Raw genomic sequence first — 57,671 nt, 5'->3', positions numbered from 1 at the left:
AAGCATTGACCCAAACCGGCCGATTAAGTTCTACAGATCCCAACCTGCAGAACATCCCTATCAGACTGGAAGAAGGCAGGAAAATCAGGCAGGCCTTCATTCCTTCCGAAAAGGATTGGATCATTTTTGCTGCGGACTATTCGCAAATCGAGTTACGCGTGCTGGCGCATATCGCCGATGACAGCGGATTGGTGGAAGCATTCCAAGCCGGGATGGACATCCATACAAGGACAGCGATGGATGTGTTCCATGTAAAGGCGGAGGAAGTCACGTCGAACATGAGGCGCCAAGCAAAAGCCGTCAACTTCGGAATCGTTTATGGTATAAGTGACTACGGTCTATCGCAAAGTCTTGGCATCACGAGAAAAGAAGCTGGAGAGTTCATCGAGAAGTATTTAAGGAGCTTTCCTGGTGTTCAGGAATATATGGAAGAAAGTATACATGAGGCACGTCAAAAAGGGTATAGCACGACTTTGCTGCAAAGAAGGCGCTATATACCTGAGATTACAAGCAGGAATTTCAACATCAGGAGCTTTGCCGAACGGACAGCGATGAACACACCGATTCAAGGCAGTGCCGCGGATATCATCAAGCTTGCGATGATAAATATGAATAAGCGCCTGAAAAGTGAAGGGCTGAAAACGAGAATGCTTCTTCAGGTACATGATGAATTGATTTTTGAAACTCCTCCCGAGGAACTCGAAATCCTTAAGGTGATCGTTCCGGAGGAAATGGAAAATGCCATTGAATTGAACGTGCCCCTTAAAGTGGATTATGCTTTCGGGCCAACATGGTTTGATGCCAAATAATAAAAGATAGGTGATTGTAATGCCAGAACTTCCAGAAGTGGAAACAGTCAAAAGAACGTTAGAACAGCTCGTACTTGGAAAAGAGATCAAGGAAGTGTCCGTTTTCTGGCCAAAGATCATTAAAGCGCCTGAGCCTGTCGAACAGTTTCAGGATGCTTTAAGAGGGCAAACGATTCAGAGTATAGGCCGTCGGGGCAAGTTCCTCATTTTCACCTTGGATGATTATTCGATGGTTTCGCATTTAAGGATGGAGGGGAAATACGGGGTGCATCCAAAAGAAGAGCCATATGATAAGCATACACATGTGATCTTCACTTTCACGGATGGCAGTGAGCTTCGGTACAGGGATGTCCGGAAATTCGGAACGATGCACCTATTTGCCAAAGGAGAAGAGTTTGAGCGGTTGCCGCTGCTGCATTTAGGGCCTGAACCGTTATCTGAAGATTTTACTGTCGAGGGGCTAAGTGCGAAATTGGCCAAAACCAACAGGAAAATCAAGCCGGTTCTCCTTGATCAAACGGTTGTCGTTGGAATTGGGAATATATATGTGGACGAGTCATTATTCCGTTCCGGTATCCATCCGGAGAGAATAGCTTCTTCACTATCCTTGCAGGAAATCAAAAAGTTGCATGCGGAAATCATTGCAACATTGGGTGAAGCGGTGGAAAAGGGTGGGAGTACGATTCGTTCATACCTCAACTCTCAAGGGCAAATCGGCATGTTTCAGTTGGAACTGAATGTCTATGGACGAAAGGGCGAGGAATGCAAAACATGCGGCACGCCACTTGAAAAGCTGGTTGTTGCAGGACGCGGCACACATATTTGCCCGTTGTGCCAGCCGCTTATTTAACTAATGTTTTTTAAAACACATCGGATGGGCTCCTACCATATACTAGGGTAGCAACGAGAAGGGAAGGAGTAATATTCCGATGTGGCTACAAATTATTTTTCTTGCTTTTGCAGTTAGTATTGACGGATTTGGCGTAGGTTTGACTTTCGGTATGCGGAAGATGAAAATCCCCTTAAAGTCAATAGCGGTCATTTCATTTTGTTCTGCTTTGAGTTTAGGCATAGCGATGGTCATCGGTCAATTCATCAGTCAGCTCATATCTATCGGGGCGGCTGAAAAAACCGGGGGCATCATCCTCATCTTTCTTGGTGCCTGGATGGTATATCAATACTTTAGGCCTGACAAAGATTTGAAAGATGATAGATATCATGAAAAGGTCATCTTTAATTTTGAAATTAAATCACTTGGGGTAGCCATTAATATTTTACAAAAACCATTGAATGCCGATTTTGATAAATCAGGTACGATTACGGGTGTTGAAGCGCTTGTTTTGGGGTTTGCACTTTCACTGGATGCGTTCGGGGCTGGAGTCGGAGCAGCCATGATCGGGATTTCACCGATTATCCTTGCAGTATGCATCGCTGTTATGAGTTCAATTTTCATTTGGAGCGGACTGCAAAGCGGGAAATTGCTTTCGAATAATAAAGTTGTCCAGCATTTAACCTTTCTTCCAGGTGTACTATTAATTATAATCGGCTTATTCAAGTTATGATACATGGTTTAAAAGGGGGAGCATATGGGACAAATCATCGGAATCACTGGAGGCATCGCCAGCGGGAAAAGCAGTGTCAGCCTCTATTTACAGGAACTCGGATTCACGATTGTAGATGCAGATCTGGCTTCCCGTGCTGTCGTTGAGCCAGGTGAAGACGCCTATCATCAAGTTGTGGAGGCGTTTGGAGAAGATATCTTATTGGCGGATGGGAATATAGATCGCGTAAAGCTTGGGTCGATAATATTCCATGATCGGGAAAAGAGATTGCTATTGAATGGCATCGTTCACCCTGCCGTCAGGAATTGGATGCGCCTCAAAACGGAAGAGGCACTCGCTGCAGGGGAAGAAACGGTATTCATGGATATTCCGCTCTTATTTGAAAGTAAGCTGACATTCATGGTGGAAAAGACGCTTTTGATATATGTCGATGAACAAGTTCAATTGGAACGTTTAATGAACAGGAATGGTCTATCGGAGAAGGATGCGCTTGCCAGGATCCATTCTCAGATGCCCTTGGCTGATAAAAAGGCTTTAGCGGATGCCGTCATCGATAATAATGGGGACATTAAGGAAACGAAGAAGCAGGTGAAGGCCCTGCTTAGCGAATGGCATGTCATATAGTTGTGATAAAAGGAAGAAATCTTCGGGTTTCTTCCTTTTGTGTTGAAAAAATAAAACAATCCGCATTTTTATTAGCACAATTCCATTGAATTATGTTATACTAATTACATGTGAGAGGTAATAAGTATAACATTAATATTTTCAGGAGGGTCCGAACAATGAATTCAAGAATAGCAATTAACGGATTTGGGAGAATTGGAAGAATGGTTTTCCGAAAGGCCATATTAGATGAGAGTTTGGACATTGTTGCCATTAATGCAAGCTATCCTGCTGAAACTTTAGCACACTTACTAAAGTATGATACGATACATGGTAAATTCGACGGTATCATTATAGCGGAAGATGATTCACTTGTAGTGAATGGCCGCCGAGTACAATTGATAAATAACCGCGATCCAAAGCTATTGCCTTGGAAAGAGATGAACATAGATATTGTAATTGAAGCTACTGGAAAATTCAATGATCGTTCTAAAGCGGCTCTTCATTTAGAAGCAGGGGCAAAAAGGGTTATTTTATCAGCACCAGGTAAAAATGAAGACGTTACCATTGTCATGGGCGTCAATCAGGAAGTTCTGGAAATTGACAAGCATTATGTCATATCCAATGCATCTTGTACAACTAACTGTCTTGGACCGGTTGCAAAAGTGCTTGATGAAAAATTCGGCATTAATAATGGTTTAATGACAACGATACATTCTTATACAAATGATCAAAATAATATCGATAACCCGCACAAAGACTTAAGACGTGCTCGTGCCGCTGCGGAAAGCATCATTCCTACGACCACAGGAGCTGCAAAAGCGATCTCATTGGTGTTGCCTCAATTAAAAGGCAAGCTTCACGGAATGGCGATACGCGTACCGACACCTAACGTGTCCCTAGTCGACCTTGTTGTGGATTTAAACTGTGATGTCACGATTGATGAAGTGAATCAAGCGTTCATCGACGCTTCAGAAAATGAACTTAAAGGAATCATGGAATTCACGATGGAACCTTTGGTTTCCAGTGATTTCAAAACTAATCCTCACTCTGCCATCATCGATGGTTTGACAACGATGATGATTGGTGACAGGAAAGTTAAAGTCCTGGCTTGGTATGATAATGAGTGGGGTTACTCCAACCGGGTAGTGGACCTTGTAAAATTAGTTGCATCCGAGTTGAAAAAAACTTCCGAAGTTGAATTATCAGTAAAATAATGAAAAAATCGAGCCTGCTAAATTTTTTAGCGGGCCCAGTTTGTAGACAAAAAGGTTTCGGAATGGTCACATTCCGAAACCTTTTTGATTTTTTATTGGATTTGAAGCAGTTAGAGAGAATAGTGACCCAGCGCATACCATGCTTTTCCTTTGCATCTGCGGAAACTCTCCTGGTTTTCCAACTTTCTGGAATCACTGGTTCAACCAGAGGCTCTAAGATATGACGATCATGCGTATCGTCCCCAACACAAATGCATTGAGGTTCGATGCTGCTTGAAACGAATAGGCAAACTTGTTTTGTTCGTTCATCTTTCACATAGTAGCTACTCTTCAGGATTAGTTGAACTGTCCTTAATCCCCTTGTTCTCTGCCTTAAATAGACTATAGGTAAAAGGATTCTATCTTAAAACAAAGTTGATTGGAGCGGGTGTTCGAGGCTCCTTTCGGGAAAAGCGCGTCAAAGGGAGACCCACAGGCGCAATGGCGGACCGCCCGCGGAAAGCGAGTGCCCCACGTTCCAATAAACGGCCAAATATTAAAAACATAAAAAACAGTAGACAAACTCAATTATTATCGAGTTTGTCTATCTGCTAAATTTTTTTAGCAGACTATTTTTAATTCATTGATCATCAATTTCTGGCTGCCTTATAGCGCTGAATAAACACACGAAAACAGAATTTGCCCCACATTGGGACCTCCCCCATATCTTTATTACATAAAAAGTTTATCTATCCAAAAATTCAATTTGGAGTTGCAAAAAAAATTTAAACCATATATACTATGAATCGTGAACTTCTTCAAAAGCGGTTTGCATGATGGCTACTTAAAGGGTTAGGACCTCTTTGGACTAACTTTCCCCCGTGGTAGTTATCAGACTTATTTTTTAATCATGGTAAGGGGGAAGCTTAATATGGAAACTGCTTACACTATGGAAACTATGGGTAGACATGTCATTTCTGAACTTTGGGGTTGTGACTTTGAGAAACTGAACAATATCGATTTGATTGAAAAGATTTTTGTTGATGCTGCTTTAAAATCAGGTGCAGAGGTACGAGAAGTTGCCTTTCACAAGTTTGCTCCACAAGGAGTTAGTGGGGTTGTCATCATTTCTGAATCACACTTAACGATTCACAGTTTTCCTGAACACGGCTATGCCAGCATTGATGTCTATACATGCGGTAACTTGGATCCGAATATTGCGGCAGATTATATTGCAGAAGCTTTGAATGCGCAAACACGCGAGAACATAGAATTACCACGTGGATTAGGTCCTGTACAAATGAAAAAAGCCAATATAAGTGCCCTATAAAAAACACGTATACACAGAGATGCCATGGGTGCATCTCTTTTTTAATGCAATGAATCCGATCTTACTTCAATTTATAAGGGTAAGTATCCCAGAGCACAAAGACTTTGATAACGGTGCTTCTAGTGCGTGATAAAAAGTGCTTGCTGCTGGAAGTTACACTTTTTACTTGTACTGGCCGTTCCTTTTAATATAAGATTAAGATAGAAAAGTAATTCCTTGGGGAACATTTAGATAGGGGAGTCCTACATAAAATACGGAGCTGATAATGATGAAATGCCCATCATGTCAATATAACGGAACAAGAGTGCTCGATTCCAGGCCAGTCGATGAAAGTAAATCGATTCGACGACGCCGTGAATGTGAGGCATGTGGTTTTCGATTCACGACATTTGAAAAGGTGGAGGAAACACCGCTCATTGTAGTGAAAAAAGGCGGTACACGGGAAGAGTTCAGTCGTGATAAAATCCTGCGTGGCTTAATCAGGGCTTGCGAAAAACGTCCGGTTCCCTTGAAAGAACTAGAGCAAATTACCAGTTATGTAGAAAAAGAACTACGCAACCAGGGCATATCGGAAGTGAAAAGCGACAGTGTCGGCGAAATGGTGATGGACAAGCTGGCAGAAGTCGATGAGGTTGCCTATGTTAGATTCGCATCCGTCTATCGACAATTTAAAGATATCAATGTCTTTATCGATGAATTGAAAGATTTAATAAATAAAGAAAGAAAGTAGAGCTGAAGATTTACTTTGGCTCTTTTTTCACTACATCTTTTGAAAGGTTTGAATGGAGATGTCAATGCATTGGCAAGAATTGCTCCCAGCTGATTCATATTTGGTCTCATCTGCGGGGCTGCTTCATGATTATGATCGGAAAATACTTACCCGACTTTATCAACCTCTTATTGGACCTATCTGTATTAGCCTATATATGACGTTATGGAGTGAGTTGGAGGAAAACAGGCTATGGTCGGAAACCTCCTCACATTATCAATTAATGAATACAATCGGCCTTAAGTTAGGTGATATTTACGAAGCCCGACTTTTACTTGAGGGAATCGGTTTGTTGAATGTATATAAGAAATCGAAAAATGAGACAAAGGAATTTATCTATGAGATAAATCCGCCGCTTTCCCCCCAACAGTTCTTCACGGATGGAATGCTGAATATCTATTTATACAAAAAGATCGGTAAAGCACAATTCAACCGGTTAAAGAGATTCTTTTGTGATGATCATATCTTAACGGATCAATATGAAGGTGTGACTAAATCTTTTGCGGAGGTATTCTCATCAGATCATTTGGACTCTTTATATGTAACGGATGAAGCAAAAAACGAATGGAACCCCATTCCTGATCAGCAATATATCGACCGGACGGATGGCGTCGAGCCTTCGGGATTTGACAACTTATTCGATTTTGAACTTTTATTAGCCGGGATGAAATCTTCTATCGTACCGAAAAAGGCCTTTACTCCGAAAATTAAAAGTACGATTGCCAAACTTGCTTTTTTATATGGCATTGATCCGCTTGAAATGCAAAAACTAGTAATGGATGCCGTTTCATTGGATGATGAGATCGATGAGGAAATGCTCAGGAAGGCGGCAAGGGACTGGTATCAGATCGAACGGCAGGCAGACATGCCTTCCCTGGTCAATCGAGTGCAGCCGATTCGTGAACGGACACAAAAAGAAGAACCGAAAACACAGGAACAAGAGCTAATCCGGCATTTGGAGACGATATCCCCACGGGAGCGGCTGATGCAATTGTCCGGCGGCGCAGAGCCATCAAGCGGTGATTTGAAAGTGGTGGAGGGCGTGATGATCAACCAAAAGCTGAATCCTGGTGTCGTCAATGTCTTGATTGAATATGTCATGCTCAAAACGGATATGAAGTTCACGAAGGGCTATGTGGAAAAATTGGCAGGCCATTGGGCACGGCTGAAGGTCTCCACCGTCATCGAGGCGATGGAACTAGCTAAAAATGAACACCGGAAATATCAGGACTGGGCTCAAGGGAGCAGGAATGCTGCGAAGGGCGGCCGGAAAAAGACGATACGGGAAGAAGTGGTTCCGGAGTGGCTTGAGAAAAAAGAAGAAGCACAGCAAGAGCAGAATGCGGATCAGCCCGAATTGAATGCCCAGAAACGTGAGCTTCAGGAAAAATGGAAGCAGTGGAAAGCAGGAGGTGAAATGAACGATGGAAAAGATTAATAGATCCCTGAATAAATTGGCCAATACAAACCAATTTCAACAGCGTTATGAAAAGCTGAAACAGGAGATTTTTGAAGATGAACAGGTGCGGTTATTTTTGAATGCCAACAGTTCGACGGTCACGGAAGACATGATCGAAAAAAACTTGGGGAAGCTTTATGAGTTCACTTCACAAAGCAATAAGTGCGATAAATGTCCAAGCTTGGACGGCTGCATCAATATGATGCAGGGGTATTATCCCAAATTGGTCGTTCAAGGGAAGGCCCTGAATCTGCATTATGAAATCTGCCCGCGGAAATTGGCAGAGGATGAAAAGCGGAAACGTGAAAAATTGATCCGCAGCCTTTACGTGCCGAAGGATATTTTAAAGGCGACCATTGACGACTTCACTCAAACGGATGATCAAAACAAACGCTTAGGTGTTTTAAGTAAAGCGATGTCGTTCATTATGGAGTATGAACCAGGCAAAAGGCAAAAAGGCTTATATATATATGGTAAATTCGGTGTTGGGAAAACGTATTTATTAGGTGCGATTGCCAATGAACTTGCAGAAAGGCAAATTTCCTCCCTTATTGTCTATGTACCTGACTACTTGAGGGAACTTAAGGGTTCGATAGGTGACAATACGGTAAATGAAAAAATTGAGATGGTGAAAACGGCACCGATCCTCATGCTGGATGATATTGGAGCGGAGTCCATGACAAGCTGGGGACGCGATGAGGTTTTTGGTCCGATTTTGCAATTTAGAATGCTGGAAAACCTTCCGACCTTTTTCACTTCGAATTTTGACATGAATGGCCTGGAGAATCACCTGACCTTTTCACAGCGTGGTGAAAAGGAAGAAGTGAAGGCGGCCAGGGTACTGGAAAGAATTCAATATTTAGCGGAGCCGGTCAAGCTTGATGGCGTGAATCGGAGAAGATGAAGAAAAGTGGTCTCTTAATGGAGGTCACTTTTTTCTTCTTACAAGGTCCATCCCACTTCTAAACACGTCCCCATCCCCATATACATGAAAAAAGAAGCAAGGGGGAAGGGGGGATGTCGTAGTGCAAATTTCGTTTCAAAACGATTCAGAGGCATTGAAATTACTGGATTTCGTTTCTGTCCATCCACTGGGGGCAGAATTTCAAGCATACATTCGATTTCTTCCGCAACAAGGCATGCATGTGGATATGACGGAGTCTTCAGGTGATAAGTGGCTAATTCTGCTTCGAGATGCATTTCATTCTTTTTTATTGGAAGAAAAGACGCTTCCTGTTCTGGAGCAAATAATAGTCGGTAAATTTTTTTATAGGGAACGGGAAGAAATTGAAGCCATCATTGAAATTGCATCATCTATCATCGAGGTGGAAAGAGCCAGGAATCAAGAGGAAGCATTCAGTACGGAGAAACGATTGATTGAGGAAGGACTTCAAAGCATCTTGGCTGGAAAGGTATCTTTTTCATTCGATTCTTTTACGACCTTCCGTTTAAAATCATTTCAGCAAACTTTGGAAAAGTATGTCGTCAAGGCGATTGATGAATACAAGCTGGAACAGGACTATCAAAATTTCATTGCCACTCTCCGTGATTGCCTTCATGGGCAGGAGTCGAAATTAAGAAAGCTTCACTTGGTCAACCGGGATGGTTTTCATTTCTATGATCAGAAATTCAGCAAACTCGACCGTCCAAAAATCAATAGTATGATCGACAGGAGGCTTCTTGCCAAAAGTTCACTTTTTCTCGATACGGTGATACTTGCCCCGCTTTTATCGATTGCTCCTGAAAACTTGTGCATCTATACCGATGACAAGGAAGAAGGGCTGATTCAGACCATTTCAAGGATTTTCGAAGAACGGGCGACCGTCCTGCCGCTTTCGTCCTTTTCAAATGCATTTGAATAATCTTTCTTCGTAAAAAGAAAATTAACCTTGATTTTCACTGTATAACAAATTATAATTTCCTACATACTATTAAAAAACTAAAAGTTATGATGAGGACAAGGGTATTCTAGTCGCCGATTATCAGAGAGGGGAGCCAACAGGCTGTAAGCTTCCTATTCGCATGGAACACTTACCACCTTTAAACTTCGGCTCGGAAAGCAGGCATTTTGCGAATATGAGCTGACGGGAAGCTGCCGTTACCAAGTTACAAGTGCCGTTTTGCCGTGAAAAGCAAGATGGAACGAGGGTGGAACCGCGGGTTAATGATATTTATTACTAAGCTCGTCCCTGTTTTATACAGGGGCGGGCTTTTTGTGTTGTAATGGAATCAAAAACCCTTAATTTGTTTGAACAATAAGAAGGAGTGAAACGGAATGTCTGAATTACTGAAAATATCTTTTCCTGACGGAGCGGTCAAGGAGTTTGCTAAAGGCACAACAACTGAAGAAATCGCTGCATCCATCAGTCCTGGTTTAAGGAAAAAATCCATTGCTGGAAAATTCAATGGTGAATTATATGATTTGAAACGCCCGATTGAACAAGACGGCACAATCGAAATCGTGACACAGGACGCAGCGGATGCTCTTGAAATATTGCGTCACAGTACAGCACACTTGATGGCACAAGCGATCAAACGTTTGTACAAAAACGCCAAATTCGGTGTAGGGCCAGTCATTGAGGGCGGTTTTTACTACGATATGGATCTGGAGGAATCATTGACTCCTGAAGACCTGCCATTGATTGAAAAAGAAATGAAGAAAATCGTCAACGAAAACTTGGAAATTTCCCGCATCGAAGTGAGTCGTGATGAGGCCATTTCCCGTTTTAAAGAAATAGGCGACGAGTATAAACTGGAGTTGATCGATGCGATTCCAGCCGATCAGCAAGTAACGCTCTATGAGCAAGGGGAATTCTTTGACCTTTGCCGTGGAATTCACGTTCCATCAACCGGAAAAATCAAAGAATTCAAGCTGTTGAGCATCGCTGGTGCATACTGGAGAGGCGATAGCAAAAACAAAATGCTTCAGCGCATTTACGGAACGGCTTTCTATAAAAAAGAAGATTTAGCCGAACACCTGCGTTTCCTCGAAGAAGCGAAGGAACGTGACCACCGTAAAATCGGCAAAGAATTGAACTTGTTCATGAGCTCACAAAAAGTGGGGCAAGGATTGCCGATGTGGTTGCCAAAAGGCGCGACCATCCGCCGGACAATCGAAAGGTATATCGTGGATAAGGAAGAACGCCTTGGTTACGACCATGTCTACACACCTGTAATGGGAAGCGTGGACCTTTATAAAACTTCTGGACACTGGGATCATTACCAGGACGGCATGTTCCCTGTCATGGAAATGGAAAACGAACAGCTTGTCCTGCGTCCGATGAACTGTCCGCATCACATGATGGTCTATAAAAACAGTATCCACAGCTACCGCGAACTGCCAATCCGGATTGCCGAGCTTGGCTTGATGCACCGCTATGAAATGTCAGGTGCCCTTTCCGGCCTTCAGCGTGTACGTGGGATGACATTGAATGATGCGCACATATTCGTCCGTCCAGATCAAATCAAAGAAGAGTTCAAGCGTGTTGTGAACCTGGTTCAGGAAGTATATAAAGATTTCGATATCAAGGATTATTCATTCCGTCTGTCATATCGCGATCCGCAGGATACAGAAAAATATTTCGATGATGATTCCATGTGGGAAAAAGCACAAAGCATGTTAAAAGGTGCTATGGATGAACTTGGTCTTGATTATTTTGAAGCGGAAGGTGAAGCGGCATTCTACGGTCCTAAGCTTGATGTCCAGGTTCGTACTGCCTTAGGGAAAGATGAAACGCTTTCCACTGTTCAGCTTGATTTCTTGCTTCCTGAACGTTTTGATCTTAATTACGTCGGTGAAGACGGCAAGCAGCACCGCCCGGTTGTAATCCACCGCGGGGTCGTATCCACAATGGAACGTTTCGTTGCTTACTTGATCGAAGAATACAAGGGAGCATTCCCGACTTGGCTGGCACCTATCCAAGCACAAGTGATTCCGGTCTCACCAGAAGTGCACCTGGATTATGCGAAAGAAGTGCAGGAAAAACTTAAAGCGCAAGGCATTCGTGTCGACCTGGATACACGTGACGAGAAAATCGGTTATAAAATCCGTGAAGCACAAATGCAAAAAATCCCGTACATGCTGGTTGTTGGAGACAATGAAGCCAAAGAAGGCAGTGTGAATGTACGAAAATACGGTGAACAAAAATCGGAAACAATCGCTTTTGAAGATTTTGTTGCAGCGATTAAAGCCGAAGTAAGCCGTTAACAGCAAAAGGGGGACACATATCGTTGTGTCCCTCTTTTTAATTAAGGCATGATAAAATGAAACCATCATGTGAATATATGTCCGGCAATGAAAAGGAGGGTCAGCATGAAAAAGAAATTTTCTTATCTATTTGGGCCAACATTCCTTGCCATCATCATCTTATTGTTATTGGATGGTTATCGGCAATATGCGATTGTCCCGGTCCTGATTTTTTGGATAGCTCTATATTCTTGGGACACCATTGAGAAAAGGAAAAAGGCGAAAGAAAACTCTTAACTTTTGATGGTTCTATCCGTAGGGCCTGTAAAAAAAGAGGGAGTGGAAGAGATGGAAATTCGAAAGGCTACGAGGCAAGATGCCGGGAAATTGGCAGCTCTGATCAATCATGGTTCATGTTGTACAATCCAGGGGAAAGAAAAGCAACGGAGAGTAAATTGGAGAGGCAAATCGAGCAAATTGAAAGTAACCCCCGCTCCGTTTTCCTCGTTGCAGCAAGCGGCGGCGACTTGATAGGGTATCTCATCTTATTGGGCAATAATCTTAGCAGAACAAAGCATTCTGCCAAAATTGTTATCGGAATCTCCGAACAAGAGAGAGGAAAAGGAGTCGGTACGAAGCTGTTTCAAAAAATGGAGGAGCAAGCACTTGAATATGAAATCCGGCGCCTTGAATTGACCGTTATTGCCAACAATGAACCGGCACTTTCCCTTTATAAAAAGATGGGTTTTGAACTAGAAGGAACGAAACGGGACTTATTATTTTTCGATGAAAGCTATTATGACGAATTCTATTTGTCTAAATTACTTTAAAAAACGTATTGTCAAATAACAGAATGTCTGATAATATTAATTTTGTTGTGAAAAACGTATAAATTAGCATTTGACAAGTCATCAGTGTTTATGATATATTTCTAAAGTGAATTGAATACGTGTTTGAGGAAAAGAAGAAGCACCCGCTTCTCACCTGGTTGACGCAAGCAATGCAGTTAACAGGTCATGATTTGATTATTTGGATCTTTCTGAATGAGTCTATCAGTGTGGGTGCAGCATGCATCCACACTTTTTTATTATGATTAAATCCTGTAAGCGAGTTGTGAGCGTGACCGAATTGATTCAAATATTCGTATTCGCCAATATCTTTGGAGGTGGCTAACTATTAGTAAAGACGCGATGGTAAACGAGGGCATCCGAGCCCGTGAAGTTCGTCTTATTGACCAAAACGGAGAACAACTTGGAATTAAAACGAAATTCGAAGCATTGGAAATTGCCGCTCGTGTAAATCTTGATCTAGTTTTAGTTGCTGCAAATGCAAAGCCTCCGGTAGCCCGGATCATGGACTACGGAAAACACCGCTTCGAGCAGCAAAAGAAAGACAAGGAAGCACGTAAAAATCAAAAGGTCATCAGTCTTAAAGAGGTTCGTTTGAGCCCGACGATTGAAGAACATGATTTCAATACGAAGCTTCGCAACGGTATTAAATTCCTTGAAAAAGGCGATAAGGTAAAAGCTTCTATCCGATTCAAAGGACGTGCCATTACACATAAGGAAATTGGTCAACGTGTACTCGTTCGTTTTTCTGAAGCATGTAAAGAAGTGGCTACAATCGAGCAACATCCAAAAATGGACGGACGCAGCATGTTCATTATCTTAGCACCAAAAGCTGAAAAGTAATTGTAAAGTAATTTGTAATGAGGAGGAATACCTTATGCCTAAAATGAAAACTCACCGCGGATCTGCTAAACGTTTCAAAAAGACTGGATCCGGCAAACTTAAGCGTTCTAACGCTTACACAAGCCATTTATTTGCTAACAAATCTACTAAGCAAAAGCGTAAGCTTCGCAAAGCTAGCCTTGTAAGCAAAGGTGACTTCAAACGTATTCGTCATATGTTAGACAATATTAAATAAGTTCGATTTATCGAGTTAAATAGGAGGGAAATAACATGCCACGTGTAAAAGGCGGTACTGTTACTCGCAAACGTCGTAAAAAGGTAATAAAATTAGCTAAAGGTTACTATGGCGCGAAACATATTCTTTTCAAAGTAGCTAACCAACAAGTAATGAAGTCAGGAAACTATGCTTTCCGTGACCGTCGTCAGAAAAAACGTGATTTCCGCAAACTTTGGATCACTCGTATCAACGCTGCAGCACGCATCAACGGTCTTTCTTACAGCCGTTTAATGCATGGTCTAAAGCTTGCTGGTATCGAAGTGAACCGCAAAATGCTTGCAGATCTTGCTGTTGCTGACGAACAAGCTTTTGCTCAATTAGCAACTGCTGCTAAACAACAATTAGACAAATAAGTCTGACTGATATCAGCCACTCTCTTTTTTTAGAGGGTGGCTTTTTACATAGTTAAAGGAGGGGATGAGGATGCAAGTAGCATGGTTCATTGTAGCTTATGTGATCATCACGAACATCATCGGGTTTGCCATAATGGGAGTAGACAAAAGGAAAGCGCGTAATCGGGAATACCGGATCAGCGAAAAGACACTTTGGTTTTGGGCGGTCATAGGTGGAGGGACAGGTTCATTTCTGGGGATGAAGCATTTCCGCCATAAGACGAAGCATGCCGCTTTCAAGTGGGGCCTGCCGATATTGATGATTCTTCAAATAGGCTTATTGATTAAGATATTCATACAATGGTAATATGTAGCCCGTATGATGTATATGCTTGTAGAAGCAGCAAAGAGTAGCTGGAGGGAGAGCATGAATGATAAACTGACACTTGTGATGAGCTACGTTCAATCTGGCAGCGTGTTTGCACCGTTGATCTTTATCACTTTTCATCTATTAAGGCAATTTTTATTCATTCCCGTCATTGTGGTTTGCATGTCCGGCGGAGTTTTATTCGGGGCAGCTTTAGGAACCATATATTCCGTAATCGGTTTGACGTTGTCCAGTATGGCCTTTTATTTCGTGATCGGCAAATTTCCGAAAACAAAGGATAAGCTGCTGCGCCTTAAGAATAAGCTGTTTGGAAACCGAAAGCTAAACAGCCGGCAAATTGCAGTACTGAGACTAATACCATTCATACATTTTTATCTTTTGTCGCTTTGCTTATTGGAATCCAATAAAGGATTGAAAAACTATTTTTATCTATCCTTCATGACTAATATCCCCGTAGCCTTCGTATACACGGTTTTTGGCCACTATATTGCAGATTTCAGTCCGACTCTGATCGTCATTATTTTATTATCATTGACCTTATTGATATATTTATTGAGGGAGAAGCAGACGGTCGTACCATGGAAGGAATTTTTCCGTTCACATGATTAATATGGAGCCTTGAGTTCGTTTCTCAAGGCTCTTCATAACGCGCGGTATTTTTCACTATTCCAAAAATTCCTTAACTGGGCTTTTCCAATCAATGACGGCATCCGGATATTGTTTTTTTATGGCTGCTTCGATTTTTAAAAAGTCATTTCGCTTCAAGCCTTTCAGGCCTGCCACTTTTTTCGGCCATATGAAGATGGAGATGACTTCAAAGGAGCGTTCCGTCGTACCTAAATACTTTTCCCCTTCAAACATCACCCCGTTGTATGTCAGTAAAAAATTCTTTCGTATATTGGCTGTATCATCGAGCAAAAAGAATTTTTTCTGTTCATGTGCCAGCTCTAATTTTCTTTTCGGATTAAATAGGTATTTGATGACTGTATATATTAAGAAGATGATGAGAGCCAAAATAATGAACCGCATGATCAATACCATGGAGCTACCTCCCTAAACAGAGTGATTCCCTTCATTTACGTATGGGTTTTTAATAAGTTTCATTTATTTGATATAATTTAAAGGAAGACGATAGAAAGTAGTGATGATAATGAACATAGGTAAATTATTGGACATGCAGGCGGCTTTAGATGAGCATATACAATCCAAGCATGATTTGGGTGCTGAAGACTTGGTCGAACGTAAGATACTTGCCCTTTTAGTGGAGCTTGGCGAGCTGGCTAATGAAACGAGATGTTTTAAATTCTGGAGTCTAAAAGGCCCATCTGATAAAGAAACGATTTTAGCTGAATATGTGGATGGCATTCATTTCATTTTGTCACTCGGGATCGAACGGGGATTCGTGCCGGAAGTCCCATCTTCCCTCAAGGTGCAGCATAGGGATTTGACAGCTCAATTTACTGCCATTTACGGCTACATCAGTGAATTTCGCACGCAATTGACAGAGTCATCTTTCCAAAAGGTTTTTGCTGAGTATTTGCATTTAGGGGAGTTGCTTGGATTTTCGGCAGTGGATGTGGAAAAAGCATATGTAAGTAAAAATGAAGTGAACTATGAACGGCAAAAGCAAGGCTACTGATTGTTAATGCAATCGATATTCTGTATAATTATTCTTATAATGTAATTAATAGGGAGGTAAAAGCATGGTTCAATTAGATGAAACGTTAAGAATGCTGCGGGATTTAACGGATGCTAAGGGCATTGCAGGAAATGAAAGTGAAGTAAGAAAAGTGATGACCGAATACATAACACCATTTGCTGATGAAATATCGACAGATGGCCTGGGAAGTTTGATTGCGAAGAAAACGGGAGATGCAAACGGTCCGAAAATCGTCGTTACGGGGCATATGGACGAAGTCGGTTTCATGATTACCCAAATTGATGATAAAGGATTTTTGCGTTTTCAGCCGGTAGGAGGCTGGTGGTCACAGGTCATGCTGGCCCAACGCGTGACGATCGTTACAAGTAAAGGTGATGTAACTGGCATTATCGGTTCCAAGCCGCCACATATCCTGTCAGCGGAGGCGAGGAAAAAGCCGATTGATATTAAGGATATGTTTATTGATATTGGTGCAGCAAGCAAAGAAGAAGTTAGCGAATGGGGTGTGAAGCCAGGGGATATGGTTGTGCCATATTTTGAATTCACGGTCATGAATAATGAAAAGATGCTGCTTGCCAAAGCCTGGGACAATCGAATTGGCTGTGCAATTGCCATTGATGTGCTTAAACAGCTGAAAGATAGCGACCATCCTAATGTAGTTTATGGAATTGGCGCGGTGCAAGAAGAGGTCGGCCTGCGTGGTTCTAAAACATCCACATTCAAAATTCAGCCGGATATCGGTTTTGCCGTCGATGTCGGCATAGCTGGTGATACACCGGGGGTATCCGATAAAGAAGCGATGAGTAAGATGGGGGAAGGTCCGCAAATCGTCATCTATGATTCGTCGATGGTGGCACATAAGGGATTACGCGATTTCGTCACCGACACGGCTGATGAAATGAATATTCCTTATCAATATGAATCGATTCCGGGTGGTGGGACGGATGCCGGCTCCATCCATTTGACGGCAAATGGAGTACCTGCTCTGGCGATCACGATTGCCACACGCTACATTCATTCACACGCAGCAATGCTTCACAGGGATGATTATGAGAATGCCGTTAAGCTCATTGTCGAAGTGATCAAACGCCTGGACCGTGAAGCGGTAGATCGGATCATTTACGAGTAAGATAGTGAAATATGAAAATGGAGAGGGCCTAATTAGGTCCTCTCCATTTTTTCCTCATTTCTATTTATCTTCGACGATTATATAGACCGCTTTGATGGGCCCATGGACACCGACGACAAGATCCATTTCGATATCGGCGGAATTGCTCGGTCCTGTTATGAAATTAATGCAGGAAGGAACGATTTCGCCCCGGGTTACTTTCGAACGAATGGCCGCCGCAGCCTGGGTCATTCGCGGAACGATAGTGCTTTTTGGAATGATGGAAACATGGCAGGAAGGAAGGAAGCTGATGGAACGGCCGTGGTCCTTGTCGCTGAACAAGACGACGGTCGCTGATTCAGCTAGTGTCATCTCACTGAATGTGATTCCAATGTTAGCACTCTCGGCTTTCTCGATATTTTCTTTCCCTGCTTGGTGATCCCATACATGGACATCTTTTTCCTTTAAGATATCCTCTAACTTATAGGCAGAAAATCGATCGTCCTTAGGGATGATCAAGGGGCCATTTCCAAGTTCCTCGATCACCTGTTTTAAACACTGCATCACTTGCTTGGAGTCGGTAAGGTGAAACTGAGTATGTACCCGTTTACATTGCTCCTCCAATTCCGCGACAAGATCATTTGGTGTCGCATGTTTCAAAACTTCTTTTTGGGGGGCATGCTTCCATACGGGAACGGAAATGCCTTCCGTAATAGGAGCCCTTCCCAGGTTTTTGGCTATATTGTTTAAAAATGTCCCTTCATTGTGGATGGTTCCATTCATGATGGTTTCCCTCCTGTTTCCCGATTTTTGAACCAGTCCCGAAAGCTCTCTTTCCCTGGAGCAGGGAACTCGCGGCTTTCTGTCCAAGTTTTGAGTGGTCCCGGTCCTTTTGAGATGATATCCCCAGTTTTAAAAGGAGACATCGCTGATGGGGCCATTTTGGAACCGAACTTATAAAGCATAGGCGAGGCCGCACCGATTCCGAAAGCCTTCATGGCCATCTTTTCTGTAAATGGCGCCATTTTTTCCTTTTCAACGATGACTTCACGATGCTTCCTCAGTAAATCGTGAAGAGGGATCTTTACCGGGCAGGCATCAGTACAGGCAGCACAAAGAGTTGAGGCATACGGCAGCTCCTTGAAATCATCATACCCTCCGAGCAAGGGTGAAAGCACAGCACCGATTGGTCCAGGATATATTGAACCATATGAATGGCCGCCAACCTGGCGATAGACCGGGCATACATTTATACAGGCAGCACAGCGAATGCATTGAAGAACGGATTGAAATTCAGTTCCTAAAATGGAGGAACGTCCATTATCTACGATCACAAGGTGGAATTCCTCAGGTCCGTCTACATCGCCTTCATCACGCGGACCGGTAAGTGCGGTGATGTAACTGGTCAATCTTTGACCGACAGCGCTTCTTGTCAATAAACTGACAAGGACTTCGAATTCATCGAATGTAGGCACAAGCCGTTCCATTCCCATCACGGTGATTTGCGTTTTTGGAAGGGCAGTGACCAAATCGGCGTTTCCTTCATTCGTCACCAAACCGATCGAGCCCGTTTCCGCAATCGCAAAGTTGCAGCCGGTAATTCCCACATCGGCGTTTAAGAAATCTTTCCGGAGAATGCCCCGGACATGGGCGGTTAGCTCTTCCGGTTTTTCAGTTTGCGTATACGCAAGCTTCTCTTTAAAAACATCTCTTATCTGTTCTTTATTTTTATGGAGAGCAGGTGCCACGATATGGGAAGGGGGATCATGATCATCCACTTGTAAAATGTATTCACCAAGGTCCGTTTCAACGACATCGAGGCCAACTGCTTCCAAAGTTGCATTCAAATTGATCTCTTCCGTGACCATCGATTTGGATTTCACGACTTTTTTTGCATTCTTCTTTACAATGACATCTTTGATGTAGCCGCTTGCTTCCTCAGCCGTTTCAGCGAAGAAGACATGACCGCCCCTTTTCGAAACGTTTTCTGCAAGCTGGTGCAAATAGAAATCAAGGTTGCTGAGCACATGCTGCCGGATTTCTTCCCCAAGGGAACGCCAATCCTCCCAGCTTCCCAATTCATCAACGGCCGTCAGCCGCCGTCCGTGTAATCGTTCTTGGGCACTCGAAACGGCCAAACGCATAAAATCATTATGTATTCCTTCATCCACCCGGTCTTTAAACTTGGCAGAGCTGGTTTTCATAGCCATCGTCTTTCCCTCCTCGCTTTCTTTAAATACTATTCAGGACTTCCGCAATATGGAGCACTTTCACCGGTTGCCCCTTCCTTTGGATCCGTCCACCGATATTCATCAAACATCCTGCATCCCCACCTATTAAAATATCTGCCCCGGTATCTTCAATATTGCAGACTTTTTCCTCCACCATTTGCCCGGAAATGTCACCCATCTTAACTGAAAAGGTTCCCCCGAATCCGCAGCAATTTTGAGCATCTGGCAGAGGTGTCATTTCCAGTCCCTTAACATGGCTTAACAAAATGAAAGGTGCCTCCTTCACCTTAAGCAGCCGTGTCATATGGCATGAAGTATGATAAGTGGCCTTTCCCTTAAGGGTCGCCCCGACATCGGTCACTTTTAAGACATCCACGATGAATTGGGTCAATTCATACGTTTTATCCGCTAATGAGGCTGCCCTCTTTTCCCATTCGGCATCGCCTTTGAAAAGGACCGGATACTCTTTGAACATCGCTGCACAGGAACCGGAAGGGGTTACGATATATTCAGCAGCGGCAAACGTTTTAATCATCTTCTTCATAGCTTCCTTCGAATCCTTCGTATACCCGCTATTATATGCCGGCTGTCCACAGCATATCTGGGATTCCGGGAAATCGATCTCACAGCCTAATCTCTCGAGTAGCTCCACTGTTGCCTTACCGACATTGGATTGAAACAAATCAACTAAACATGTTGCAAAGAGAGTAACTTTCAATCTGAACTCCTCCTTTTTCGAATAGGTTAACAGGTCATCTGATGACTGAAAAATAGAAAAAGGAAATGGTTAAGAGAATAAACCAATTTCCAATATTTAAATGTAGTAATCATTTTCAAAGTAATATATCAATTTTATCTTTGTTTGTATAGAGTATTTTTGAAATTTTTAAGAAGATCAACTATTCTTTTGCTGTTTTTTTTGGATGACCCGGTTCAGTGATTCCTCGACGCTTTGAAGGTGAAACAGCATGGCATTGCGGGCTCCAGCTTCATCTTGAGCCACGATTGCATCATAGATCCGCGCATGCTGCTGATAAAGCTGCTTAAGTGTCATCTCTTCGGAATAAAGCGCAACCCGACGGATATCACGCATCTTTTCCGTCATTAATTCTGAAACGTGGTTCATCAATGTAATCAGCAGCTCATTTTGTGAAGCGTTTGCCACTGCAACATGGAAGGCAATATCCGCTTTATCACTAAGTTCTTCATCGTCGGATACCTGTTCCATATCAAAAAGCCTTTCCTTGAGTTCGATAAGGTCTTCTTCCGATCTTTTCTTCGCTGCCACTTCTGCCGTCCCAGACTCAAGGATTTTTCTAACTTCCAGCAAATGCTTGATATTATCTTGATCCATCAAAAGGGCAGCAGACAAGGGATGGTTCATGATGGTAGGGTCGAAGGTTTTAACGAATGTCCCTTCCCCTTGTTTTATTTCAATGAGACCCATTGAATTTAATGCACTTAATGCTTCACGGATGGCCGGACGCCCGACTTGGAAATTTTCCGCAAGCTGCTGAATGGAATCCAATTGTTCACCTGGTTTCAGATTACCAGACCGAATCATTTCATAAAGTTCATCGCTGACTTCTTCATAAATTTTTTTCGGCTTTATTTTTTTATACACCAAGTAGTAGCACCTCTATTTTCTATGAGTTTCTCTGGTTAATATTATATAACACAAATGATCTTGCACACTTCCAGAAGGTTAAAAATTAGCAAAAAATAAAAAAAATCTTGATTTTATATTTTTAATCATTTAATTTTAATGAATACTCATCAAGTCATCAGATGACTATGAATATTCGCATATGTAAGGGGTTTCAACTCGTGATTGATTTCTGAAAATTTTAAAAAATCTATAGAGAATGGAGTCGAAATGAATGACATGGACACAAAACTTTACGCCGATCACCGATAATTTAGTTTTATCATCTATTGCCGCACTCATCCCAATTCTTTACTTTTTCTGGGCACTTACCATCAAACGGATGAAAGGCTACTTTGCTGGTATAACGACGTTGCTTGTAGCTCTTGCAGTGGCAGTATTGATATATGGAATGCCTGCAGGAAAAGCAGTGATGTCTGCTTCACAAGGAGCGGTATATGGGCTGCTCCCAATCGGATGGATAATCATCACTTCAGTATTTTTGTACAAAATGACTGTTAGAAGCGGACAATTCAATATTATTCGCTCTTCGGTGCTTTCGCTTACCGAAGACCGCCGCCTTCAGGCTTTATTGGTGGCATTTTCTTTCGGGGCCTTTTTGGAAGGTGCCGCAGGATTTGGAGCACCTGTCGCCATTTCAGCCGCGCTTTTGGTTGGTCTCGGTTTTAACCCGCTATATGCAGCCGGGCTTTGTTTAATTGCGAACACCGCTCCGGTAGCATTCGGGGCGGTTGGCATACCGATCATCGCCATGGAAGGCCCAACTGGCATAGCTGCCATGGAAATTTCAAAAATGGTCGGCCGTCAATTGCCATTCCTTTCGGCTTTCATCCCGCTTTATCTCATTTTGATAATGACAGGGTGGAAAAGGTCGCTCGAAGTCTTGCCAGCCATTTTGGTTTCCGGATTTTCCTTTGCCATCACCCAATACTTAAGTTCAAATTTCCTTGGGCCTGAATTACCGGACATCCTTTCTGCGTTAGTGTCACTATTTGCATTAGCGATCTTCCTTAAATTCTGGAAACCTAAAACGATCTTTCGCTTTGCATCCGAGGAAACGGCAGCAGCTGTCGAGCAATTGGACGACACAGCCGAAGCGGAAACAAAGTACACGAAATGGCAGATATTCCATGCTTGGTCACCGTTCCTTCTGTTAACGGCTTTCATCACGATTTGGGGGATGAACCCAATTAAGCCGGCGCTCTCAGGGCATTATGAAGGCACCAATGTGTTGCTTGGCGGAATCAATGAAATCGGGAAACTATTAACCTTCCAAATCGAAGTGCCAGGTCTGCATAATGAAATAATAGGAAACAATGGACTGCCAATCGCCGCTTTTTATAAAATAGAACTGCTTGGAGCAGCCGGGACCGCCATTTTGCTGGCTGCCATCGTTACGAAGTTCATAGCACAAATGTCAGCAAAAGATTTTTCGAGCACCTTTGCCGAAGCGATGAATGAGTTGGCGAAACCGATTTTGATGATTTCTTCCGTTGTGGCTTTTGCCTACGTAACGAATGCTTCAGGCATGTCGACTACACTCGGGATGACCCTGGCAAAATCGGGGGATTTGTTTCCGTTCTTTGCCCCTGTTCTAGGCTGGCTGGGTGTGTTCATTACCGGGTCGGATACATCAGCCAATCTCTTATTTGGCAGTCTTCAGAAAGTCACCGCTCTTAAAGTGGGGATGGAACCGGTCCTGGCGCTTGCGGCAAACTCATCCGGAGGGGTCACCGGAAAGATGATTTCACCCCAATCGATAGCGATTGCTTGTGCTGCCGTTGGATTGGCGGGCAGGGAATCTGAATTATTGAGATTCACGCTAAAGCATAGTTTATTCTTATTACTGCTTATTTGTGTGATCACCTTCTTGCAAAATGGCGTCCTTTCCTGGATGATTCCATAAGTATGAGGCTCCCTTTTGGGAGCCTCGAAATATTTTCCAAGCTCATTCAAAAAAAGGAGGAAATCTAATGCAATTGGCAGCAGTGGCAGAAAAATTGGTTCATGAGGTTCGGAAGCTGATTGATGAGGAAATCATCATTATTGATCATGCTGGCACGATTATCGCAAGCACCGATAGCAGCCGTATTGGATCTTACCATGAAGGAGCCATCCACGCTTTCAACAATCGTGAAAAATTGATCATCAATAAACAGGATGAACGAAGTTGGAAAGGGGTGAAAGCAGGAATAAATCTACCCATTTTCTTCAACAAGGAAGCCGTTTGTGTAATTGGAATTACGGGAGACCCCAAACATGTTTCCCCCTATGCAGAACTTTTAAAAAAGATGACGGAGATGTTCATTCAGGAAAGCTATCACATCGAACAAGTAGAATCCCAATCACGGCTGATGGAATTCTTTGTATTTGAATGGCATCAGCTGCAGCTGTTCAATGAGCCATTCCTTCAGAAGGCTAAGTTGCTTGGGGTCGATGTTCATGCAGACCGAATCATCACCCTAGGTGAATTTAAGACTGAAAAAATCATCGAACCCCATGTGTGGAAAACGCTTCAGATATACATAGGTCAGCAGCATCGCAAGGACATCGTTGTCCGTTGGGGGAGGAATCAATTCGTCATTCTTTCAATAGCCGATTTTATCGGTTCAAAAATCCAACAATTAAAGAAATTAAGTAAACTGCAAAGAAAACTGGAAGAGAGTTCGGGTTATAAAGTGTGTGCAGGGGTTAGTTCGCGTACACCGGGATCCGCATTCAGGCAAGCATTTTTTAAAGCGGAACGTTCCTTGAAAATTGCGTTTCCTTCATCGGGAATTATATTTGACGAGGACTTGAAGCTTGAGGTCCTGCTTGATGAAGTTACGACTGAAACAAGACAGGAATATTTATCCCGGACGATACAGGATTTGCTTCCTAATGAGGAGCTGCTTAAAACCCTTTCCATGTATTTTGCATGTGATCTATCTTTGAAAGAAACCGCTGCAGCCCTACATATCCATATCAATACCCTCCATTACAGGCTCAAACGCATAGAGGCTTTGACCCAACTCAATCCTAGGAAGCTAGCCGATTTAGTCATTATGTATCTATCCTTAAGAGTATTGGATAAACATCCAAATTAATTCTATGTAAATCTGTAAATTCTATATGTTCATACATAGAAGGTTGAATGTTTTTTTTCTTATACTTAAATCATATAAAAATATTGAATTCCATTTTATTTATGAGGGGGATATACATGTTAACAAAGCAGGTTAAGCATCTACTTCTTGCCATCGTTGGCCAGGAAAATTACGATGACTCGAAAGTGGAATGCCTTGTCTATTCATATGATGCAACGCCAGGGTTTCAAGCGATGCCGGATGCTGTCATTAAACCGGGCTGCACAGCCGAAGTCGCAGCCATCGTCAAAGTTTGCAACGAATACAGTGTTCCAATCATCCCACGCGGATCTGGGACGAATTTGAGCGGAGGCACCTGCCCGACAGAGGGGGGGCTTGTCCTATTGTTCAATCGGATGAATTCATTACTTGAAATAGATGGAGAAAACCTAACGGCAACCGTACAACCTGGGCTCATCACATTGGACTTGATTTCTGCAGTTGAAGAGAGGGGCTTGTTTTATCCGCCCGATCCAAGCTCGATGAAAATCTCCACGATTGGCGGCAACATTAATGAGAACTCTGGTGGACTGCGAGGGTTAAAGTATGGAGTCACCCGTGATTATGTCATCGGGCTTGAAGTGGTCCTTCCGAATGGGGACATCATTCGAACAGGGGGCAAGCTTGCCAAAGATGTAGCTGGATATGATTTAACGAAGCTTTTTGTCGGCTCAGAGGGGACCTTGGGCATCGTTACGGAAGCGATCTTAAAGCTGATCCCAATCCCGGAAATGACAAAGACCATGCTTGCCTTATATCAAGATCTGGATGCTGCAGCTCAGTCAGTGGCCAAGATCATTTCCAATAAAATCATTCCTGTTACATTGGAATTTCTTGATCGGCCGACTTTGATCGTGGTTGAAGACTTCGCGAAAATCGGTTTGCCCACCAATGTGGAAGCCGTCCTGCTGATTGAACAGGATGGTCCGCCTGAAGTGGTGGAACGTGATATGAAAAGGATGGCCGATATTTGTCTAGAGGAAAAGGCGGTTTCCGTGGAAATTGCCGAAACGGAATCTGACGCTGTTGCCTTGAAGACCGCAAGACGGACAGCCCTTTCCGCACTGGCACGCCTCAAGCCGACGACCATTTTGGAAGATGCTACCGTTCCCCGGTCGGAAATTGCCAAAATGGTTAGAGCGATTAATGAAATTGCCAGCAAGCATAACGTGAACATTTGCACTTTCGGTCATGCTGGGGATGGGAACCTGCATCCAACGTGCATTACCGACGCTCGTGATCATGATGAAATGGAGAGAGTGGAGCAAGCTTTTGCCGACATTTTTGCCGTGGCTATCGACCTTGGCGGGACGATCACCGGTGAACATGGTGTGGGAGCGATGAAGGCACCTTATCTTGAGTGGAAGCTGAAGAAAGAAGGGATTGCCGCCATGAGAGCGATTAAACAAGCTTTCGATCCCAATAACATCATGAATCCCGGTAAAGTATTTGCCAAGGAAAGCAGGAAAAGGGTGGTGGTATCTTCATGACGACGGCTCAGGAAAGGGAGACCATTGCCATTCAATTCGCGGAAAAAATGGATGAAGATGAATTGTTGAATTGCATGCGCTGCGGCTTTTGCTTACCCCATTGTCCGACATACATTGAATCGGGGTTGAAGGAATCCCATTCACCAAGGGGCAGGATTGCAATTATGAAAGCGGTGGCGGATGGTGTGATTGGGCCAGATGAGGATGTAGAGCGTTCTTTGAGTCTTTGCCTCGGCTGCAGGGCTTGTGAGCCTGTCTGTCCATCTGGTGTGAAATATGGACATCTTCTTGAAGAAGCAAGGGATATCATCCATCAGAATAAAAAACACAGTCTCCCTGTAAAAACGATCCGCAAGGCCGTTTTTAGTGGACTATTCCCGCATCAGGAGCGAATGCAGACCATGACAAGTTTGCTTGGCTTCTATCAGAAATCAGGCCTGCAATACATGGCCCGTAAAACGGGAGTCCTGAACATGCTTCCGGATAATTTGGCAACCATGGAAAAAGTGCTGCCAAAAGTCCCGAAAAAATCAGAAATGAAAAATAGGCCAACCGAACTGCCTGCAATCGGAACTGCACTCAAAAAGGTGGCTTTCTTTTCCGGCTGTTTGATGGATACGCTGTTTTTGGAAACGAACAAGGCCACACTAAAGCTTCTTCAGCTGGCTGGATGTGAAATCGTGATTCCGAAATCACAGGCCTGTTGCGGGGCGCTTCATGGGCACAGTGGTGAAAAAGAAGGGGCAAAGCAACTGGCCAAGCGTAATATTGAAGCTTTTGAAACGGACGAAGTGGATTATATTATTACGAATGCCGGCGGTTGTGGAGCTTTTCTCATAGATTATGATCATTTGCTCCAAGATGAACCCGAATGGCATGACCGGGCAATCGTATTTAAAAATAAGCTGAAAGATATCAGCGAGATCCTTGTTGATTTGCGTTTTCAGGAAAAAGTTCGACTGAAACTGCCAGATCAATCAGTAACTTTTCAGGATTCCTGTCACTTACGGAATGTGATGAATACCTCCTTGGCTCCGCGAATTCTCCTTCAATCGATAGAAGGAATCGATTTCAGGGAAATGAAGGATGCGGATCGCTGCTGCGGCTCGGCAGGAATTTATAATATTGTTGAATCAGAGATGTCCATGAATATTCTCGACACTAAAATGGTGCACGCTAAATCGACAAAAGCCGATATTGTTGTCACGGCAAACCCTGGCTGTCTGTTACAAATGCAATTGGGGATCGAGAGGGAAAATTTGGGGGCATGTACGAAAGCGGTCCATATTGTGGACCTGCTTATGGAGGCAGTTGATCTATAAAGCTTTCAAAGTGGTACATGAAAATAGTGACATAGCAGAATTTGGTTAAACATTACATTTTAAAAAATGGGGAAACCCTTGTAAAACTTGGATTTCATTTGAAAAAATGTTCTGTGCTGAGAACAAAATGTAAATGATATAACATAAATGAAATATTGATTTCTCGTTTACTTAGGTATATGGCGGGTAGAGTTTATATATAGCATCCACTAAACCAGTCAACAAAACCTAAGGAGGAATATTAAATGAATAAAACAGTATATGGAGTATATGAATCAAATGCAGAAGTGATCCAAGCAATCAATGTACTAAAGGCCAAGGGGTTTGAAGGTGACGATATTACGGTCGTCGCAGACAAGGCAGAAACATTGGATTTTACGAACCATCAACGCGAAACTGATGTTCATACAATGACGAATGTTCCTAACGACGAATCATTTATGGACAAGGTGGCACGCTTCTTCATGCCGGAAGATACGGCAGACCTTTCAACAAGATTGGCGAACGCAGGTCTTTCGAATAGTGAAGCGGCTGAACATGTCTTTGATGTAGAAAACGGAAAAGTCCTGGTTCTTGTCGATGAAAGTGAAGGCCACCTTGGAACGGCAAGGGATAAATTCACGACTGGAACAACGGACACTGCCCGTACAAGGCTGGATACAAACTCTGCCAACCCCCTTTACAACGGTACCGAAAAAGCCGATGCATTAAATAAAGAAGATGTATATGGAGTGAACGGGCAAGGCCGTGAATTGCCTGAAGATGAAAGGACGCTTCGACTCAGGGAAGAACAGCTGAACATTGATAAAGAAAGAGTTCAGACAGGCGAAGTGGTCATTAATAAAGAAGTCAATGAACAGCATAAAACGATTAATGTCCCTGTTGAACACGAAGAATTGACAGTCGAGCATAGATCAGTTTCAGGACGTGAAGCGAATCAGGAAACTGGAAGCATTGGAGATGGGGAAACATTACGTATCCCCGTTGTTGAAGAAAAATTGGAAGTTTCGAAAAAACCGGTTGTCACAGATGAAATCGTCATCAAGAAACATGCTGTACAAGAAACGGAACAAGTTCAGGATACCCTTAAAAAGGAAGATATCCAGCTTGATAGTACAGATGAATCGATCGTAAATGAAAAAAAGGCAACTGAACGAAAAATCGACCGCTTCTAAGAGTGAAGGAAAGGGCCTGCAGTTTTTAAACTGCAGGTTTCTTTTTGATTTTAAAGCCTGGCTAAAGGTTCGAACTTAGGGGAGGCAAACCTTTGAATGAGCCATTTTTTGTTTAAATAACGCCCATCAGGGTATAAATACACATAAGAAGGAATATCGGAATGATCAGAGGAGGAAGATGCATGGAAAAAACATTATATGGTGTTTTTAATACGGAAAAAGAAGTAATCCAGGCTATACAATCCCTCCAGGAAAAAGGGGTTCATGAAAGTGAAATAACTGTAATGGCTGATAAGAAAGAAGATTTGGATTTTTTCAATGAAAAGCCGGGTCCGGATGTGGATGTCGTTACGAACTCTAATGAGGATTCCTTCATTGATAAGATGAAGCACTTTTTCCTGAACGAGGGTTCAGAAGATATAAGGAACCGATTAGGTGACTTAGGGCTTTCCGATAGTGAAGCCACCGCTTATATAAATGAAGTGGAGGCCGGGAAATTCCTGATTCTTTTAGATGAATCGAAAACCGTATCACAACGAGATGGCGAAACTTCCAAAGGCATGAAGGATACGGACGGATTATCTGAAGTGAATCCGCTTAAAACAGGGGTGGTGAACAATCCGGACCCGAACCTTTTTCCTGAAACAACAGCGAATGCATATCAAACAAGGGAAGTAGAAGCACAGCCAGGAAGAAACGAGGAACTCCACGGAAATTCTGCTAACATCTTTGAAAAGGAAGAGCTGGATATGAAGCAAGCCCAAGAAAGGGAAATCAGTGGGAACTCCATCGGAAAATATAAGGAGCAAAAGCCGGGGGATCATTTAGGGAAATTAGCAAGCGACCCCAATGCAGACGCTAAAAAAGCTTTGGATGCTCAAGGAGCACTGGATCGGACCGGGCAGCAGGGGAAAGGCTTGATGGATGAATACATCAAAAATCGAATTAACACAGATAATCTGTAAGACCCGAAATAACAGCCTGCGCAAGGCTGTTATTTCAGTTTGAAGACAAAAGGGGTTCTATCTAAATTTCAAAACAAAGTTGATTGGAAGGGGTGTGTGAGACTCCTGCGGGAAAAGCGAGTGCCTGGAGGCAGCGTTCAAATTGTCTACAGCCTTCACAAGGCTGTAATTTTTTAGGATTGCGAAAAAACCCTTTAGGCAAGGGGTTTCCTCGTTTATTAGTTAGGAATCCCCAATGGACTATTTGCTTGTTTATTGATAAAGCCGCAAGGTATAATGACATAGGAATTTTATTTTAAGTAGAGTAACAAGGAGGGGGAGAAACATGGAAAAAAACGTATATGGTGTTTTTGACTCTAATCCGGAACTACTTGCTGCAATTCAGGACTTAAAAGCTAAAGGCGTGACTGGCAACCAAATGACAGTAGCAGCTGATATAAAAAACGATGTGCAGCTTGGAAATGAACATACGGATATACTGATCATCGCCAATCAGGATAAGGAGGACACTTTTTTTTTGAGAATCTTCCACTACTTCACAGATGAAGGATCTGGAGATTTACGCAGCTTTTTCACGAAATACGGCTACTCTTTTGCTGAGACAAAAACGATGCTTGAAGAAGTGAGCGGAAAAAAGTTCATCTTGCTGCTTGATGAGGAAGTCTCCATCGAAGAACTGAAAGCCGGCAAAGCGAAATCAAAAAAATAACAGCCTTTGAAGGCTGTTATTTTTTTAATCCTGCTTCAAGGGCAGTGATCATTTCCTGTTTTTCCTGTTCAGATGAATTTTGCCAGATGACCTCGAATAATACTCCCAATCCAGGAAGCATTTTTTCCTCGCCATTCTGTATGGCATCGACAATCGTGTCTTCTAGCTGATCTTGCGAATTTCCAGATACATTTTGGATGATCGCATTACGTAGGTTTAAATTCACAATTATTCCTCCTCTAACACATAATGACTGACATTAATAGCATTTCACAAACTGGCATGCAATATGTATGTGAATTGCGTTATAATAGGAAAATCAGTGTGAAGTTAAAGGAGCGTTTACCCTTGAAATATATTGAATCCATAAAAAACCCGCAAGTGAAGCAATGGAAAAAGCTATTGACGAAAAAAGAACGCGATAAAACAGGCAAATATTTAGTCGAGGGTTTTCACCTAGTTGAAGAAGCCTTAAAAGAAGAAATCGTCCTGGAAGTGATCGTAAATGAAGAAACTGAAATGCCTGGCCATTTTAAGCTGGAAGGAACAGAAGTCATTTATGTGAAAAGTGATATTATGAAAGCGATTTGCGATACCGAAGCCCCACAGGGAATTGCAGCGGTTTGTGAACAGAAATTAACGAACATGACGTCCATTAATCCGGATAAACTATTGTTGATCGATGCCGTACAAGATCCGGGGAATATTGGAACGATGATCAGGACAGCGGATGCGGCAGGAATCGATGCGGTCATTCTTGGCGAAGGATGTGCCGACTTGTATAATCCCAAAGTGGTCCGTTCGACGCAAGGGAGCCTATTCCATATGCCTGTCATTAAAGGGAACCTTTCAGAGATCATCGATGAGCTGAAGCAAATCGGCACACCTGTTTATGGCACGGCATTGGAAGGAGCATCCCCATTTGAAGAAGTGGAAAAGTCTTCTCGTTTTGCCCTGCTGGTCGGCAATGAAGGTCAAGGAGTGTCTAAGGAATTACTAAAGAAAACGACTAAAAACCTTTATATCCCCATCTACGGAAAAAGCGAATCACTGAATGTGGGGATCGCTGCCGGGATTTTAATGTACCATTTACGAAAATCGATTTGAAACGGCCGTGGAATTATAATATAATAAAACAGAATTTTATATTGAAACAACGATGACAAAGAGTAGTAGCTTAAGTTATCCATATCCAGGGAAAAAATGCCTTGACTGAAAGCATTTTTATGGCACCTTAAGGGAATTCACCTTTCGAGTTGGCATTGGGAAGACAGATTGTCCGAAAAATGTTCCGGTGAAGAGCCGTTATTTTTAATGAAGTGAGTGCAGAAGTTTATTTGTTCGTGCACTAATAAGGGTGGTACCGCGATACATAGACCTCGTCCCTTTAGGGATTGGGTTTTTTTTGTGTTCATTTTTACAACAGGAAAATAAAGGAGGAAGACATGATGCAGGAACGTTTACTAGAACTGCAGGAAGAAGCGTTGCAAAAAGTTGCCGCCGCTTCCGAATTAAAAGAACTGAATGAAGTCCGTGTTGCTTATTTAGGGAAAAAAGGGCCAATCACTGAGGTATTGCGCGGCATGGGTAAATTATCAGCCGAAGAACGTCCGAAGATTGGGGCACTAGCCAATGATGTTCGGGAAGCGATTGCAACAAAGATCGAGGAGAAACAAAAAGCACTTGAAACTGCGGCAATCAATGCAAAGCTGGCAACTGAAACGATTGACGTCACACTCCCAGGACGTCCGGTTAACAAGGGGAATCTTCACCCATTAACACGTGTCGTGGAAGAAATCGAAGACTTATTCATCGGAATGGGTTATACCGTTGCAGAAGGTCCCGAAGTTGAAAGCGACTACTACAACTTCGAGGCACTTAACTTGCCAAAAAGCCATCCTGCACGTGATATGCAGGACTCATTCTATATCACGGATGAAATCCTGATGCGTACGCACACTTCACCTGTTCAAGCTAGAACGATGGAAAAACATAAAGGTCAAGGTCCTGTTAAAATCATCTGCCCAGGAAAAGTATATCGCCGAGATAACGATGATGCGACACACTCCCATCAATTCCAGCAAATTGAGGGCTTGGTCATCGATGAGAACATCAGCATGAGCGACCTGAAAGGGACGCTTGATGTATTTGCGAAAAAAGTATTTGGGCAAGACCGTGAAATCCGACTTCGTCCAAGTTTCTTCCCATTTACGGAGCCTTCTGTCGAAGTGGATATTTCTTGTAAAATCTGTGGTGGTAAAGGCTGCAGCGTTTGTAAACAAACAGGCTGGATCGAAGTGCTTGGCGGCGGGATCGTTCATCCGAACGTCCTTGAAATGGCTGGCTTCGATTCCAAGAAATACTCGGGATTCGCATTTGGAATTGGCGTGGAACGGATTGCCATGTTGAAATACGGTGTGGATGATATCCGTCACTTCTATACGAATGATGTCCGATTCTTAAAACAATTCAACCATCACGAAGCATAAATTTTTATTTTAAAAAGGAGGACCTACCATGTTTGTGTCATATAAATGGTTACAAGATTATGTTGACCTTTCAGGCATCAATGCGACGGAACTAGCTGACAAAATCACGAAAAGCGGCATTGAGGTTGAAGGGGTAGAAAAGAAGAGTGAAGGGCTTAAAGGAGTCGTCATCGGGCATGTCATTGAACGTGAACAGCATCCAAATGCGGATAAATTGAATAAATGCCAAGTTGATATCGGTGCCGAAAATCCCGTCCAGATCATCTGTGGAGCACCGAATGTCGATAAAGGCCAAAAAGTCGCAGTCGCTACCGTTGGCGCAGTCCTTCCAGGTAATTTCAAAATCAAAAAAGCGAAACTTCGCGGAGAAGAATCGCACGGGATGATTTGCTCGCTTCAAGAATTGGGCTTCGAATCCAAGCTTGTGTCAAAGGACTATGCAACAGGTATCTTCGTCTTCCCTAATGATGTGGAAGTAGGGAAAGATGCATTGGAAGAACTTGGTTTAAGTGATGAAGTGCTGGAACTTGGGCTGACTCCAAATCGTTCTGACGCATTGAGTATGCTTGGTGTTGCATACGAAGTGGGTGCCATCTTAGGCCGGGAAGTGAAATGGCCGGTTGTCGAGAAAGAAGAGGCAGCTGAAAAAGCATCTGATAATATCAGTGTCAAAGTGGAAGCGAAAGAAGATAACCCGATATACATTGCTAAAATCATCAAAGATGTTAAGGTCGGACCCTCACCGCTTTGGATGCAGACTCGGTTAATGTCTGCAGGTATCCGACCTCATAATAATGTGGTCGATATCACGAACTACATTTTACTTGAATATGGTCAACCGCTACATGCCTTTGATTATGACCGCTTTGGTTCAAAGGAAATCGTCATTCGCAGAGCGAAGGATGCTGAAAAAATCGTAACTTTGGATGAAGCGGAACGGACTTTGACGCCTGACCATTTAGTGATCACAAATGGCAGCGAGCCTGTTGCGATTGCTGGTGTGATGGGCGGAGCGGATTCCGAAGTGAAAAATGATACAACGAACATCATTATTGAAAGTGCATATTTTGCAGGTACAGTAGTTCGTAAAGCTTCAAAAGACCACGGCTTGCGCAGTGAAGCAAGTGCCCGTTTTGAAAAAGGCGTCGATCCGGCCCGTGTTCGTGAAGCTGGAGAACGTGCCGCACAGTTGATTGCACAATATGCTGGCGGAACAGTCTTACAAGGAACGGCTGAAGTTGACGAATTGACAATGGAACCAGCGGTCATTAGCATCACACTGGAAAAAATCAACACACTTCTTGGAACAAGCATGAGCGTAACTGAAGTGGAGTCGATCTTCAAACGCCTGCAATTCGGCGTGGAACTTGACAATGAAACGTTCACAATCACTGTCCCTACGCGCCGTGGCGATATTACGATTGAAGCTGATTTAGTTGAAGAGGCTGCACGTTTATACGGATATGATAACATTCCAGCTACGCTGCCGATCGGTTCTGCTACTCCAGGCCAATTGACTGACTATCAAATTAAACGGCGGAAAGCACGTCGTACCCTTGAAGGCGCAGGCCTTTATCAAGCGGTGACCTATTCACTTACAAGCCAGGAAAAAGCGTCCCAATTCGCATTGGAAGCAAGAGAATCCATTCGTTTAGCAATGCCGATGAGTGAAGAACGAAGCCAATTGCGTTTGAGCATCGTACCTCAATTGCTGGAAGTCGTGAAATATAACAATGCCCGCCAAATTGATTCACTGGCACTGTATGAAATCGGTTCGGTATTCTTTAAGCAGGACGAACAAGAACTGCCTGAAGAAAAAGAACATATTGCTGGAGCCATCACTGGCCTATGGGAGTCGCATCTATGGCAAGGTGAAAAAAAACCAGTGGATTTCTTTGTAGCCAAAGGCGTGATCGAAGCATTATTCGATACACTGGGATTAGCTGATCAAATCAGTTATCGCCAAGCGGAAATTAACGACATGCATCCAGGACGGACAGCAGAAGTACTGTTGAATGGTGATGTGATTGGCTTTATCGGCCAAGTGCACCCAACTGTCCAAAAAGACTTGGATATTAAAGAAACATACATTTTCGAACTTTCCTTAAAAGCATTGGCCGAAGCCGAAGTCGCGCCGATTGCATACCAAACCATTCCGCGCTATCCATCAACTACACGCGATATCGCGCTCGTTGTGGATCAAGCTACGAAAGCCGGGGACATTCAGAATATTATTGAAGAAGCCGGTGGCAAACTGCTGAAAGAAGTAAGCATCTTCGACTTATACGAAGGTGAAAGAATGGAGGAAGGCAAGAAATCCATTGCCTACTCACTGAAATACTTCGACCCGGAACGGACGCTAACGGACGAAGATATTACAAAAGCACATGAAAAAGTGCTTGAAGCCGTTAAAGAAAAAGCTGGCGCAGAACTTAGAGGATAAAACCAAAAAGACAGCTCCCTGAATCTTGGGAAGCTGTCTTTTTATGAACTCACGAGTAAAGCGTGTGAACTCACGAGTAAAGCGTGTGAACTCACGAGTAAATGGTGTAAATTCACGAGTAAAGCGTGTGAACTCACGAGTAAATGGTGTAAATTCACGAGTAAAGCGTGTGAATTCACGAGTAAATGGTGTAAATTCACGAGTAAAGCATGCGAATTTACGAGTAAAACGTGTTTTTCATCAATAAAAAAGCGGCTGTTCCCTTATTTATGGTATTTCTGTTGATATAATCGCTTCGCTTTTTCTGTATTGGCGAAGTGGATTTTCGTGAATTCGTTCAATGAATCGATTCCTTTTTCATGAATCAATCTTGCAGCTGCTTCATCGACTGCAAAGCCGGCACCTTTAGGGATTTTGAATCCGGCTTTTTCACTCAGCAAATCAAAGCGTTTGACGAATGCATATCGGGCCAGGATGGAAGCGGCTGCCACTCCTAGGTGTATGCCTTCCGCTTTTGTGCATAAATAGGTGGCATTAGCTTGAAAGAGTTCTTGGCCTTTTAGGTAATTGAAAAATACATCTGGTTGAGCGAATTGATCAATAAGGACCGCTTCCGCTTGTTCCGGGTGCATTTTTTGCATGAGATGCTTGATTGCTTGGTTATGGAGGAGGGCCTTCATTTTTCCTTGTGACATTCCCTTTGCCTGCAGCGTATTATATTTCGGGTTGTCGCATGTGAGCAGACTGAATGGCACCACATCCTTAATCTGTTTGGCAATTTCGATAATCTGTGGATCTTTCAGGTTTTTGGAATCCTGGACACCAAGTTCCTTCAATAGGGCGAGTTGCTCCTTTTTTGCATATACGGCTACAACGGTGATCGGGCCGAAATAATCTCCTGTTCCTACTTCATCGGAACCAATCACTGACATGATTCCAATATTTGCAGGTGGTGAATATCGATGGACGTTGACTGATGCGGATGATGCCGTTTTTTTCTTTGGAGCCGCAGCGGTGGTACCTTGTTGCCATTTTACCGCTTCTATTTCGGCATTCTTACCTTGAAAGAGTACTTTGCCGGATTTATAGGCGGTCACCGTACATAACGGCGGTTTGGCGGAAAAGATGCTCCCTGGCGGCAGTTTGGCGGCTAAGGATGAAGAATAATGGGATTTCATCACCTTTATTTGTTCAGGGCTGATAAGTAAAACAACATGGGACATAATGGGTAAACTCCTAACATCATTTTATTTTTCAGGTAATTTTCATCCTAGAGTCGTTTTCATCTGACAAATTATTGCAGTTTTTATGCGAGAAATGACGCTGTACTATCTTTCGTGACGAAAAACTTCATGATATGATAGAATTAGGATTGTTTAGATTGGGGGCATCATTTTGTCAGACGATAAACGAAATAAAACAACAGTTGATATATACGGTCAACCATACACAATCGTCGGTACAGAAAGCGCAAGTCATATGCGCCTGGTCGCTTCGATGGTTGACGAAAAAATGAGAGAGATCAGGATGAAAAATCCATATTTGGATACAAGCAAGCTAGCGGTACTAACGGCCGTGAATACCATCCACGAATATATTAAATTAAAAGATGAACTAGACCAGCTTCAACTGGAATTAAAGAGAGAGAAGGACTGAGTACATGCTTGATTTAGCAATTCTGGCCATTCTTTTAATCGGTTTATTAATCGGTTTAAAGCGTGGCTTCATTTTACAAATGGTTCATATGACAGGGTTTATAGTAGCCTTCATCGTCGCATATGTATTTTACGGAGATCTTGCTCCCAATTTGAAATTGTGGATCCCGTTTCCAACGATGAGTGATTCCTCGACCCTTAATATGTTTTTCGATACAGTCGGGCTTGAAACGGCGTATTACAATGCGATTGCCTTTGCGATCATTTTCTTTGCTGCCAAGATTCTTTGGCAAATGATAGGATCTATGCTCAATTTCATTACCCATCTTCCGATTTTAAAACAGCTGAATCGCTGGGGTGGAGGGATATTGGGTTTTCTCGAAGTCTATCTTATCATGTTTATTATATTATATATAGCTGCCATGCTGCCAATGGATTCCATCCAGAAACCATTAACGGAATCTTTTCTGGCAGAAACGATCGTGAAACATACGCCGTTCCTGTCCGAGCAAGTGAAAGACCTTTGGTTTAATGAATTAAAACAATCTTAATGTCAATATACGAGGGCCTGCCTCCCTTTCTCAAAGTCCTAGATTCCTATACTTTGAACGGGGGAGGCCCCTTTTTATGTAGTTGAATGTTATCTCCCTCCAATTTGGTTCGAAAGTTAAGAATCGGACTGCTTGTACTTTACCTCCAAGAAAGGTATCTTTAAGAAAGTAAACATGGGACACCCTACTAATTTTTTCGGCGGTGAATTAAATGACAATTAATAAAAAAGATATCATTAAATTATTAGAAAAAATCGCAATATATATGGAATTAAAAGGAGAGAACCCGTTCAAGGTTTCAGCTTTCCGAAAGGCAGCAGGCGCCTTGGAAACGGATGATCGGAGCCTTACAGCTATCGAAGACTTTACCGCTTTAAATGGAATCGGGAAAGGAACGGCATCTGTCATCGAAGAGTATATAAATGAGGGGAAATCTACCGTACTTGAAGAGCTGCAGGAGCAGGTGCCGAAAGGGTTGATTCCGCTCTTGCAGCTTCAGGGTTTGGGCGGGAAGAAAATTGCCAAACTTCATAAAGAGCTGCATGTCAATGATGTGAATGATCTTAAAATCGCCTGTGAAGAGGGCAGGGTCGCGGCGCTTGCCGGTTTCGGCAAAAAAACGGAAGAGAAGATCCTGTCTGCAATTGCCGAGGCAGGTTCAAGGCCTGAACGGCTGCCCCTTGCCTTCATGAGGCCGATTGCGGATGTTATTGAAACGGCCCTAGCGAACATGGAAGGCATCATACGATCATCCAGAGCCGGCAGCATCCGGCGTATGAGGGAAACGATCAAGGACCTCGATTTCATCATCTCGACAGATCATCCCGATGAAGTCAAGAATCAACTGCTTGCTTTAACGGGCATAAAACAAGTGATTGCAGCCGGTGATACAAAAGTATCGGTCGTGCTTGATTATGAATATGATATTTCTGTCGATTTCCGAATTGTGAAGGATAAGGAATTCATCACGACACTCCATCATTTTACCGGTTCGAAAGATCACAATGTGCGGATGCGCCAGCTGGCTAAAGATCGCGGAGAGAAAATCAGCGAATATGGTGTGGAGGTGGTTGAAACCGGTGATGTACTGACGTTTGAAACGGAAGAACAATTTTATAATCATTTTGGCCTTCCATTCATTCCCCCAGAGCTGCGTGAAGACGGAACGGAAGTGGAGCAATATGATGCTAAGGAACCTCTCATATCTATAGAGGCCATCCAAGGTGACCTGCACATGCATACCACATGGAGTGATGGGGCTCATACGATTGAAGAAATGATTGAAGCATGCCGTGCAAAAGGTTATCGCTATATGGCCATCACCGATCATTCGCAATATTTGAAAGTGGCGAATGGCTTGACCGTGGAGCGTTTACGTGAACAAAAACGAATCATCCATGAACTGAATGAAAAATATGATGACTTTACCGTTCTTTCAGGGATTGAAATGGATATACTCCCTGATGGGACACTTGATTATGACGATGAACTGCTTGCGGAGCTGGATTTGGTGATCGCATCGATTCACTCAAGCTTTTCACAGCCTAGGGAAACGATCATGGAGCGCTTAAAAACGGCTCTGAATAATCCGCATGTCGATATCATCGCCCATCCAACGGGAAGGATTATCGGCAGACGCACCGGATATGATGTTGATATAGAGATGCTGATCGAACTAGCACGCGAGACGAATACCGCATTGGAATTGAATGCGAATCCGAACCGTTTGGATTTGGCGCCACCCCATCTCCGCAAGGCACAGGAAGCAGGCGTTCCGATCGTAATCAATACCGATGCCCACAGCATCGATATGCTTGAACATATGCCTGTTGGAGTCTCGGCGGCGAAAAAGGGCTGGATTAAAGAATCAACGGTCCTTAATGCAAGGGATAAGGATGGATTATTAGCGTTTTTAAAGAGAAATGATTAACTATTTGCCCATAAATAAGGAGGAGCTTTAACTCCATGCATAATAAAGCTTTAAAGACATTGGAATTTCATAAAATAAAAGAACAATTAATCTCACACGCATCCTCTTCCATAGGAAAAGAGAAGGCACAGCAATTGATGCCTTCCACTGATTTTGAAGAGGTGTCGAGATGGCAGGAAGAAACAGATGAGTCAGCCAAGATCGTCCGGCTGAAAGGTAACTTGCCGTTGGGCGGGATTTTTGATATCCGTCCACATGCAAAAAGGGCACAGATTGGCGGAATGCTCTCGCCGATGGAATTGATGGAACTTGCAAGTACGATTCGTGCCGGCAGGATCCTCAGCCGTTTCTTCGATGAACTCGCAGAGCAGGAAATTGATGTTCCGCTTTTAGCGGAATATATCGATTCCCTTCATCCATTGATTGATTTGCAACAGGAAATTACGTATGCAGTAAGTGAACATGGCGAAGTGCTGGATTCTGCCAGCGATAAGCTTCGTACCCTAAGAAACCAGATTCGGACGAACGAAAGCCGTGTCAGGGAAAAACTAGAAAGCATGATCCGTTCTTCCAACGCATCAAAAATGTTATCGGATGCCATCATCACCATCAGGAATGACCGTTTTGTGATCCCGGTAAAACAGGAATACCGCAGTGTGTATGGAGGGATCATTCATGATCAATCCTCATCTGGGCAGACGCTGTTCATTGAACCGCAAGCTATCGTTCAACTGAATAATGTCCTGCAGGAAACCCGAGTGAAGGAAACACAGGAAATAGAACGGATATTGGTCGAATTATCGGAAAAAGTCGGTGCGTTCACCCCAGAATTGCTTCATAATGTCAAAGTGCTTGCACAAATCGATTTCCTTGTCGCCAAGGCAAAGTATGCAAAAGCGATAAAAGGATCCAAACCGATTCTGAATAATGAGGGACGCGTGAAATTATTCAAAGCGAAACATCCGCTCATTCCGAGTGATGTTGTCGTGGCCAATGACATTTTCCTTGGTGATGAATTTACGACAATCGTCATCACTGGACCCAATACAGGAGGTAAAACGGTTACACTGAAAACAATTGGCCTCTGTACCTTAATGGCCCAGTCCGGTCTGCAAATCCCTGCGCTGGATGGTTCCGAAACGGCTGTGTTTTCCTCTGTTTATGCCGATATTGGCGACGAACAGTCGATTGAACAAAGCTTAAGTACATTCTCTTCGCATATGGTCAATATTGTCGATATCCTAAAGAATGTCGATTATGACAGCCTTGTTTTATTCGATGAGCTTGGTGCGGGAACCGACCCTCAGGAAGGTGCCGCTTTAGCCATTTCCATTTTGGATGAAGTGTATAAGCGCGGAGCACGTGTGATTGCAACGACACATTACCCAGAATTAAAAGCGTACGGATATGATCGGGAAGGCGTCATTAATGCAAGCGTAGAATTTAATGTGGAAACCTTAAGTCCTACCTATAAACTTTTGATCGGTGTACCGGGACGGAGTAATGCATTTGAAATTTCCAAGCGCCTTGGTTTGGAAGAAAGCGTGATAAGCAGCGCCCGCAGCCATATTGGTGAGGATACGAATAAAGTTGAGAATATGATAGCCTCCCTTGAAGACAGCCGCAAGAAGGCTGAAGAAGAGGAACGGGAAGCAGCGGATCACCTGAAACAAGCTGAAGTTCTTCATAAAGACCTTCAAAAGCAAATTGGTGAATATCATGAAGAACGGGATGCCATGGTCGAAAAGGCTGCAAAAGAGGCAGCGGCAATCGTTGAAAATGCCCAAAAAGAAGCGGAAGCGATTATTGCCGATTTGCGTAAACTGCGTCTGGAAAAGCATGCCGATGTTAAAGAGCATGAACTGATCGATGCAAAAAAACGGCTTGAAAACGCGACGCCAAAATTGAAAAAAACATCAAATAAAGCGGCGAGGCCGCTGGATAAAAGCTTGAAGCCTGGAGATGAAGTGAAGGTCGTAAGCTTTGGTCAAAAAGGTCACTTGATCGAGAAGGTCTCAAGTAATGAATGGCAGGTTCAGATCGGCATCATGAAGATGAAGGTGAAGGAGTCTGACCTAGAATTCATCAAGGCAACGAAAGTAAAAGAAATAAAACCGCTTACCACGATAAAAGGACGGGATTATCACGTTAGCGTGGAACTTGACCTGCGTGGCGAACGCTTTGAAAATGCAATATCAAGAGTGGAAAAGTACGTTGATGATGCTCTTTTGGCCGGTTATTCGAGTGTCTCCATCATTCATGGTAAAGGAACGGGGGCTCTCCGGTCCGGTGTTCAGGAATACTTGAAAAATCACCGCTCCGTCAAAAGGATTCGCTTCGGTGAAGCCGGTGAAGGCGGAACAGGTGTTACGGTGGTGGAATTTAAATAAAGGAAAGTGGCCATTCCGGCTACTGCAAAAGCCGGGTGGCTAGTTACCATTCGGGAGTTGGACCATGGAGAACATGTGGGAAAATGAATATGTATATATAGCTGCTCGATACAGTGTCGTTATTCTGTGCATGATTGTTTTTTTAGCCATTTTTGAACTTGTCACAAAGTACAAGAACTGGGAGGAAATCAAACAGGGAAACCTTTCTGTCGCGATGGCAACTGGCGGTAAAATATTTGGGATCGCCTATGTATTCCAACAGTCCATCCTCCATCAGAATTCGCTTCTTACCATGATTGGCTGGGGCGTATACGGATTTGTCCTTCTGTTGATCGGTTATTTCATTTTTGAATTTATGACTCCTCGATTTAAAATAGATGAAGAGATACAAAAAGATAATCGGGCAGTTGGATTCCTATCGATGATCATTTCTATCGCATTATCTTTTGTCATCGGCGCCGGAATTTCTTAATGCCCTTCATGAGAGGGAGAAAACTGTGGAGAAGCTTGCAAAAGTCTTAATTGTTTGTTGCGGAATCTTTTTTCTGTTAGGAATCGTTTATATGATATTCTTCAATTGAAGCGGCCATTGTGCCGCTTCTTTTATTTGAATTTATTAAAAAAAGGGGGGCGTGTATAATGATAATGGTCAAATAGACTTTTCGGAAGAGGAGGAAGAACATGAATCGCTCCAAATTGATGCAAAAGATTGAAGAACTATCGATGAACGCTTTACCGGCCCTGCAAACGCAAATCTATGATGGCTGGGTTATCCGATTTGCGGATGGATATACGAAACGGGCGAATTCTATCAATCCTATCTATTTATCGAATGAAAATGTGAAAAAGAAAATATTGAATTGTGAACAATTATATTTTGCAAGAAATGATATGGCCGTGTACAAAATCACTCCACAGGCTAAGCCTATCATCTTGGATAGTGTACTGGAAGAGTCCGGGTATGTCCTTGAAGGTAAAACAAGTGTCCAGGTATTGAATTTGGTAGAAACAGGATCACCTAATGAAACCAATGTCATCAAGTATGAGCATTTACACGATGACTGGTTTCACCATTTCTGCCTGCTAAGTAATGTTAATGATCATGATCAAACCATCCTAAAAAAGATGTTAGGGAATATCATTCCAAAAACATGCTTTATGTTGTTGACTGATGAGAGTGGAACCGTGTCAGCAAGTGGAATGGGTGTTTTGGAAGACAAATACATAGGCCTGTACAATATCATTACCCATGAAAACTTTCGAAACCAAGGCTATGGTGCAAAACTCATTCGTAATCTATTGCATTGGGGTAAAGAAAATGGGGCAAAAAATGCCTATCTTCAGGTCATAGAAACGAATGCGCCTGCTTCTTGCTTGTACGGAAAATTGGGATTTGAAGAAAAATATAAATATTGGTATAGAATTAAAACTAAGGAGTAAAACACTCCTTTTTTTGTTTCTCATTTTTAGTGTTTTATCAAATATTCCCTCTTGGCAGGTACAAGTCATAATGACTGCTCCACCACTCATAAACAGCTTTTATGCTTACTTTTCTGAATTTCAGCAATTGTAAGAAAATCCCGGTTGTATTATAATGATAAAGAGTATTGGGAATATTCAGAAGGAGGAGGCAAATGAGCAATAAGCCATGGCAAGCTATTTATCCGGAACAGATACCAGCTGTTTTGTCGTACGAAGATAAACCTCTTTATTCTTTTTTGAAGGAATCAGCCGAAGAATTCCCTGATAAAGTATCGATTCATTTCCAGGGAAAAGAATTAACTTTCCAAGAAGTGTATGAATCTGCGTTAAAGTTCGCAGCCTATTTGAGAAGTATCGGTCTTCAAAAAGGAGATCGCGTTGCCGTCATGCTTCCTAATTGCCCTCAGGGTGTCATAAGTTTTTTTGGAATATTGATGGCCGGCGGAGTCGTGGTTCAAACGAATCCAACCTATACCGAACGTGAACTAGAGTATCAAATGAAAGATTCCGGAGCGAAAATAATTTTAGCGATGGATATTTTATTTCCCCGTGTCGCTGCCGTCGCTCCAAGAACGGATATAGAAGATATAATTGTAACCGCTATCAAAGAATATTTGCCTTTCCCGAAAAATCTTATCTATCCTTTTATTCAAAAAAAGCAATACGGAATCGTCATCAATGTGGAGCATTCGGGCAATCATCATTTATTTTCCGAAATCATGAAACGAAAGATCCCCGAAGATGTCACCGAGCCTATCGATGTGAATAATGACCTTGCCCTTTTGCAATATACAGGGGGGACAACAGGCTTTCCTAAAGGTGTCATGCTTACCCATAAGAACTTGCTGTCAAATACGAAAATGTGCAATGCCTGGCTTTATAAAAATAAGCGCGGTGAGGAAAGGGTCCTTGCGATTCTGCCATTCTTCCATGTGTACGGTATGACGACAGTCTTGGTTCTTTCAGTCATGGAGGGGAACACCATGATCATCATGCCGAAGTTTGACGTTGAAGCAACGCTTAAAACCATCCAAAAACAGAAACCGACCATGTTTCCAGGAGCGCCAACGATGTATATTGGCCTATTGAACCATCCGGATATCGCTAAATATGACCTTTCTTCCATCAATGCCTGTATAAGCGGTTCTGCACCATTGCCATTAGAGGTCCAAGAGCAGTTTGAGAAAATTACCGGCGGGAAGCTGGTTGAAGGATTTGGACTGTCTGAAACCTCCCCGGTTACCCATGCTAATTTCATCTGGGATCAGCCGCGTGTAAAAGGAAGCATTGGATTGCCATGGCCAGATACCGACTCGGTGATTCTATCCCTGGAAACCGGTGAAGAGCTTCCTCCGAATGAAATTGGTGAGATTGCCATAAAAGGACCACAGGTAATGCAAGGTTACTGGAACCGCCCGGATGAAACGGAAAGCACTTTTAAAAATGGCTGGCTGCTAACGGGCGATCTGGGTTACATGGATGAGCAGGGGTTCTTTTATGTAGTCGAGAGGAAAAAAGATACAATCATTGCAGGCGGCTTCAATATTTATCCACGTGAAGTGGAAGAGGTTCTATACGAGCATGAGGCCATACAGGAGGTAGTCGTGGCAGGTATCCCTGACCCATATCGCGGTGAGACCGTCAAAGCCTATGTCGTACTGAAAAAAAATGCCAAGGCCACTGAAGAAGAACTGAATGATTTTGCAAGAAAGAACCTGGCTTCCTATAAGGTGCCGCGCAGCTATGAATTCAGGGAAGAACTTCCTAAAACGACGATAGGAAAGATATTGAGAAGAGTCCTTATCGAAGAAGAGAAGAAAAAAATATCCGAGGATAGAAAAGAAGCTTAAACAAGCATCCACCTTTAGACGGAGCAGCGGAATGAAGCTCCGTGTTTTCAGAACGGCTGGACAACCTATGGGTGGGGGCTGTACAATGAGCATGTGGAATGTCAGGACTCTTAGAAGTTTTTCCTTGACAGTAAAGGGTCGTCATTTTATGATAGAAATATGAATGATGATTCATTCATTTTCTGAAAGGGGACATCCAGTGAAACGCAACAGACCAAAGTATAATCAAATTATTGATGCGGCCGTTATCGTCATTGCCCAAAACGGTTATTATCAAGCCCAAGTATCCAAAATCGCCAAGCAGGCAGGCGTAGCGGATGGCACCATTTATCTTTATTTTAAAAATAAAGAAGATATCCTAATATCATTATTCCATGAAAAGATGGGCTATTTTGTGGAACAGATCGAAGAAGAACTAAAAGGAAAGACCACAGCTTCGGAAAAACTGCAAGTGCTCATCCAAAAACATTTTCAAAACCTTTCAGAAGACGTGAATTTAGCAATTGTCACTCAGTTGGAATTAAGACAGTCTAATAAAGAATTACGCCTAAGAATTAATGATGTGTTAAGAGGGTATTTACATTTAATCGATCAGATCATTATAGAAGGTAAAGAGAACGGCGAATTTCTGCCTGATTTAAATAATTTACTTGCAAGGCAGATGATTTTTGGAACGATCGACGAAACAGTGACGACTTGGGTCATGAATGAGCAAAAGTATTCGCTCCCAGACCTTGCAACAGACGTTCACCGCCTTCTAATTGGCGGCTGTGGCTTGAAAAGTTAACGATTTAAATAGAGGGTGGCTAGCCATCCTCGAAAGAATCGGTTAATTCTGCTTCCAGCTTTATCGGGAAGTGATACATATTGAATTATCAAAAAAGTTTGACTACATGCCTGGAGGGATAGATATGGAATACCTTAAGCTTTCTGTCGAAAATCATGTGGCATTTATAACGATTGATCATGCACCCGCAAATGCTCTTTCATCGGCAATCATCGGGGAGCTTTCACAGGCCTTCGATCAAATGGAGCAGGACGAATCCGTACGGGTTGTCGTTCTTCATGGTGAAGGAAGGTTTTTCTCTGCAGGAGCAGACATTAAAGAGTTTACTGAAGTGAAAAATGGTAAAGCTTTCGAGAAACTGACCAAGAATGGTCAAGCTGCATTTGAGAAAATTGAATCTTTTCCAAAACCGGTCATTGCAGCCATTCATGGAGCGGCGCTTGGAGGAGGATTGGAGCTGGCTATGTCCTGTCACATCCGTTTGGTAACCGAAAGGGCAAAACTAGGTTTGCCTGAGCTGCAGTTGGGCTTAATCCCCGGGTTTGCCGGCACCCAACGCCTTCCTCGATATGTCGGTATGGCAAAGGCCGCGGAAATGCTGTTTACAAGTGAACCGATTACAGGTATCCAAGCTGTGCAATGCGGATTGGCAAATCATTCCTTCACGGATGAAGAACTGATTCCAAAAGCGAAGGAACTAGCCAATAAAATTGCCAGGAAAAGCCCACTCGCTTTAAAGGCGGCTATAGAATTATTAAATTATTCCAAGCATGATTCCTACTATAAAGGTGTGGAGAGGGAGGCAGTCCTCTTTGGCCAAGCTTTCGATACGGCTGATGCACAAGAAGGAATTGGCGCTTTTATTGAAAAAAGGGAAGCGGTATTCAAAGGGAAATGATGTTTCCCGTCAGATAAATAACTATTTTTAAATATTATGCAGGATTTTGGTGAAACCTGAAGAATACAATAATATATATCAATAAAATTCATAATCTTCAAAACTCAAATCATTCGGGAGGTATTATCTTGAACATTTATGTGCTGCTGAAAAGAACATTTGATACAGAAGAAAAAATTACACTATCCAATGGGAAAATTAATGAGGATGGAGCAGAATTCATCATTAATCCTTACGATGAGTATGCTGTTGAAGAAGCAATTCAAGTGCGTGATGCACAGGGCGGCGAAGTAACGGTTATTTCTGTCGGCACCGAAGAGGCTGAAAAGCAATTACGCACAGCGCTTGCAATGGGGGCTGACAAAGCCGTATTGATAAATATAGAAGACGACATAGAAAATGGCGACCAATTCACGACTGCCAAAATTATAGGCGAATACTTAAAAGGTAAAAATGCCGATTTAATCATTGCGGGGAATGTTGCAATCGATGGCGGTTCCGGTCAGGTGGGGCCGCGTGTTGCGGAGATATTAGATATTCCTTATATTACAACAATCACTAAGCTTGATATCGCAAATGGAAATGTAAGCGTTATCCGTGATGTTGAAGGGGACTCTGAAACGATCGAAGCGTCCCTTCCATTGTTAGTGACAGCTCAGCAAGGTCTAAATGAGCCACGTTATCCTTCTTTGCCAGGAATCATGAAAGCGAAGAAGAAGCCGCTTGAAGAATTGGAATTGGATGACCTGGATTTGGAAGAAGAAGATGTTGAAGCAAAAACAAAAACGATTGAAATCTATCTTCCTGCTAAAAAAGAAGCTGGTAAAGTATTGAACGGCGAAATCGGTGATCAAGTTAGCGAACTTGTTCAATTATTACGCAGCGAAGCAAAAGTGATTTAATCGAAACGGTCCTTTTCAAAACAACAACACACGACAAATAGATAAAATAGAGCACAGGAGGTTTTTATAAATGGCTAGAAAGTTTCTTGTATTGGGCGAAGTTCGCGACGGTTCACTAAGAAATGTATCATTTGAAGCTATCGGTGCGGCTAAACTTGCTGCAGATGGCGGGGAAATCGTAGGTGTTTTAGTTGGTGACAGTGTTAAAAATTTCGGTGATGAATTGATCCAGCATGGTGCGGACCGGGTTATTGCTGTAGAAAATGATCAATTGAAACAATATACTTCAGATGGTTATGCTCAAGGCTTGCTTGCAGTCATCGAGCAGGAAAAGCCAGAAGGGATTTTCTTTGGGCATACGGCCTTAGGAAAAGACCTTGCACCTAAATTGGCTGGAAAACTTGAATCAGGATTGATCTCCGATGTTACATCCATTGAAGAAGAAGGCGGAAATATCGTTTTCACCCGCCCGATATATTCTGGTAAAGCATTTGAAAGGAAAATTGTTACAGATGGCGTGATATTCGCGACAATCCGTCCGAACAATATTGAACCATTAGCGAAAGATGAGTCACGCTCTGGTGAGGTAACTACATTAAGTGTGGATATTAAGGATTTACGCACAATCATAAAAGATGTTGTTAGAAAAGCTAGTGAAGGGGTCGACCTTTCAGAAGCAAAAGTAATCATCGCAGGCGGCCGTGGCGTGAAAAGTGAAGATGGTTTTGAACCATTAAAAGAACTGGCACAAGTTCTTGGCGGAGCGGTAGGTGCTTCCCGCGGTGCATGTGATGCGGACTATTGCGATTACTCTTTGCAAATCGGGCAAACGGGTAAGGTCGTTACACCTGACCTTTATATCGCCTGCGGAATTTCTGGAGCGATCCAGCATTTAGCTGGGATGTCCAACTCCAAGGTTATCGTTGCCATCAACAAAGACCCGGAAGCCAATATATTCAATATAGCTGATTATGGAATTGTCGGGGACCTTTTCGAAGTCGTTCCATTACTGACTGAAGAATTCAAAAAACTAAAAGTTAACGCTTAATAGAAAAAGATGAAGGGGCAAGACATTTGGCAAAAGCCGATACATGTCTGGCCCCTTCATTTTTTGGTGTTATTCGGCAAGGCTTGAGCCTGCATATTTACTCTTTTTTTGGACATCCTACCACTGAAGCAAAATATTAGCGTCGATTCTAGCAACGATGGTATACTGTCTTTAGTTATTTGAGTAAATTTGAGGAGGAAATATATATGGCTATTGTAAATGCAACTGACCAAACTTTCACTACAGATACTAACGAAGGTGTAGTTCTTGTCGATTTTTGGGCTCCATGGTGCGGACCTTGTAAAATGATCGCTCCTGTTCTTCAAGAGCTTGATACTGAAATTGGCGATACAGCGAAAATCGTAAAAGTGGATGTAGATGAAAACCAAGAAACAGCTGGGAAATTCGGTGTGATGAGCATCCCGACACTAATCGTCCTTAAAGACGGTGAAGTGGTGGATAAAGTGGTTGGTTTCCAACCTAAAGAAGCACTTGCTGAACTTATTGCAAAACACGCGTAATAGCAAGATAGCTAAAAAAAGCTTCAAGTCTACGGACTTGAAGCTTTTTTCGCTATCTTGATATATAATAATTGTAAAATGGGAGAACAGGAGGCTGAATGCATGAACCAACAAATAAAGAATAAACTTGCCCTTCTTCCCGATCAACCTGGTTGTTATTTAATGAAAGATCGTCAGGGAACAATCATATATGTAGGCAAAGCGAAAGTGTTGAAAAATCGTGTCCGTTCTTATTTCACGGGATCTCATGATGGAAAAACCTTGCGGCTGGTGAGTGAGATTGAGGATTTCGAATACATCGTAACCTCTTCCAATATCGAGGCTCTCATTTTAGAGTTGAACTTAATCAAAAAACATGATCCAAAATATAATGTCATGCTTAAGGATGATAAGACGTATCCTTTCATCAAGCTGACGGCGGAACGGCATCCACGTCTAATTATTACGCGTAAAGTCAAAAAAGATAAAGGGAAATATTTCGGTCCATATCCGAATGCTTTTGCAGCCAACGAAACGAAAAAATTGCTCGATCGCATCTATCCCCTTAGAAAATGCAATACCTTACCGGATCGCGTGTGTCTTTATTATCACCTTGGCCAGTGTCTGGCCCCATGTGTATATGATGTTGAGGAACAGGAATATAAAAAAATGGTGGATGATATCAACCGGTTCTTGAATGGCGGACATACTGAGATAAAAAAAGAACTGACTGAAAAAATGCTAGAGGCATCAGAGGAGCTCGATTTCGAGAGGGCCAAGGAGTATCGTGACAAAATTGCCCACATCGATATTACGATGGAGAAGCAGAAAATGATGACGACCGATTTCATCGACAGGGATGTATTTGGGTTTGCCTATGATAAAGGCTGGATGTGCGTTCAGGTATTTTTTGTCCGACAGGGTAAATTGATCGAAAGGGATGTTTCACTTTTTCCTGTCTATGATGAACCGGAACAGGAACTTCTTACATTCCTCGGTCAGTTTTACGAGATTACCAATCACTTTAAACCAAAGGAAATCCTGCTGCCTGAGTCAGTGGATGCTGAAATGGCCGAAGGTCTGCTAGGTGTCAAAACGATTCACCCGAAACGGGGATCGAAAAAAGACATGCTTAAATTGGCGAATGAAAATGCCTCCATCGCCCTTCAGGAAAAATTTTCATTGATTGAACGGGATGAAGAAAGGACGATCAATGCGGTGGAAAACCTCGGGAACCAATTAGGGATCTACACCCCGCATCGAATTGAAGCTTTCGACAACTCGAATATCCAGGGAAGTGACCCTGTTTCCGCATTAGTCGTGTTCATTGATGGGAAACCGGAAAAAAGGGAGTACCGTAAATATAAGATCAAAACGGTCCAGGGACCTGATGATTATGAATCGATGCGTGAAGTGGTCAGAAGAAGGTATTCACGAGTATTGAAAGAAGGGCTGCCGCTTCCGGACTTAATCATCATTGATGGAGGAAAGGGACATGTGGAAGCTGTAAGGGATATTTTGGAGAATGAATTAGGCCTTGATATACCAATTTCAGGTCTCATTAAGGATGAAAAGCATAGGACTTCACAATTAATGATTGGAAATCCGCTTGAACTCGTACCTCTTGATTCACGGAGCCAGGAATTTTATCTATTGCAAAGAATTCAGGATGAAGTGCATCGGTTCGCGATTACGTTTCATCGCCAGCTACGCGGGAAAAACGCGGTTCACTCCCAGCTTGATGATATTCCGGGAGTCGGGGAAAAGCGGAGGAAGCAATTATTAAGGCATTTTGGGTCATTGAAGAAAATCAAAGAGGCCACGGCCGAGGAAATCATGGAAGCTGGCATGCCAAAAGGGGTAGCAGAGGGAATCGTTAGAAAATTACAAGAATAATCTTGCTGCAGGCAATTCTCTATGCTATGATAAGAAGGAATTTTTAACTAGACAACTTAAAAGTGCTGATAGAGGTGCGGAATTCAAGAGTAAAAACCTGGAGAAGTATGAGCTTCCATGAAAGGTTTTGAAAGGGGATGACGCCGAAGGAAGACAAGACTCATACCTTGTTTTTCTGGTCTGACATTTAATAAATGGCGGATTGTCAGGGTTTATGCCCTGGAGAGCTATCTCACTGTGTTTACAGTATTGGATATGTGATCACAGCAATGAGATATTTCTCATTGCTTTTTTTATTGCCTAAAAAGGTAGAGAGGGTGCATTAGGATGGCATTAATCGTTCAAAAGTTCGGCGGGACATCCGTCGGAAGCGTAGAAAAAATAAAAAATGTTGCCAATAGGGTAATCGAGGAAGTGAAGAATGGAAATGAGGTAGTCGTCGTTGTTTCAGCTATGGGGAAAACCACGGATCAATTGGTTTCCATGGCCCGGGATATTTCCGGAACACCGAGCAAGAGGGAAATGGATATGCTATTGACTACGGGGGAACAGGTCACGATATCCCTGTTAACGATGGCATTGATTGAAGAGGGACATGAAGCCATTTCTTACACTGGCTGGCAGGCTGGCATGCAAACGGAATCCGTTCATGGGAATGCCCGGATTTTAAACATCGATGCCACGAGGATTCAAGCTCAGCTCCAGGAGAAGAAAATTGTGGTCGTTGCCGGTTTCCAGGGGAACGATGCAAATGGGGAAATCACGACCTTAGGACGAGGCGGTTCCGATACGACGGCAGTTGCCATCGCTGCAGCGCTGAATGCGGATAGATGTGATATTTATACGGATGTAACGGGTGTTTTCACTACGGATCCACGTTACATAAAAGCCGCGCGTAAACTCCAATCCATCTCTTATGATGAGATGCTGGAACTTGCCAACCTAGGGGCGGGCGTCCTTCATCCAAGGGCTGTAGAATATGCAAAAAATTATCAAATTCCGCTTGAAGTCCGTTCGAGCATGGAAAGAGAATCAGGAACGATCATTGAGGAGGAAGCAACTATGGAAGAAAACTTAATTGTACGCGGCATTGCTTTTGAAGACAGTATTACAAGGGTCACAATATATGGATTGCCCCAATCACTTGGTGCATTATCCACAATTTTCACGACACTTGCGAAAAACCGGATTAATGTGGACATCATCATTCAAAGCATGACAGCCGAGGATACGACCAATCTATCATTTTCCACAAAAAGTGAAGATACGCAAGCGGCCTTGATCGTACTGGAAAACAATAAGGAACAATTGTCATTCGACCGAGTCGAAACGGAGGGCGGATTGGCCAAGGTGTCCATCGTCGGATCTGGTATGGTTTCCAATCCAGGAGTGGCTGCCGAGATGTTTGAAGTGATGGCCAATACAGGCATCCAAGTGAAAATGGTCAGCACATCTGAAATTAAAGTCTCGACTGTCGTCAATGAAAAGGAAATGGTGAAGGCGGTCGAATCTCTTCATGAAGCATTTAAACTTGGGCAGCATGCAAATGTGCTAGCTTGAGAGTAAGGAGTCCAATAAAAAACAGACTTCCGGTAAAAAGGGTAAGTCTGTTTTAAGGGCTCATTAGATTTGATCTCTGGGATCCCATTGAATGGTGAATATCACTTTTTTTGCGCGGCGTTTGATTTCTTCCGTTGATTCGCTTAGGAACTTTTTTTGCAGTGTAAACTGCTCGGCAAGGAAACCGGCTTCAAGTTGGAAGTGACAGTCAGGATGTAAATCCATACGGCGGCTGATTATTTCACCCGTCAGTGATAATTCCATCTGGTTTTTCGTATACTTCATGATTTCCAGGGTGCCCCATCCCGCGCTCTGGAAAAATTCAATAACTTCTTGATCGCCATTTAATGGGAATTTACGTGCTAACTGTTTACCTGCCCAATAGAGGATTTGATTAGAGTCTTTTCCGAGAATATCGTTCAATAGAACTTCTCTGATTAATTCGTATCCGAAAGCTGGAACTTGGAATTCTTCAGTTTGAATTTCCTCAGCTGGAATCTCTTCTTCTATCGCAGCAGCAATATTTTTTTTCATAGTTTATCGCCTCTTTCTGTTAATCTATTATAAACGTTTTTCTTTTGCAAATTATACTGTTTTTTATTTATTTAAATAACAATTGGAAAAAAATGATAAATTATACCGAGATATTAATAGATTAATTAGTAATTTCTCCAAAATATCTTCTTGATGAATAAAAAACAGACAATTTAATCCAATAAAATCTATTCTGAAAAAGAGATTTCTTGTATCCGTTTTCTTGACGCACATAGAAGTCAGGAGTAAAATGGACATGTCACATAATTGTAAACGGAAGTATAGGGGAGTTTTCTGACTCTATACTTTATTTTCACGCGGAGATAAAAGGTAGCCACCAGTTTATCTTTGCATGATTTTTCACAAATTAAGGGGGGGCACTTAGTGGCAAAAAATCGTGAGTTTGGGAATCGTAGACTTCATTCACTTCTTGGAGTTATTCCGATCGGGCTGTTCTTGTTGGAGCATTTAGTTACCAACTATATGGCAACAAAGGGACCGGAATCATTTAATTCAGCAGCACATTTCTTAGAAAGCATACCGTTTCGTTATTTCCTGGAAATCTTCATCATTTTCTTACCTTTGATTTATCATGCTGTTTACGGGATTTATATCGCGTTCACGGCTAAAAATAATTTAGGTAGATTTGGGTTTTTCCGAAATTGGATGTTCTTTTTACAACGTCTAAGCGGAATCATTACGTTGATTTTCCTTGTTTGGCATGTATGGTCAACTAGGATCCAAGTAGCTATGGGTACAGAGGTTGACTTTGACATGATGGCAGAGATTTTCTCTAATCCATTTATGATTGCATTTTATTTAGTTGGGGTCATTTCGACAATTTTCCACTTCTCAAATGGATTATGGTCATTTGCAGTGAGCTGGGGTCTGACAATTTCACCTAAATCACAAAAAATCATGACTTACGTTACTTTGATCATTTTCGTTCTTCTTTCTTATGTTGGAGTAAGTGCAATTTTCGCTTTCGTATAAGAAGATGGGGTTCATTTATAATTGTTAGGAAAAACATAGCTTTGCTAATGGAAATAAGGGAGTGACAGAATTGGGTAAAGGTAAAATTATTATCGTAGGTGGAGGTCTAGCTGGGTTAATGGCTACGATCAAAGCAGCAGAGCTGGGACAACAGGTTGATTTATTTTCTTTAGTACCTGTTAAACGCTCTCACTCAGTTTGTGCCCAAGGCGGAATCAATGGGGCAGTAAATACAAAAGGTGAAGGGGATTCTCCATTTATCCACTTTGACGATACAGTTTATGGCGGAGACTTCTTGGCTAACCAACCGCCGGTTAAAGCGATGTGCGATGCAGCACCGTCAATCATCCATATGTTTGACCGTATGGGCGTTATGTTCAACCGTACTCCTGAAGGTCTTCTTGATTTCCGTCGTTTCGGTGGTACTCAACATAGCCGTACAGCATTCGCTGGTGCAACGACTGGTCAGCAATTACTTTACGCATTGGACGAGCAGGTTCGCCGTTATGAAGTTGAAGGCCTTGTAACGAAATATGAAGGCTGGGAATTCCTTGGAGCCGTTATCGATGATGATCAAACGGCACGCGGTATCGTAGCTCAAAACCTGACTTCAATGGAAATCAAATCATTCCCTGGCGACGCAGTCATCATGGCGAGCGGCGGCCCTGGAATCATTTTCGGTAAATCGACTAACTCAATGATCAATACAGGCTCAGCAGCCTCCATCGTTTATCAACAAGGTGTAAATTATGCAAATGGTGAGTTCATTCAAATTCACCCAACAGCAATCCCTGGAGATGACAAACTTCGTCTAATGAGTGAATCCGCTCGTGGTGAAGGTGGACGTATCTGGACATATAAAGACGGAAAACCTTGGTATTTCCTTGAAGAAAAATACCCTGCTTACGGTAATCTAGTACCTCGTGATATCGCGACTCGTGAAATTTTCGACGTATGTATGAACATGAAGCTCGGTATTAATGGAGAAAACATGGTTTACCTGGATCTATCTCATAAAGATCCTAAATTACTTGATATTAAACTTGGCGGAATCATTGAAATCTACGAGAAATTCATGGGTGAAGACCCTCGTAAAGTTCCAATGAAAATTTTCCCTGCCGTTCACTATTCTATGGGCGGACTTTGGGTGGATTATGACCAAATGACTAACATTAAAGGTTTATTCGCTGCAGGTGAGTGTGACTACTCTCAACATGGCGGTAACCGTCTTGGTGCGAACTCACTTCTTTCTGCAATTTTTGGTGGTTCAGTCGCTGGACCGAATGCCGTTAAATATATTGAAGGCCTAGATAAAACTTCAGAATCCATTCCTGCTTCATTGTTTGAAGGCTACGAAAAACAACAACAGGAAAAATGGAATGAAGTCATGTCTCTTGATGGTAACGAAAATGCTTACGTCCTGCACAAAGAACTTGGTGAGTGGATGACACAGCATGTTACTGTAGTTCGTTACAATGACAAGCTGAAAGAAACGGATAACAAGATTCTTGAGTTGATGGAACGTTACAAGAAAATTAACATCAATGACACGGCAAAATGGAGTAACCAAGGAGCTGCATTCACTAGACAGCTGCAAAACATGATGCAATTGGCTCGTGTAATCACAATTGGTGCGTTAAACCGTGATGAAAGCCGCGGAGCACATTACAAACCTGATTTCCCAGAACGTAATGATGATGAATTCATGAAAACGACAATGGCAACATTCAAAGGCTTGGATCAAGCACCTGAATTCCATTATGAAGATATTGATGTATCACTGATCGCACCGCGTAAACGTGATTACACTACGAAACATTAAAGAGGGGGAGCAAAAAAATGGTTGAAACTAAATCTGAGACTAAAACAGTCCGTTTTATAATCACTCGTCAAGATACACCGGATTCAGCTCCTTATGATGAGGAATTTGAATTAGCGTACCGTCCGAATATGAATGTAATTTCCGCTCTTATGGAAATTCGTCGTAATCCGGTAACTGTACAAGGCAAGCACACTACAGCAATCGCATGGGACATGAACTGTCTTGAAGAAGTATGTGGTGCTTGTTCAATGGTTATCAATGGTAAACCAAGACAATCATGTACAGCTCTTATCGATCAATTGGAACAGCCGGTTCGTCTTGCTCCAATGCGTACCTTCCCTGTTGTTCGTGACCTGCAAGTCGATCGCAGCCGTATGTTCGACTCATTGAAAAAGGTAAAAGCATGGATTCCAATCGATGGAACGTACAATCTTGGACCAGGACCGCGTATGCCAGAAAAGAAACGTCAATGGGCATATGAATTGTCTAAATGCATGACTTGCGGTGTTTGTTTGGAAGCTTGTCCGAACGTGAACAGCAATTCAGACTTCATGGGACCACAACCATTATCACAAGTTCGTTTATTCAACGCACATCCAACTGGTGCAATGAATAAAGCGGAACGTTTAAATACAATCATGTCCGATGGAGGACTTGCAAACTGCGGTAACTCACAAAACTGTGTGCAGTCTTGCCCTAAAGGCATTCCATTAACGACTTCGATTGCAGCATTGAACCGTGATACTGCCATTCAACAATTCCGTAACTTCTTTGGAAGCGACGAAGTTTAATAATGAAAATGAAAGAACCTGTATCTATTTTGATATGGGTTCTTTTTTTCTCTTTGTTTTTACATTTGGGTGAATTCAATACTTGAACGATAGGGACCGGTAGCCAAATCCATAAAAGATGATAGCTTTGCAAGCGCTCTGAAAAAAGCTAAGATCGAAATGTGAATGGATTTGTGGAATTGGAGGAGGAAATCGGCCACACCCATTGACATCGGCCTCCTGCAAAGGATACTCGTTATGATTAGTGACGTGAGCAATAATCAAAATAAACAGCTTTCAATAGAAAACCCTTTTCATTATCGTTGTTTTCTTATAAAATGAGTGAATAGTCATTCATATTCGAAAGGGAGTGCACAAGTTGAACAGAATATCATATATCGATAATATAACCGAGTGGATCAATGATTTTTCCTTTAAACATGAGATTAAGGTTCGCTTTTCGGAAACGGATATGTTTAGGCACTTGAATAACACGATTCCTTTTACTTATTTTGAAGAAGCGCGGATTGAGTATTTCCAGAGCATGGGCTTTATGAAGGATTGGACCTCGGCTGAAGGAGATGAGATACCGGTTGTTGCAGATCTACAATGTGATTACCTGAAGCTGGTGTTTTTCAATGATCAATTGACAATTCATGTAAAAGCTGACCATATCGGAAAATCTTCTGTAGATATACATTATATGGGAAGCAAACACGATGGTTCAATTTGTTTCACAGGCAGGGGAACGATTGTCCAGGTCTCCAAAGCCACCGGAAAGCCGATACCTTGGACAGAAGAGATGAAGCGGTCGTTGTTGCATACAGAGCTTGAACATACCTAAAAATATTTCGATTTAGACAAGTAAAAGAGTCACTCCCTTGCCCCGGCCAACATACTATATCTTGACTAAATAGACACCCACTCCGGGTTTTATGCTGGTGAAGGCAAGGAGGGTAACATTACTTGAAGGAGAACGAATTCACTCATAAGCCACTACTCACCAAAAGAGAAAAAGAAGTATTTGAGTTACTAGTACAAGACAAAACAACAAAAGAAATCGCAGGTGAATTGTTTATTAGCGAAAAAACAGTTCGAAACCATATTTCGAATGCGAT

58 protein-coding genes, 1 riboswitch and 2 other annotated features (2 of these 61 cut by a window edge) are annotated in these 57,671 nt (G+C 42.7%); of the genes, 49 read left to right on the top strand and 9 right to left on the bottom strand.

Annotated elements, in window-relative coordinates; all coding sequences use genetic code 11:
- From polA to N9I19_RS02595, 18 genes are all read left to right on the top strand, one after another.
- On the top strand, positions 1-809 hold the final stretch of the coding sequence (gene polA, locus N9I19_RS02685; RefSeq protein WP_317776908.1) for a DNA polymerase I. It extends 1,816 nt beyond the left edge of the window; 809 of the gene's 2,625 nt are visible here — the last part of the coding sequence; its start codon lies off the left edge, out of view; it ends in the stop codon at positions 807-809.
- A gap of 19 nt (positions 810-828) precedes the next feature.
- Positions 829-1,659: a DNA-formamidopyrimidine glycosylase gene (mutM, locus tag N9I19_RS02680; RefSeq protein WP_317776907.1), complete on the top strand. Its 831-nt coding sequence runs from the start codon at positions 829-831 to the stop codon at positions 1,657-1,659.
- 79 nt (positions 1,660-1,738) lie between these two features.
- Entirely contained in the window at positions 1,739-2,371 is a 633-nt protein-coding gene (ytaF, locus tag N9I19_RS02675; RefSeq protein ID WP_289319915.1) for a sporulation membrane protein YtaF, read from the top strand.
- 24 nt (positions 2,372-2,395) lie between these two features.
- Positions 2,396-2,995 carry a dephospho-CoA kinase gene (gene coaE / locus N9I19_RS02670; RefSeq protein WP_317776906.1) on the top strand — a complete coding sequence of 200 codons (600 nt, stop codon included), beginning with the start codon at positions 2,396-2,398 and terminating at the stop codon, positions 2,993-2,995.
- 158 nt (positions 2,996-3,153) lie between these two features.
- A complete protein-coding gene (locus tag N9I19_RS02665) occupies positions 3,154-4,191 on the top strand; it encodes a glyceraldehyde-3-phosphate dehydrogenase (RefSeq protein ID WP_089361725.1) in 1,038 nt (345 codons plus the stop codon).
- 928 nt (positions 4,192-5,119) lie between these two features.
- Entirely contained in the window at positions 5,120-5,500 is a 381-nt protein-coding gene (speD, locus tag N9I19_RS02655) for an adenosylmethionine decarboxylase (protein ID WP_034311443.1), read from the top strand.
- A gap of 268 nt (positions 5,501-5,768) precedes the next feature.
- Entirely contained in the window at positions 5,769-6,230 is a 462-nt protein-coding gene (gene nrdR, locus N9I19_RS02650; protein WP_034309080.1) for a transcriptional regulator NrdR, read from the top strand.
- Positions 6,231-6,294: 64 nt separating this feature from the next.
- On the top strand, positions 6,295-7,707 hold the full coding sequence (locus N9I19_RS02645) for a replication initiation and membrane attachment family protein (RefSeq protein ID WP_250211691.1): 1,413 nt from the start codon (positions 6,295-6,297) through the stop codon (positions 7,705-7,707).
- Complete coding sequence (gene dnaI, locus N9I19_RS02640; protein WP_061464344.1) at positions 7,694-8,632, top strand: primosomal protein DnaI; 939 nt, start codon at positions 7,694-7,696, stop codon at positions 8,630-8,632. Before N9I19_RS02645 ends, dnaI begins: the two co-directional genes overlap by 14 nt.
- 121 nt (positions 8,633-8,753) lie before the next feature.
- Complete coding sequence (ytxC, locus tag N9I19_RS02635) at positions 8,754-9,590, top strand: sporulation protein YtxC (protein ID WP_061464343.1); 837 nt, start codon at positions 8,754-8,756, stop codon at positions 9,588-9,590.
- Positions 9,591-10,003: 413 nt separating this feature from the next.
- Entirely contained in the window at positions 10,004-11,935 is a 1,932-nt protein-coding gene (thrS, locus tag N9I19_RS02630) for a threonine--tRNA ligase (RefSeq protein WP_061464342.1), read from the top strand.
- A 105-nt stretch (positions 11,936-12,040) separates the two neighbouring features.
- Positions 12,041-12,211 carry a hypothetical protein gene (locus N9I19_RS02625; RefSeq protein WP_155727366.1) on the top strand — a complete coding sequence of 57 codons (171 nt, stop codon included), beginning with the start codon at positions 12,041-12,043 and terminating at the stop codon, positions 12,209-12,211.
- Positions 12,212-12,327: 116 nt separating this feature from the next.
- A complete protein-coding gene (locus N9I19_RS02620; protein ID WP_317776905.1) occupies positions 12,328-12,744 on the top strand; it encodes a GNAT family N-acetyltransferase in 417 nt (138 codons plus the stop codon).
- 125 nt (positions 12,745-12,869) lie between these two features.
- Positions 12,870-13,006: a sequence feature (ribosomal protein L20 leader region), on the top strand.
- Positions 13,007-13,104: 98 nt separating this feature from the next.
- Complete coding sequence (infC, locus tag N9I19_RS02615) at positions 13,105-13,605, top strand: translation initiation factor IF-3 (protein ID WP_057911473.1); 501 nt, start codon at positions 13,105-13,107, stop codon at positions 13,603-13,605.
- A 34-nt stretch (positions 13,606-13,639) separates the two neighbouring features.
- Positions 13,640-13,840 carry a 50S ribosomal protein L35 gene (rpmI, locus tag N9I19_RS02610; RefSeq protein WP_034309070.1) on the top strand — a complete coding sequence of 67 codons (201 nt, stop codon included), beginning with the start codon at positions 13,640-13,642 and terminating at the stop codon, positions 13,838-13,840.
- A gap of 35 nt (positions 13,841-13,875) precedes the next feature.
- Positions 13,876-14,235: a 50S ribosomal protein L20 gene (gene rplT / locus N9I19_RS02605; RefSeq protein WP_034309067.1), complete on the top strand. Its 360-nt coding sequence runs from the start codon at positions 13,876-13,878 to the stop codon at positions 14,233-14,235.
- Between the two features lie 70 nt (positions 14,236-14,305).
- Complete coding sequence (locus tag N9I19_RS02600; RefSeq protein WP_089361720.1) at positions 14,306-14,581, top strand: DUF1294 domain-containing protein; 276 nt, start codon at positions 14,306-14,308, stop codon at positions 14,579-14,581.
- Between the two features lie 60 nt (positions 14,582-14,641).
- The gene (locus N9I19_RS02595) at positions 14,642-15,211 is read left to right on the top strand and encodes a TVP38/TMEM64 family protein (RefSeq protein WP_317776904.1); all 570 of its coding nucleotides are present in this window, start codon (positions 14,642-14,644) and stop codon (positions 15,209-15,211) included.
- Positions 15,212-15,265: 54 nt separating this feature from the next.
- Here N9I19_RS02595 and N9I19_RS02590 read toward each other — a convergent pair whose 3' ends face one another.
- Positions 15,266-15,643 (bottom strand): hypothetical protein, encoded by a 378-nt coding sequence (locus tag N9I19_RS02590; protein WP_061464338.1) that lies wholly within the window; start codon positions 15,641-15,643, stop codon positions 15,266-15,268.
- A 109-nt stretch (positions 15,644-15,752) separates the two neighbouring features.
- Between N9I19_RS02590 and N9I19_RS02585 the strand changes: the two genes are divergently transcribed.
- Together N9I19_RS02585 and N9I19_RS02580 are read left to right on the top strand one after the other, a co-directional pair.
- A complete protein-coding gene (locus tag N9I19_RS02585) occupies positions 15,753-16,241 on the top strand; it encodes a dUTP diphosphatase (RefSeq protein ID WP_061466158.1) in 489 nt (162 codons plus the stop codon).
- A gap of 64 nt (positions 16,242-16,305) precedes the next feature.
- Positions 16,306-17,391, top strand: coding sequence for a M42 family metallopeptidase (locus N9I19_RS02580; RefSeq protein ID WP_125160122.1), 1,086 nt, complete (start codon positions 16,306-16,308; stop codon positions 17,389-17,391).
- 60 nt (positions 17,392-17,451) lie between these two features.
- On the opposite strand, the gene N9I19_RS02575 is transcribed toward N9I19_RS02580, so the two are convergent.
- The 4 genes from N9I19_RS02575 to N9I19_RS02560 form a co-directional block, all read right to left on the bottom strand.
- Positions 17,452-18,156 (bottom strand): LutC/YkgG family protein, encoded by a 705-nt coding sequence (locus tag N9I19_RS02575; RefSeq protein WP_317776950.1) that lies wholly within the window; start codon positions 18,154-18,156, stop codon positions 17,452-17,454.
- Positions 18,150-19,580, bottom strand: a complete 1,431-nt coding sequence (locus N9I19_RS02570; RefSeq protein WP_089361718.1) for a LutB/LldF family L-lactate oxidation iron-sulfur protein — start codon at positions 19,578-19,580, stop codon at positions 18,150-18,152. Before N9I19_RS02570 ends, N9I19_RS02575 begins: the two co-directional genes overlap by 7 nt.
- 22 nt (positions 19,581-19,602) lie before the next feature.
- Entirely contained in the window at positions 19,603-20,319 is a 717-nt protein-coding gene (locus N9I19_RS02565; protein WP_317776903.1) for a (Fe-S)-binding protein, read from the bottom strand.
- Between the two features lie 177 nt (positions 20,320-20,496).
- Positions 20,497-21,228 carry a FadR/GntR family transcriptional regulator gene (locus tag N9I19_RS02560; RefSeq protein ID WP_089361717.1) on the bottom strand — a complete coding sequence of 244 codons (732 nt, stop codon included), beginning with the start codon at positions 21,226-21,228 and terminating at the stop codon, positions 20,497-20,499.
- 253 nt (positions 21,229-21,481) lie between these two features.
- Between N9I19_RS02560 and N9I19_RS02555 the strand changes: the two genes are divergently transcribed.
- From N9I19_RS02555 to N9I19_RS02525, 7 genes are all read left to right on the top strand, one after another.
- A complete protein-coding gene (locus N9I19_RS02555) occupies positions 21,482-23,173 on the top strand; it encodes an L-lactate permease (RefSeq protein ID WP_089361716.1) in 1,692 nt (563 codons plus the stop codon).
- Positions 23,174-23,240: 67 nt separating this feature from the next.
- The gene (locus tag N9I19_RS02550; RefSeq protein ID WP_317776902.1) at positions 23,241-24,353 is read left to right on the top strand and encodes a PucR family transcriptional regulator; all 1,113 of its coding nucleotides are present in this window, start codon (positions 23,241-23,243) and stop codon (positions 24,351-24,353) included.
- A 116-nt stretch (positions 24,354-24,469) separates the two neighbouring features.
- Positions 24,470-25,882: a glycolate oxidase subunit GlcD gene (glcD, locus tag N9I19_RS02545; RefSeq protein ID WP_061464330.1), complete on the top strand. Its 1,413-nt coding sequence runs from the start codon at positions 24,470-24,472 to the stop codon at positions 25,880-25,882.
- Entirely contained in the window at positions 25,879-27,204 is a 1,326-nt protein-coding gene (locus tag N9I19_RS02540; protein WP_317776901.1) for a (Fe-S)-binding protein, read from the top strand. The genes glcD and N9I19_RS02540 overlap by 4 nt, the downstream gene beginning before the upstream one ends.
- A 245-nt stretch (positions 27,205-27,449) precedes the next feature.
- Positions 27,450-28,379, top strand: a complete 930-nt coding sequence (locus N9I19_RS02535; protein ID WP_317776900.1) for a YsnF/AvaK domain-containing protein — start codon at positions 27,450-27,452, stop codon at positions 28,377-28,379.
- A 182-nt stretch (positions 28,380-28,561) separates the two neighbouring features.
- A complete protein-coding gene (locus N9I19_RS02530) occupies positions 28,562-29,344 on the top strand; it encodes a general stress protein (protein WP_317776899.1) in 783 nt (260 codons plus the stop codon).
- 325 nt (positions 29,345-29,669) lie between these two features.
- Positions 29,670-30,053: a general stress protein gene (locus N9I19_RS02525; RefSeq protein WP_089361711.1), complete on the top strand. Its 384-nt coding sequence runs from the start codon at positions 29,670-29,672 to the stop codon at positions 30,051-30,053.
- Positions 30,054-30,069: 16 nt separating this feature from the next.
- Here N9I19_RS02525 and sspI read toward each other — a convergent pair whose 3' ends face one another.
- A complete protein-coding gene (gene sspI, locus N9I19_RS02520) occupies positions 30,070-30,279 on the bottom strand; it encodes a small acid-soluble spore protein SspI (protein ID WP_061464325.1) in 210 nt (69 codons plus the stop codon).
- 122 nt (positions 30,280-30,401) lie between these two features.
- Between sspI and N9I19_RS02515 the strand changes: the two genes are divergently transcribed.
- The 3 genes from N9I19_RS02515 to pheT all read left to right on the top strand — a co-directional run bounded on the left by N9I19_RS02515 (position 30,402) and on the right by pheT (position 34,985).
- Positions 30,402-31,160: a TrmH family RNA methyltransferase gene (locus tag N9I19_RS02515; RefSeq protein ID WP_089361710.1), complete on the top strand. Its 759-nt coding sequence runs from the start codon at positions 30,402-30,404 to the stop codon at positions 31,158-31,160.
- Between the two features lie 43 nt (positions 31,161-31,203).
- Positions 31,204-31,443, top strand: a binding site (T-box leader).
- 58 nt (positions 31,444-31,501) lie between these two features.
- A complete protein-coding gene (pheS, locus tag N9I19_RS02510; protein WP_061464323.1) occupies positions 31,502-32,542 on the top strand; it encodes a phenylalanine--tRNA ligase subunit alpha in 1,041 nt (346 codons plus the stop codon).
- Between the two features lie 28 nt (positions 32,543-32,570).
- Positions 32,571-34,985 (top strand): phenylalanine--tRNA ligase subunit beta, encoded by a 2,415-nt coding sequence (gene pheT, locus N9I19_RS02505; protein ID WP_061464322.1) that lies wholly within the window; start codon positions 32,571-32,573, stop codon positions 34,983-34,985.
- A gap of 263 nt (positions 34,986-35,248) precedes the next feature.
- Here pheT and rnhC read toward each other — a convergent pair whose 3' ends face one another.
- The gene (gene rnhC / locus N9I19_RS02500) at positions 35,249-36,208 is read right to left on the bottom strand and encodes a ribonuclease HIII (RefSeq protein ID WP_317776898.1); all 960 of its coding nucleotides are present in this window, start codon (positions 36,206-36,208) and stop codon (positions 35,249-35,251) included.
- Between the two features lie 172 nt (positions 36,209-36,380).
- On the opposite strand from rnhC, the gene zapA reads away from it, so the two are divergent.
- The 14 genes from zapA (at position 36,381) to N9I19_RS02430 (ending at position 52,434) form a co-directional block, all read left to right on the top strand.
- A complete protein-coding gene (gene zapA / locus N9I19_RS02495; RefSeq protein ID WP_048678967.1) occupies positions 36,381-36,641 on the top strand; it encodes a cell division protein ZapA in 261 nt (86 codons plus the stop codon).
- A 4-nt stretch (positions 36,642-36,645) separates the two neighbouring features.
- Entirely contained in the window at positions 36,646-37,191 is a 546-nt protein-coding gene (locus tag N9I19_RS02490) for a CvpA family protein (RefSeq protein ID WP_061464320.1), read from the top strand.
- 211 nt (positions 37,192-37,402) lie between these two features.
- Positions 37,403-39,121, top strand: a complete 1,719-nt coding sequence (polX, locus tag N9I19_RS02485; protein ID WP_317776897.1) for a DNA polymerase/3'-5' exonuclease PolX — start codon at positions 37,403-37,405, stop codon at positions 39,119-39,121.
- Positions 39,122-39,156: 35 nt separating this feature from the next.
- Positions 39,157-41,511 (top strand): endonuclease MutS2, encoded by a 2,355-nt coding sequence (locus N9I19_RS02480; protein ID WP_317776896.1) that lies wholly within the window; start codon positions 39,157-39,159, stop codon positions 41,509-41,511.
- A 64-nt stretch (positions 41,512-41,575) separates the two neighbouring features.
- Positions 41,576-41,983, top strand: a complete 408-nt coding sequence (locus tag N9I19_RS02475; protein ID WP_061464317.1) for a DUF350 domain-containing protein — start codon at positions 41,576-41,578, stop codon at positions 41,981-41,983.
- Positions 41,984-42,192: 209 nt separating this feature from the next.
- On the top strand, positions 42,193-42,951 hold the full coding sequence (locus tag N9I19_RS02470) for a GNAT family N-acetyltransferase (RefSeq protein WP_317776895.1): 759 nt from the start codon (positions 42,193-42,195) through the stop codon (positions 42,949-42,951).
- A 194-nt stretch (positions 42,952-43,145) separates the two neighbouring features.
- Positions 43,146-44,843: a long-chain-fatty-acid--CoA ligase gene (locus N9I19_RS02465; RefSeq protein WP_317776894.1), complete on the top strand. Its 1,698-nt coding sequence runs from the start codon at positions 43,146-43,148 to the stop codon at positions 44,841-44,843.
- A 199-nt stretch (positions 44,844-45,042) separates the two neighbouring features.
- Entirely contained in the window at positions 45,043-45,630 is a 588-nt protein-coding gene (gene fadR / locus N9I19_RS02460) for a fatty acid metabolism transcriptional regulator FadR (RefSeq protein WP_061464314.1), read from the top strand.
- 124 nt (positions 45,631-45,754) lie between these two features.
- On the top strand, positions 45,755-46,528 hold the full coding sequence (locus N9I19_RS02455) for an enoyl-CoA hydratase (protein ID WP_317776893.1): 774 nt from the start codon (positions 45,755-45,757) through the stop codon (positions 46,526-46,528).
- A 128-nt stretch (positions 46,529-46,656) separates the two neighbouring features.
- Positions 46,657-47,430: an electron transfer flavoprotein subunit beta/FixA family protein gene (locus N9I19_RS02450; protein WP_317776892.1), complete on the top strand. Its 774-nt coding sequence runs from the start codon at positions 46,657-46,659 to the stop codon at positions 47,428-47,430.
- A gap of 70 nt (positions 47,431-47,500) precedes the next feature.
- Positions 47,501-48,478, top strand: coding sequence for an electron transfer flavoprotein subunit alpha/FixB family protein (locus N9I19_RS02445; protein ID WP_317776891.1), 978 nt, complete (start codon positions 47,501-47,503; stop codon positions 48,476-48,478).
- 206 nt (positions 48,479-48,684) lie between these two features.
- Positions 48,685-48,999, top strand: a complete 315-nt coding sequence (gene trxA, locus N9I19_RS02440) for a thioredoxin (RefSeq protein ID WP_061464310.1) — start codon at positions 48,685-48,687, stop codon at positions 48,997-48,999.
- A gap of 102 nt (positions 49,000-49,101) precedes the next feature.
- A complete protein-coding gene (gene uvrC, locus N9I19_RS02435) occupies positions 49,102-50,874 on the top strand; it encodes an excinuclease ABC subunit UvrC (protein ID WP_317776890.1) in 1,773 nt (590 codons plus the stop codon).
- 61 nt (positions 50,875-50,935) lie between these two features.
- Positions 50,936-51,112, top strand: a riboswitch (Lysine riboswitch).
- Positions 51,113-51,201: 89 nt separating this feature from the next.
- On the top strand, positions 51,202-52,434 hold the full coding sequence (locus N9I19_RS02430) for an aspartate kinase (RefSeq protein WP_289319929.1): 1,233 nt from the start codon (positions 51,202-51,204) through the stop codon (positions 52,432-52,434).
- 63 nt (positions 52,435-52,497) lie between these two features.
- On the opposite strand, the gene N9I19_RS02425 is transcribed toward N9I19_RS02430, so the two are convergent.
- Complete coding sequence (locus N9I19_RS02425; RefSeq protein WP_061464307.1) at positions 52,498-52,968, bottom strand: YslB family protein; 471 nt, start codon at positions 52,966-52,968, stop codon at positions 52,498-52,500.
- A gap of 384 nt (positions 52,969-53,352) precedes the next feature.
- On the opposite strand from N9I19_RS02425, the gene N9I19_RS02420 reads away from it, so the two are divergent.
- The 3 genes from N9I19_RS02420 (at position 53,353) to sdhB (ending at position 56,574) form a co-directional block, all read left to right on the top strand.
- Positions 53,353-53,961, top strand: coding sequence for a succinate dehydrogenase cytochrome b558 subunit (locus N9I19_RS02420; RefSeq protein WP_089361699.1), 609 nt, complete (start codon positions 53,353-53,355; stop codon positions 53,959-53,961).
- A gap of 70 nt (positions 53,962-54,031) precedes the next feature.
- Entirely contained in the window at positions 54,032-55,783 is a 1,752-nt protein-coding gene (gene sdhA / locus N9I19_RS02415) for a succinate dehydrogenase flavoprotein subunit (RefSeq protein WP_061464305.1), read from the top strand.
- A gap of 17 nt (positions 55,784-55,800) precedes the next feature.
- Positions 55,801-56,574, top strand: coding sequence for a succinate dehydrogenase iron-sulfur subunit (sdhB, locus tag N9I19_RS02410; RefSeq protein ID WP_061464304.1), 774 nt, complete (start codon positions 55,801-55,803; stop codon positions 56,572-56,574).
- A 59-nt stretch (positions 56,575-56,633) separates the two neighbouring features.
- Here sdhB and N9I19_RS02405 read toward each other — a convergent pair whose 3' ends face one another.
- A complete protein-coding gene (locus N9I19_RS02405) occupies positions 56,634-56,780 on the bottom strand; it encodes a hypothetical protein (RefSeq protein ID WP_317776889.1) in 147 nt (48 codons plus the stop codon).
- Between the two features lie 152 nt (positions 56,781-56,932).
- On the opposite strand from N9I19_RS02405, the gene N9I19_RS02400 reads away from it, so the two are divergent.
- A complete protein-coding gene (locus tag N9I19_RS02400) occupies positions 56,933-57,397 on the top strand; it encodes an acyl-CoA thioesterase (RefSeq protein WP_317776888.1) in 465 nt (154 codons plus the stop codon).
- A 122-nt stretch (positions 57,398-57,519) separates the two neighbouring features.
- On the top strand, positions 57,520-57,671 hold the 5' portion of the coding sequence (locus N9I19_RS02395) for a helix-turn-helix domain-containing protein (protein WP_028392149.1). 73 nt of this gene lie beyond the right edge of the window; only the first 152 of its 225 coding nucleotides appear in the window; it begins with the start codon at positions 57,520-57,522; the stop codon falls past the right edge of the window.

Origin of the sequence: Peribacillus sp. CSMR9 (assembly GCF_033141925.1) — a bacterium.
GTDB lineage: Bacteria > Bacillota > Bacilli > Bacillales > DSM-1321 > Peribacillus > Peribacillus simplex_A.
The sequence above is the reverse complement of the archived record's forward strand: the minus strand, read 5'-3'. Positions and strand labels throughout refer to the sequence as shown.

Bases quoted from the DNA above. Each gene is read 5' to 3' on its own strand.
- N9I19_RS02405 (WP_317776889.1), bottom strand. From the start codon at position 56,780: ATGGGTGTGGCCGATTTCCTCCTCCAATTCCACAAATCCATTCACATT.
- mutM (WP_317776907.1), top strand. From the start codon at position 829: ATGCCAGAACTTCCAGAAGTGGAAACAGTCAAAAGAACGTTAGAACAG.
- N9I19_RS02535 (WP_317776900.1), top strand. From the start codon at position 27,450: ATGAATAAAACAGTATATGGAGTATATGAATCAAATGCAGAAGTGATC.
- N9I19_RS02465 (WP_317776894.1), top strand. From the start codon at position 43,146: ATGAGCAATAAGCCATGGCAAGCTATTTATCCGGAACAGATACCAGCT.
- N9I19_RS02555 (WP_089361716.1), top strand. From the start codon at position 21,482: ATGACATGGACACAAAACTTTACGCCGATCACCGATAATTTAGTTTTA.
- polX (WP_317776897.1), top strand. From the start codon at position 37,403: ATGACAATTAATAAAAAAGATATCATTAAATTATTAGAAAAAATCGCA.
- glcD (WP_061464330.1), top strand. From the start codon at position 24,470: ATGTTAACAAAGCAGGTTAAGCATCTACTTCTTGCCATCGTTGGCCAG.
- N9I19_RS02540 (WP_317776901.1), top strand. From the start codon at position 25,879: ATGACGACGGCTCAGGAAAGGGAGACCATTGCCATTCAATTCGCGGAA.
- rpmI (WP_034309070.1), top strand. From the start codon at position 13,640: ATGCCTAAAATGAAAACTCACCGCGGATCTGCTAAACGTTTCAAAAAG.
- sdhB (WP_061464304.1), top strand. From the start codon at position 55,801: ATGGTTGAAACTAAATCTGAGACTAAAACAGTCCGTTTTATAATCACT.
- dnaI (WP_061464344.1), top strand. From the start codon at position 7,694: ATGGAAAAGATTAATAGATCCCTGAATAAATTGGCCAATACAAACCAA.
- N9I19_RS02530 (WP_317776899.1), top strand. From the start codon at position 28,562: ATGGAAAAAACATTATATGGTGTTTTTAATACGGAAAAAGAAGTAATC.
- coaE (WP_317776906.1), top strand. From the start codon at position 2,396: ATGGGACAAATCATCGGAATCACTGGAGGCATCGCCAGCGGGAAAAGC.
- N9I19_RS02585 (WP_061466158.1), top strand. From the start codon at position 15,753: ATGAACATAGGTAAATTATTGGACATGCAGGCGGCTTTAGATGAGCAT.
- N9I19_RS02580 (WP_125160122.1), top strand. From the start codon at position 16,306: ATGGTTCAATTAGATGAAACGTTAAGAATGCTGCGGGATTTAACGGAT.
- N9I19_RS02570 (WP_089361718.1), bottom strand. From the start codon at position 19,580: ATGGCTATGAAAACCAGCTCTGCCAAGTTTAAAGACCGGGTGGATGAA.
- N9I19_RS02455 (WP_317776893.1), top strand. From the start codon at position 45,755: ATGGAATACCTTAAGCTTTCTGTCGAAAATCATGTGGCATTTATAACG.
- N9I19_RS02470 (WP_317776895.1), top strand. From the start codon at position 42,193: ATGAATCGCTCCAAATTGATGCAAAAGATTGAAGAACTATCGATGAAC.
- N9I19_RS02425 (WP_061464307.1), bottom strand. From the start codon at position 52,968: ATGAAAAAAAATATTGCTGCTGCGATAGAAGAAGAGATTCCAGCTGAG.
- speD (WP_034311443.1), top strand. From the start codon at position 5,120: ATGGAAACTATGGGTAGACATGTCATTTCTGAACTTTGGGGTTGTGAC.
- N9I19_RS02475 (WP_061464317.1), top strand. From the start codon at position 41,576: ATGGAGAACATGTGGGAAAATGAATATGTATATATAGCTGCTCGATAC.
- N9I19_RS02620 (WP_317776905.1), top strand. From the start codon at position 12,328: ATGTTGTACAATCCAGGGGAAAGAAAAGCAACGGAGAGTAAATTGGAG.
- thrS (WP_061464342.1), top strand. From the start codon at position 10,004: ATGTCTGAATTACTGAAAATATCTTTTCCTGACGGAGCGGTCAAGGAG.
- N9I19_RS02625 (WP_155727366.1), top strand. From the start codon at position 12,041: ATGAAAAAGAAATTTTCTTATCTATTTGGGCCAACATTCCTTGCCATC.
- pheS (WP_061464323.1), top strand. From the start codon at position 31,502: ATGCAGGAACGTTTACTAGAACTGCAGGAAGAAGCGTTGCAAAAAGTT.
- rnhC (WP_317776898.1), bottom strand. From the start codon at position 36,208: ATGTCCCATGTTGTTTTACTTATCAGCCCTGAACAAATAAAGGTGATG.
- ytaF (WP_289319915.1), top strand. From the start codon at position 1,739: ATGTGGCTACAAATTATTTTTCTTGCTTTTGCAGTTAGTATTGACGGA.
- N9I19_RS02445 (WP_317776891.1), top strand. From the start codon at position 47,501: ATGGCTAGAAAGTTTCTTGTATTGGGCGAAGTTCGCGACGGTTCACTA.
- nrdR (WP_034309080.1), top strand. From the start codon at position 5,769: ATGAAATGCCCATCATGTCAATATAACGGAACAAGAGTGCTCGATTCC.
- N9I19_RS02645 (WP_250211691.1), top strand. From the start codon at position 6,295: ATGCATTGGCAAGAATTGCTCCCAGCTGATTCATATTTGGTCTCATCT.
- pheT (WP_061464322.1), top strand. From the start codon at position 32,571: ATGTTTGTGTCATATAAATGGTTACAAGATTATGTTGACCTTTCAGGC.
- trxA (WP_061464310.1), top strand. From the start codon at position 48,685: ATGGCTATTGTAAATGCAACTGACCAAACTTTCACTACAGATACTAAC.
- N9I19_RS02480 (WP_317776896.1), top strand. From the start codon at position 39,157: ATGCATAATAAAGCTTTAAAGACATTGGAATTTCATAAAATAAAAGAA.
- N9I19_RS02430 (WP_289319929.1), top strand. From the start codon at position 51,202: ATGGCATTAATCGTTCAAAAGTTCGGCGGGACATCCGTCGGAAGCGTA.
- N9I19_RS02595 (WP_317776904.1), top strand. From the start codon at position 14,642: ATGAATGATAAACTGACACTTGTGATGAGCTACGTTCAATCTGGCAGC.
- N9I19_RS02665 (WP_089361725.1), top strand. From the start codon at position 3,154: ATGAATTCAAGAATAGCAATTAACGGATTTGGGAGAATTGGAAGAATG.
- rplT (WP_034309067.1), top strand. From the start codon at position 13,876: ATGCCACGTGTAAAAGGCGGTACTGTTACTCGCAAACGTCGTAAAAAG.
- uvrC (WP_317776890.1), top strand. From the start codon at position 49,102: ATGAACCAACAAATAAAGAATAAACTTGCCCTTCTTCCCGATCAACCT.
- N9I19_RS02525 (WP_089361711.1), top strand. From the start codon at position 29,670: ATGGAAAAAAACGTATATGGTGTTTTTGACTCTAATCCGGAACTACTT.
- infC (WP_057911473.1), top strand. From the start codon at position 13,105: ATGGTAAACGAGGGCATCCGAGCCCGTGAAGTTCGTCTTATTGACCAA.
- N9I19_RS02490 (WP_061464320.1), top strand. From the start codon at position 36,646: ATGCTTGATTTAGCAATTCTGGCCATTCTTTTAATCGGTTTATTAATC.
- N9I19_RS02600 (WP_089361720.1), top strand. From the start codon at position 14,306: ATGCAAGTAGCATGGTTCATTGTAGCTTATGTGATCATCACGAACATC.
- N9I19_RS02590 (WP_061464338.1), bottom strand. From the start codon at position 15,643: ATGGTATTGATCATGCGGTTCATTATTTTGGCTCTCATCATCTTCTTA.
- N9I19_RS02550 (WP_317776902.1), top strand. From the start codon at position 23,241: ATGCAATTGGCAGCAGTGGCAGAAAAATTGGTTCATGAGGTTCGGAAG.